The sequence below is a fragment of the Kitasatospora sp. NPDC101155 genome (assembly GCF_044768305.1).
Classification (GTDB): domain Bacteria; phylum Actinomycetota; class Actinomycetes; order Streptomycetales; family Streptomycetaceae; genus Kitasatospora.
Window position 1 is genome coordinate 168443 of sequence record NZ_JBIWPN010000009.1, and the last position, 54776, is coordinate 223218.

The 54776-nt window shown below is 71.6% G+C and carries 55 protein-coding genes and 1 pseudogene (1 of these 56 cut by a window edge); 34 read left to right on the top strand and 22 right to left on the bottom strand.

All coding sequences use genetic code 11. The features are described from left to right. A protein-coding gene (locus tag ACIRYZ_RS16250) for an HAD-IC family P-type ATPase (RefSeq protein WP_402944372.1) crosses the window boundary here: on the top strand, positions 1–35 show its 3' portion. 2422 nt of this gene lie to the left of the window's left edge; 35 of the gene's 2457 nt are visible here — the last part of the coding sequence; the start codon falls outside the window, past its left edge; it ends in the stop codon at positions 33–35. Between the two features lie 40 nt (positions 36–75). Further along, positions 76–285 carry a hypothetical protein gene (locus ACIRYZ_RS16255; protein ID WP_402944374.1) on the top strand — a complete coding sequence of 70 codons (210 nt, stop codon included), beginning with the start codon at positions 76–78 and terminating at the stop codon, positions 283–285. A 3-nt stretch (positions 286–288) separates the two neighbouring features. On the opposite strand, the gene ACIRYZ_RS16260 is transcribed toward ACIRYZ_RS16255, so the two are convergent. Together ACIRYZ_RS16260 and ACIRYZ_RS16265 are read right to left on the bottom strand one after the other, a co-directional pair. Beyond that, entirely contained in the window at positions 289–3585 is a 3297-nt protein-coding gene (locus tag ACIRYZ_RS16260) for a sacsin N-terminal ATP-binding-like domain-containing protein (protein ID WP_402944376.1), read from the bottom strand. A gap of 244 nt (positions 3586–3829) precedes the next feature. Continuing rightward, positions 3830–4714, bottom strand: coding sequence for a DUF3027 domain-containing protein (locus ACIRYZ_RS16265; RefSeq protein ID WP_393033558.1), 885 nt, complete (start codon positions 4712–4714; stop codon positions 3830–3832). 551 nt (positions 4715–5265) lie between these two features. On the opposite strand from ACIRYZ_RS16265, the gene ACIRYZ_RS16270 reads away from it, so the two are divergent. The 4 genes from ACIRYZ_RS16270 (at position 5266) to ACIRYZ_RS16285 (ending at position 8842) form a co-directional block, all read left to right on the top strand. Then, positions 5266–6618, top strand: a complete 1353-nt coding sequence (locus ACIRYZ_RS16270; RefSeq protein WP_402944636.1) for an MFS transporter — start codon at positions 5266–5268, stop codon at positions 6616–6618. Positions 6619–6692: 74 nt separating this feature from the next. Next, positions 6693–7223: a hypothetical protein gene (locus ACIRYZ_RS16275; protein WP_402944379.1), complete on the top strand. Its 531-nt coding sequence runs from the start codon at positions 6693–6695 to the stop codon at positions 7221–7223. 10 nt (positions 7224–7233) lie between these two features. Then, on the top strand, positions 7234–7995 hold the full coding sequence (locus tag ACIRYZ_RS16280; protein WP_402944381.1) for a futalosine hydrolase: 762 nt from the start codon (positions 7234–7236) through the stop codon (positions 7993–7995). Next, the gene (locus ACIRYZ_RS16285) at positions 7988–8842 is read left to right on the top strand and encodes a 1,4-dihydroxy-6-naphthoate synthase (protein WP_402944383.1); all 855 of its coding nucleotides are present in this window, start codon (positions 7988–7990) and stop codon (positions 8840–8842) included. Before ACIRYZ_RS16280 ends, ACIRYZ_RS16285 begins: the two co-directional genes overlap by 8 nt. Positions 8843–8903: 61 nt before the next feature. Here ACIRYZ_RS16285 and ACIRYZ_RS16290 read toward each other — a convergent pair whose 3' ends face one another. Continuing rightward, the gene (locus ACIRYZ_RS16290) at positions 8904–9287 is read right to left on the bottom strand and encodes a cold-shock protein (RefSeq protein WP_402944385.1); all 384 of its coding nucleotides are present in this window, start codon (positions 9285–9287) and stop codon (positions 8904–8906) included. A 478-nt stretch (positions 9288–9765) separates the two neighbouring features. On the opposite strand from ACIRYZ_RS16290, the gene ACIRYZ_RS16295 reads away from it, so the two are divergent. Continuing rightward, positions 9766–10008 (top strand): hypothetical protein, encoded by a 243-nt coding sequence (locus ACIRYZ_RS16295; RefSeq protein ID WP_402944387.1) that lies wholly within the window; start codon positions 9766–9768, stop codon positions 10006–10008. On the opposite strand, the gene ACIRYZ_RS16300 is transcribed toward ACIRYZ_RS16295, so the two are convergent. Further along, complete coding sequence (locus tag ACIRYZ_RS16300; protein ID WP_402944389.1) at positions 10005–10634, bottom strand: HAD family hydrolase; 630 nt, start codon at positions 10632–10634, stop codon at positions 10005–10007. The genes ACIRYZ_RS16295 and ACIRYZ_RS16300 overlap by 4 nt on opposite strands. A gap of 99 nt (positions 10635–10733) precedes the next feature. Between ACIRYZ_RS16300 and ACIRYZ_RS16305 the strand changes: the two genes are divergently transcribed. The 4 genes from ACIRYZ_RS16305 (at position 10734) to ACIRYZ_RS16320 (ending at position 14802) form a co-directional block, all read left to right on the top strand. Continuing rightward, positions 10734–11780, top strand: a complete 1047-nt coding sequence (locus ACIRYZ_RS16305; protein WP_402944391.1) for a FecCD family ABC transporter permease — start codon at positions 10734–10736, stop codon at positions 11778–11780. Beyond that, on the top strand, positions 11777–12850 hold the full coding sequence (locus ACIRYZ_RS16310; RefSeq protein ID WP_402944393.1) for a FecCD family ABC transporter permease: 1074 nt from the start codon (positions 11777–11779) through the stop codon (positions 12848–12850). The genes ACIRYZ_RS16305 and ACIRYZ_RS16310 overlap by 4 nt, the downstream gene beginning before the upstream one ends. Next, entirely contained in the window at positions 12850–13683 is an 834-nt protein-coding gene (locus ACIRYZ_RS16315; protein ID WP_402944396.1) for an ABC transporter ATP-binding protein, read from the top strand. Before ACIRYZ_RS16310 ends, ACIRYZ_RS16315 begins: the two co-directional genes overlap by 1 nt. A gap of 138 nt (positions 13684–13821) precedes the next feature. Continuing rightward, positions 13822–14802, top strand: coding sequence for an ABC transporter substrate-binding protein (locus ACIRYZ_RS16320; RefSeq protein WP_402944399.1), 981 nt, complete (start codon positions 13822–13824; stop codon positions 14800–14802). Between the two features lie 181 nt (positions 14803–14983). On the opposite strand, the gene ACIRYZ_RS16325 is transcribed toward ACIRYZ_RS16320, so the two are convergent. Further along, entirely contained in the window at positions 14984–15766 is a 783-nt protein-coding gene (locus tag ACIRYZ_RS16325) for a DUF6597 domain-containing transcriptional factor (protein WP_402944402.1), read from the bottom strand. Between the two features lie 65 nt (positions 15767–15831). Between ACIRYZ_RS16325 and ACIRYZ_RS16330 the strand changes: the two genes are divergently transcribed. Further along, the gene (locus ACIRYZ_RS16330; protein WP_402944405.1) at positions 15832–16419 is read left to right on the top strand and encodes a TIGR03086 family metal-binding protein; all 588 of its coding nucleotides are present in this window, start codon (positions 15832–15834) and stop codon (positions 16417–16419) included. 36 nt (positions 16420–16455) lie between these two features. On the opposite strand, the gene ACIRYZ_RS16335 is transcribed toward ACIRYZ_RS16330, so the two are convergent. After that, positions 16456–17082 carry an NADPH-dependent FMN reductase gene (locus tag ACIRYZ_RS16335; protein WP_402944408.1) on the bottom strand — a complete coding sequence of 209 codons (627 nt, stop codon included), beginning with the start codon at positions 17080–17082 and terminating at the stop codon, positions 16456–16458. Between the two features lie 128 nt (positions 17083–17210). After that, positions 17211–18086: a LysR family transcriptional regulator gene (locus ACIRYZ_RS16340; RefSeq protein ID WP_402944410.1), complete on the bottom strand. Its 876-nt coding sequence runs from the start codon at positions 18084–18086 to the stop codon at positions 17211–17213. A 70-nt stretch (positions 18087–18156) separates the two neighbouring features. On the opposite strand from ACIRYZ_RS16340, the gene ACIRYZ_RS16345 reads away from it, so the two are divergent. Beyond that, entirely contained in the window at positions 18157–18525 is a 369-nt protein-coding gene (locus tag ACIRYZ_RS16345; RefSeq protein WP_402944412.1) for a nuclear transport factor 2 family protein, read from the top strand. A gap of 165 nt (positions 18526–18690) precedes the next feature. Here the strand turns inward: ACIRYZ_RS16345 and ACIRYZ_RS16350 are convergent, their stop codons facing one another. Beyond that, positions 18691–18945, bottom strand: coding sequence for a hypothetical protein (locus ACIRYZ_RS16350; RefSeq protein ID WP_402944415.1), 255 nt, complete (start codon positions 18943–18945; stop codon positions 18691–18693). After that, positions 18945–19304 carry an ATP-binding protein gene (locus ACIRYZ_RS16355; RefSeq protein ID WP_402944417.1) on the bottom strand — a complete coding sequence of 120 codons (360 nt, stop codon included), beginning with the start codon at positions 19302–19304 and terminating at the stop codon, positions 18945–18947. The genes ACIRYZ_RS16350 and ACIRYZ_RS16355 overlap by 1 nt, the downstream gene beginning before the upstream one ends. Before the next feature lie 244 nt (positions 19305–19548). Between ACIRYZ_RS16355 and ACIRYZ_RS16360 the strand changes: the two genes are divergently transcribed. Together ACIRYZ_RS16360 and ACIRYZ_RS16365 are read left to right on the top strand one after the other, a co-directional pair. After that, positions 19549–20412: a helix-turn-helix domain-containing protein gene (locus tag ACIRYZ_RS16360; protein ID WP_402944419.1), complete on the top strand. Its 864-nt coding sequence runs from the start codon at positions 19549–19551 to the stop codon at positions 20410–20412. Continuing rightward, positions 20405–20596 carry a DUF397 domain-containing protein gene (locus tag ACIRYZ_RS16365; RefSeq protein WP_402944422.1) on the top strand — a complete coding sequence of 64 codons (192 nt, stop codon included), beginning with the start codon at positions 20405–20407 and terminating at the stop codon, positions 20594–20596. Before ACIRYZ_RS16360 ends, ACIRYZ_RS16365 begins: the two co-directional genes overlap by 8 nt. 237 nt (positions 20597–20833) lie before the next feature. Here ACIRYZ_RS16365 and ACIRYZ_RS16370 read toward each other — a convergent pair whose 3' ends face one another. Next, a complete protein-coding gene (locus tag ACIRYZ_RS16370; protein WP_402944639.1) occupies positions 20834–22531 on the bottom strand; it encodes an RICIN domain-containing protein in 1698 nt (565 codons plus the stop codon). A gap of 471 nt (positions 22532–23002) precedes the next feature. Between ACIRYZ_RS16370 and ACIRYZ_RS16375 the strand changes: the two genes are divergently transcribed. Both ACIRYZ_RS16375 and ACIRYZ_RS16380 read left to right on the top strand, forming a co-directional pair. Then, positions 23003–23710: a carbon-nitrogen hydrolase family protein gene (locus tag ACIRYZ_RS16375; protein WP_402944425.1), complete on the top strand. Its 708-nt coding sequence runs from the start codon at positions 23003–23005 to the stop codon at positions 23708–23710. A 106-nt stretch (positions 23711–23816) separates the two neighbouring features. Then, on the top strand, positions 23817–24500 hold the full coding sequence (locus tag ACIRYZ_RS16380; RefSeq protein ID WP_402944427.1) for an alpha/beta fold hydrolase: 684 nt from the start codon (positions 23817–23819) through the stop codon (positions 24498–24500). 170 nt (positions 24501–24670) lie between these two features. On the opposite strand, the gene ACIRYZ_RS16385 is transcribed toward ACIRYZ_RS16380, so the two are convergent. Next, positions 24671–25708, bottom strand: coding sequence for a fatty acid desaturase family protein (locus ACIRYZ_RS16385; RefSeq protein ID WP_402944640.1), 1038 nt, complete (start codon positions 25706–25708; stop codon positions 24671–24673). 199 nt (positions 25709–25907) lie between these two features. Here ACIRYZ_RS16385 and ACIRYZ_RS16390 point away from each other — a divergent pair, with 199 nt between their 5' ends. Next, entirely contained in the window at positions 25908–26570 is a 663-nt protein-coding gene (locus ACIRYZ_RS16390) for a hypothetical protein (protein ID WP_402944429.1), read from the top strand. Positions 26571–26633: 63 nt separating this feature from the next. Here the strand turns inward: ACIRYZ_RS16390 and ACIRYZ_RS16395 are convergent, their stop codons facing one another. Both ACIRYZ_RS16395 and ACIRYZ_RS16400 read right to left on the bottom strand, forming a co-directional pair. After that, positions 26634–26963 carry a hypothetical protein gene (locus tag ACIRYZ_RS16395; RefSeq protein WP_402944431.1) on the bottom strand — a complete coding sequence of 110 codons (330 nt, stop codon included), beginning with the start codon at positions 26961–26963 and terminating at the stop codon, positions 26634–26636. 109 nt (positions 26964–27072) lie between these two features. Next, positions 27073–27732: a hypothetical protein gene (locus ACIRYZ_RS16400; RefSeq protein ID WP_402944434.1), complete on the bottom strand. Its 660-nt coding sequence runs from the start codon at positions 27730–27732 to the stop codon at positions 27073–27075. Positions 27733–27839: 107 nt separating this feature from the next. On the opposite strand from ACIRYZ_RS16400, the gene ACIRYZ_RS16405 reads away from it, so the two are divergent. Continuing rightward, positions 27840–28466, top strand: coding sequence for a TetR/AcrR family transcriptional regulator (locus ACIRYZ_RS16405; RefSeq protein WP_402944437.1), 627 nt, complete (start codon positions 27840–27842; stop codon positions 28464–28466). A gap of 34 nt (positions 28467–28500) precedes the next feature. Here ACIRYZ_RS16405 and ACIRYZ_RS16410 read toward each other — a convergent pair whose 3' ends face one another. Next, a complete protein-coding gene (locus ACIRYZ_RS16410) occupies positions 28501–29031 on the bottom strand; it encodes a hypothetical protein (RefSeq protein ID WP_402944440.1) in 531 nt (176 codons plus the stop codon). A gap of 212 nt (positions 29032–29243) precedes the next feature. Here ACIRYZ_RS16410 and ACIRYZ_RS16415 point away from each other — a divergent pair, with 212 nt between their 5' ends. Continuing rightward, positions 29244–31670, top strand: a complete 2427-nt coding sequence (locus ACIRYZ_RS16415) for a hypothetical protein (protein ID WP_402944442.1) — start codon at positions 29244–29246, stop codon at positions 31668–31670. 60 nt (positions 31671–31730) lie between these two features. On the opposite strand, the gene ACIRYZ_RS16420 is transcribed toward ACIRYZ_RS16415, so the two are convergent. Beyond that, positions 31731–32435 (bottom strand): hypothetical protein, encoded by a 705-nt coding sequence (locus ACIRYZ_RS16420; RefSeq protein ID WP_402944444.1) that lies wholly within the window; start codon positions 32433–32435, stop codon positions 31731–31733. 342 nt (positions 32436–32777) lie between these two features. Between ACIRYZ_RS16420 and ACIRYZ_RS16425 the strand changes: the two genes are divergently transcribed. Next, positions 32778–35279: a helicase-associated domain-containing protein gene (locus ACIRYZ_RS16425; protein ID WP_402944447.1), complete on the top strand. Its 2502-nt coding sequence runs from the start codon at positions 32778–32780 to the stop codon at positions 35277–35279. A gap of 17 nt (positions 35280–35296) precedes the next feature. Here ACIRYZ_RS16425 and ACIRYZ_RS16430 read toward each other — a convergent pair whose 3' ends face one another. Next, positions 35297–35548 (bottom strand): hypothetical protein, encoded by a 252-nt coding sequence (locus ACIRYZ_RS16430; protein ID WP_402944449.1) that lies wholly within the window; start codon positions 35546–35548, stop codon positions 35297–35299. A 545-nt stretch (positions 35549–36093) separates the two neighbouring features. Next, complete coding sequence (locus ACIRYZ_RS16435) at positions 36094–36294, bottom strand: hypothetical protein (protein WP_402944451.1); 201 nt, start codon at positions 36292–36294, stop codon at positions 36094–36096. Positions 36295–36631: 337 nt separating this feature from the next. Between ACIRYZ_RS16435 and ACIRYZ_RS16440 the strand changes: the two are divergent. Continuing rightward, positions 36632–36798, top strand: a pseudogene (locus ACIRYZ_RS16440) (ISL3 family transposase); the annotation flags it as partial. 162 nt (positions 36799–36960) lie between these two features. On the opposite strand, the gene ACIRYZ_RS16445 reads toward ACIRYZ_RS16440, so the two are convergent. Then, the gene (locus tag ACIRYZ_RS16445) at positions 36961–37356 is read right to left on the bottom strand and encodes a hypothetical protein (RefSeq protein ID WP_402944454.1); all 396 of its coding nucleotides are present in this window, start codon (positions 37354–37356) and stop codon (positions 36961–36963) included. A 1171-nt stretch (positions 37357–38527) separates the two neighbouring features. On the opposite strand from ACIRYZ_RS16445, the gene ACIRYZ_RS16450 reads away from it, so the two are divergent. Then, positions 38528–38668, top strand: coding sequence for a hypothetical protein (locus ACIRYZ_RS16450; RefSeq protein ID WP_402944457.1), 141 nt, complete (start codon positions 38528–38530; stop codon positions 38666–38668). Between the two features lie 460 nt (positions 38669–39128). Then, positions 39129–39662, top strand: a complete 534-nt coding sequence (locus tag ACIRYZ_RS16455) for an NUDIX hydrolase (RefSeq protein ID WP_402944460.1) — start codon at positions 39129–39131, stop codon at positions 39660–39662. Here the strand turns inward: ACIRYZ_RS16455 and ACIRYZ_RS16460 are convergent, their stop codons facing one another. Continuing rightward, positions 39663–40976 (bottom strand): hypothetical protein, encoded by a 1314-nt coding sequence (locus ACIRYZ_RS16460; RefSeq protein ID WP_402944463.1) that lies wholly within the window; start codon positions 40974–40976, stop codon positions 39663–39665. A 178-nt stretch (positions 40977–41154) separates the two neighbouring features. Here ACIRYZ_RS16460 and ACIRYZ_RS16465 point away from each other — a divergent pair, with 178 nt between their 5' ends. The 3 genes from ACIRYZ_RS16465 (at position 41155) to ACIRYZ_RS16475 (ending at position 43158) form a co-directional block, all read left to right on the top strand. Further along, entirely contained in the window at positions 41155–41646 is a 492-nt protein-coding gene (locus ACIRYZ_RS16465; protein WP_402944465.1) for an ATP-binding protein, read from the top strand. A 181-nt stretch (positions 41647–41827) separates the two neighbouring features. After that, on the top strand, positions 41828–41983 hold the full coding sequence (locus ACIRYZ_RS16470; RefSeq protein WP_402944468.1) for a hypothetical protein: 156 nt from the start codon (positions 41828–41830) through the stop codon (positions 41981–41983). A gap of 26 nt (positions 41984–42009) precedes the next feature. Next, a complete protein-coding gene (locus ACIRYZ_RS16475; RefSeq protein ID WP_402944471.1) occupies positions 42010–43158 on the top strand; it encodes a methyltransferase domain-containing protein in 1149 nt (382 codons plus the stop codon). Positions 43159–45380: 2222 nt separating this feature from the next. Here ACIRYZ_RS16475 and ACIRYZ_RS16480 read toward each other — a convergent pair. Then, positions 45381–45794, bottom strand: a complete 414-nt coding sequence (locus tag ACIRYZ_RS16480; protein ID WP_402944473.1) for a GntR family transcriptional regulator — start codon at positions 45792–45794, stop codon at positions 45381–45383. 205 nt (positions 45795–45999) lie between these two features. Here ACIRYZ_RS16480 and ACIRYZ_RS16485 point away from each other — a divergent pair, with 205 nt between their 5' ends. The 6 genes from ACIRYZ_RS16485 (at position 46000) to ACIRYZ_RS16510 (ending at position 51158) form a co-directional block, all read left to right on the top strand. Further along, positions 46000–46389, top strand: a complete 390-nt coding sequence (locus ACIRYZ_RS16485) for a hypothetical protein (RefSeq protein WP_402944476.1) — start codon at positions 46000–46002, stop codon at positions 46387–46389. A gap of 32 nt (positions 46390–46421) precedes the next feature. Beyond that, entirely contained in the window at positions 46422–46640 is a 219-nt protein-coding gene (locus tag ACIRYZ_RS16490; RefSeq protein ID WP_402944478.1) for a hypothetical protein, read from the top strand. Continuing rightward, positions 46637–48076 (top strand): AAA family ATPase, encoded by a 1440-nt coding sequence (locus tag ACIRYZ_RS16495; RefSeq protein WP_402944481.1) that lies wholly within the window; start codon positions 46637–46639, stop codon positions 48074–48076. The genes ACIRYZ_RS16490 and ACIRYZ_RS16495 overlap by 4 nt, the downstream gene beginning before the upstream one ends. Before the next feature lie 41 nt (positions 48077–48117). After that, positions 48118–49011, top strand: a complete 894-nt coding sequence (locus ACIRYZ_RS16500; RefSeq protein WP_402944484.1) for a DUF2637 domain-containing protein — start codon at positions 48118–48120, stop codon at positions 49009–49011. A 105-nt stretch (positions 49012–49116) separates the two neighbouring features. After that, positions 49117–50592: a replication initiator gene (locus ACIRYZ_RS16505; RefSeq protein WP_402944486.1), complete on the top strand. Its 1476-nt coding sequence runs from the start codon at positions 49117–49119 to the stop codon at positions 50590–50592. Continuing rightward, on the top strand, positions 50589–51158 hold the full coding sequence (locus ACIRYZ_RS16510) for a hypothetical protein (protein ID WP_402944488.1): 570 nt from the start codon (positions 50589–50591) through the stop codon (positions 51156–51158). Before ACIRYZ_RS16505 ends, ACIRYZ_RS16510 begins: the two co-directional genes overlap by 4 nt. A 71-nt stretch (positions 51159–51229) precedes the next feature. Here the strand turns inward: ACIRYZ_RS16510 and ACIRYZ_RS16515 are convergent, their stop codons facing one another. After that, entirely contained in the window at positions 51230–52837 is a 1608-nt protein-coding gene (locus ACIRYZ_RS16515) for a recombinase family protein (protein ID WP_402944642.1), read from the bottom strand. 60 nt (positions 52838–52897) lie between these two features. Here ACIRYZ_RS16515 and ACIRYZ_RS16520 point away from each other — a divergent pair, with 60 nt between their 5' ends. Next, a complete protein-coding gene (locus tag ACIRYZ_RS16520) occupies positions 52898–54529 on the top strand; it encodes a DNA repair helicase XPB (RefSeq protein WP_402944491.1) in 1632 nt (543 codons plus the stop codon). A 12-nt stretch (positions 54530–54541) separates the two neighbouring features. On the opposite strand, the gene ACIRYZ_RS16525 is transcribed toward ACIRYZ_RS16520, so the two are convergent. Continuing rightward, a complete protein-coding gene (locus tag ACIRYZ_RS16525) occupies positions 54542–54703 on the bottom strand; it encodes a hypothetical protein (protein WP_380613236.1) in 162 nt (53 codons plus the stop codon). Positions 54704–54776: the final 73 nt, after the last annotated feature.

A 54776-nucleotide genomic window follows, 5' to 3' on the forward strand; every position in this document is an offset into this window, starting at 1 on the left:
CCTGGCACTGGATGAAGCGTCGCGGCCTGGAATGACCGCCCCTGCGCTTAGCATCTCCCTGAAAGGGGGTGCCGAATGGCGCGCAGGGGTGGGGAATTGGAGGCGTTCATCGCCTTCCTGGGCGGGCTGCTGGCGGCCGGGCTGACGGCGCTGGCGATGGCGGGCGTCGGCCTGGCGGTCAGGCCCACGCCCGCGCTGAAGGCAGCGGCGATGGTGACGCTCGGCACGGTCTGGCTGACCGTCACCACCACCGTCTACCTGCGGCTCAAGCCGCGCAACGGCTGAGACTCAGCCCTCGAAGTCGCGGGCCGCGGACAGCTCGTACGCCCGGTCCGGCTCGCTGAGCGCGGCCAGCACCTCGAAGCGCCGGTGCCACTGCCCGACCGACCAGGCGAGCCCGGCCGCCAGGCCCTCCGGGGTGGCCGCGTGCAGCAGTCCGGGCACCGGCGGGATCTCGAACTCGTCGTCCTCGTCGGCGGCTTCGGCCAGCTCCGGGTCGTACGGCGGCTCCGGGGCGTCCGCCTCCGGGTCCCAACGCCAGTCCACCGCGGCCTCGCCGCCGTCCGGGCCGACCACCAGGAGCTCCTCGTGCTCCTCGTAGGCGACCGGGCAGCCGGGCAGCAGCTCCCGCACCACGGCCGGCACCCGGTGCAGCACGCCCTCGGAGAGCACCCGGCCGCCGGCCACCTCGCTGGCCAGCGACACGTGCAGCCGCTCGGCGAGGTCCGCGGCGAGCGCCGGGGCGACCGGCAGCAGCGGGTACGGGTGCAGGAGCTGGACCAGGTCGGGGGCGTCCGCGACGACCGCCTCGGTGGCGTCCACCACCACCGTGCGGTCCGGGCGGCGCCCGGTGTCCGGGTCCAGCGGCGGCAGCGCCCGCACCACGTCCAGCGGTTCGATCCGCTCGCGCTCGACCCGGGCCAACGCGCTGTGGATGCCGTGCAGTTGGCGGTGCCCGACCTCGGCGTCCGGGTCGGTGAGCCGGTCCAGCACCTCGTCCGGGCCGTGGGTCTCGGCGAGCAGCGCGGCCAGCGTGGTGCGCACCCCGAGCGCGTGCAGGAACTGCTCGTCCAGGGTGGTGCGCGCCTCGTCGTACAGGCCGCGCAGCAGCGGGTCGGCCCCGGCGGCGCGCAGCCCGGCGGGCTCGCGGCCGGCCAGCACCGGGTGGTCGCGCAGCCACCAGGCGGTGTACGGCGGCAGGTCGGCGTAGGAGCCGTCCGGCAGCAGGGTGCGCACCGGGTTGACCACGGCGTCCCGGTACGGCGGGCGGGCGAGCGCGGCCAGCGCCTCCGGCCAGGCGTCGTCGTCCACCAGGTCGAGGTCGCGCACGGCCAGCAGCTCGGCGGCCACCGGCGGCACGCCGACCACCTCGTCCGCGTGCAGCGCCTCCAGGGCGTCCTCGGCCCAGTCGGCGAGCCCGTCCGGCGCCTCGTCCAGCAGGCCGGTGGGGTGGCCGCCGGCCGCCCGGTCGGCCGGCGCGGTCGGGTCGAGGCGCTCCAGGTCGTCCGGGTCGAGCACCACGTCCTCGGCGCGCACCAGCACGAAGTCGGCCAGCACGCCGACGGCCGTGAGCACCTCGGGGCCCCAGCGCTCCAGCACCTCGTCGTCCACCCAGCCGGCGTCCTCCTCGCGCGCGAGGGCGGCGAACGGGCTGCCGGGCAGCACGAGTTCGCCCGCGCGGGCGGGCTCGCCCTCGTCGTCCAGCAGCGCCAGCCGGGCCAGCCACGGGTGCTCGCCGGGCGCCGGGGCGGCGGCCTTCACCAGGGCCAGGACGGCGTCGGCCAGTTCGAGCGCGGCGTCCAGGTCGTCCTCGGCCAGCTCGTACGAGCGGGCGACGGCGGCCCGCACCTCGGGGGTGTCCAGCACCCCGGCGGGCGTGGCGGTGCCGGCACCGAGCTTGGCCAGCAGCGGGTGGGCGGCCTCCGGGTGGGCCAGCCGCAGGTCCAGCGCGGCGAGCGCCCCGGCCAGCGTCTCGGGGTAGCCGGGGAAGGCCGCCCAGTCGGCGTCCTCGGAGGGCAGCAGCACCCGCCGGGGCCCGGTGACGGTCCGCCCGTCCGCGAGCGGCACGGGCAGCGCGCCGAGCGCCTCCGGGTCGGCCGCGCCGAGCGCCGCGTACAGGTTGCGCCACCAGGCCGGGTCGCGGTCCAGGCCGCCGAGCTGGTCGACCACCTCGGCCAGCGGCACCCGGCGCACGTTCAGCACCCGCAGCTCGGTGCGGCGCTCCAGCCCGGCCGGCAGCAGCCCGGGGAAGATCGGCGCCAGCGCCTCGACCACCGAGCCGTCCGCGCCCTCCAGCAGCGTCGCGTCCCGGGGCCGCAGCGCGGGCGTGCCCTCCTCGACGACGCCCGGGTGCGGCAGGAACGGCGTGCCGGGCAGCCGGGACAGCACGGCCGCGCGCAGCGCGTTGTCCAGCGCGCCCTGCCCGAGCGGGCCCGGCACCAGGCCGAGTGAGCCCAGGTCGGCGCCGCGGGCGCGCAGCAGCTCGGCGTAGCTGTCGGCGGCGCGCTCGGTGAGGAAGTCGGCGAGCGGGCCGGGGGCGAGGTGCCGACGGGTGGAGTCCAGCGGGTAGGAGGCGATCAGCAGCGCGGGCAGGCCGATCGGCTCGTCGCTGGGGGTGGGCGCGTGCAGCACCGGCTCGATCGCGGGCCGCTGCGGGGCGCCGTCCTCGGCGACCGGGACGGCCCAGGTCACGGTCCAGTACGGGCGGGTGCGCTCCTCGGTGGGCCGGTCGGCGAGCAGCTCGGCGTCCAGCCGGCCGGAGGCGCCGACGGTCTGCCAGACCGTCCGCCGCGGCAGCCCGCCCGCGTCGTCGGTGACGGTGACCTCGGTGACGCCGTCCGGGCGCGGCTCGGCGGCGCTGCGGGTGAGCGTCCGGGTGCCGTCCGGGGTCTCCACCACCACCTCGGCCAGGCCGGGCAGGGTGAGCAGCAGCGCGTCGTCGATGCCGGCCAGCAGCCGGCGGGTCAGGTCCTCGGCGGCGACGTCCCGCAGCGGCAGCACCACCACGGTGTCGTAGCCCTCGGGAGCCGGACCCTCGGCCGCGAACGGCAGCCGCAGCAGTGGCACGTGGCCGTCCCGGCGGCGCAGCTCGTCGGTCAGCGCGGGCTGCGCCGCGGCCAGCGCGCGGGCCTCGCCGAGCGACCAGCGCACCCCGCCCGCGGCGCCCAGCACGGCGGGCTCGTCGGTGACGGCGAGGACGGCGGCGAAGCCGACGCCGAACCGGCCGACGGCGGGCTCCTCACCGCGCTTGGAGGAGGCGCGCAGGGTGGACAGCGACTCGACGGCGGCCGCGTCCAGCGGGGCGCCGGTGTTGGCGGCGGCCAGCACGCCGTCGGCCAGGGTCAGCCGCAGCCGCCCGGGGCCGCGCCCGGCCCGCACCGCCGCGTCGGCCGCGTTCTGCGCCAACTCGACGACCAGGCGGTCGCGGTAGCCGCCGAGCGCCAGCTCCTCCTCGGCGTTGGCGTCCTCCCGGAACCGGGCCGGCGAAGCGGCCCAGGCGTCCAGCACCCGGCGCCGCAGCGCGGCGCTCCCGAACGGGTCCGCGAGGTGCTCGTCCGCGCCGCTGCCGATGATCCGAGGTTCCACTGGACCTGCCGCCTTCCGCCGCCCTGTACGTCGTAGAGGCATTCTTCCCTGCCCCACCGACTACTCCCGACCACGGCCCGGCCCGACTGCGCCCGTACCCGGAAGATCCGCAGGCCAACGGCCGTGAGCCGAGTTCGTCCTCGGACGGCAGGCCGGGGGCGCAGGAGCGCGGAGCGGGCCGTCAAGCGACGCGGGCTCAGGAACGCCCGGGCTCAGGGCAGTGCCGACTCAGGACAGTGCCGGCTCAGGAGTGGCCGAGCTCCTCCGCCGGGGCGTCCGGCTCGACCGAGCCGGAGGCGCGGTCCGGGTGGAGCTGCAGCGGCTCGACCACCAGCTCGTCCAGGATCAGCTCGGACGGCGCCGGCGGGGCCGGGATGACGGCCGCCTCGGAGTGCCCACCGCAGCCGTACGCGAAGGAGACGATCTGCCCGTCGGCCGGGCCGAACTCGTTGCCGCACACGCCGAAGGCCTGCCCGAGCGAGCCGCCGATCGGGATCAGGAAGCCGCAGCTGCCGCACGCGGCGGGCGCCGCCTGGGCCATCGGGGTCTGCGGGCCGTGGGACTTCTCCCAGCGGTCGGCGGCCAGGTGCAGCCCGAGCCGGGAGAGCACCCGGCTGCGGCCCATGCCGAGCTCCTCGGCGACGGCGTTGATCTGGGCGCGGGCCGGGGCGAGCTGGACGTGCGGGTCGGTGACGACCACGTCCTCCTCCGCCGCGAGGGCGGCGACCGCGGAGTTCGGCGCGGGCTCGTCCTCGCCGCTCCAGCCGGGCTCCAGCCGCGCGTCGTCGGCGCCGGTGGGCAGCAGGTCGCCGGGGCCCATGTCGCCCGGGCGCAGCCGCTCGCTCCACGGCACCCACTCCGGGGCCAGCACGGCGTCGGGGCCGGGCAGCAGCACGACCTCGTCGAGGGTGACGTTCTTGGCCCGCGGCGCCCGCGCCACAGTGACCGCCCAGTGCCAGCCGCGGTAGGCGGCGTCCAGGCAGTCGAAGCTGTGGGTGACGACGCGGTCGGCGTCCGCCTGGACGCCCAGGTGCGGGCCGACCGCCTCGGGTCCGACAGCCTCCTCGGCAGCCTGACGAGCGAGTTCGACGGCCTCGGCACAGAGCCGGTCGGGGGTACGGCTTCGCATCGCAGCACTCACGGCGTCGATTCTCTCCCAGTTCTTCTGTCGCCCACGGCGTGTTGCCTGTTCCGTCGCGGCTCGGTAGTCCCTCGTCCATTCTGCGCGACCCGGGGCCGCCGCGGGTACCGACCGCGCCGCTCGACCGGCCTGCCGGCGCCCGGCGCCCCGGCGGGCGGACCTTGGGCAGGCTACCCGCCGGTCGGCACCCCGGCACAGTCCGGGGCGGAGCCGAGCGTTCCGCGACCGCGCCGAGCGGACCCGAATCCCGCGTCGCCACGGCGAATCTGGGGCAGGATGGGCTTGTGGCGGACGACAACCCGTCGCAGCACGCACTGCGCCCCTCGCCGGCCGTCAGCCCCGGCGGGGCGGACGCCGTGTCGCGACACCGGCCCCCTGTTCCCGCTGCGGGCGAACCGCGGTCGGGGGACGGTGCCGAGGCGCCCACCGCCCGGGTCAGCCTGGAGAAGCAGGACGTTCCGAACGACGCCCGCACCCGTCACCTCGCCACCCTCGACGACGACCTGGACGAGGAGCTCCCCGAGCCCCGCCGCCACTTCCTGGTCCGCATCGCCTCCGCCACCGGCATCCGCGTCGGCAAGCTGGTGCACGGCACCGGCCGCCGGATCCGCCGGGCCACCTCCGCCGAGGGCGCCGGCGAGTCCGGCCTCGCCAAGCTGATCGAGCTGCACGCGCTGAACTCCTTCGGCGACATGCTGATCACCATCGCGCTGGCCTCCACCATCTTCTTCTCCGTCCCCACCGGCCAGGCCCGCGGCCGGGTCGCCCTCTACCTGCTGATCACCATGGCCCCGTTCGCCCTGCTGGCCCCGGTGATCGGCCCGCTGCTGGACCGGATCCCGCACGGCCGCCGGGCGGCCATGGCGATGTCGATGCTGGCCCGGGCCGCGCTGGCCTGGACGATGGCCGGGGTGATCTCCGGCGGCGGCATCGCGCTCTACCCGGAGGCGCTGGGCGTGCTGGTGGCGTCCAAGGCGTACGGGGTGGTGCGCAGCGTCGTGGTGCCCCGGCTGCTGCCGAGCCGGCTGTCCCTGGTGAAGGCGAACTCCCGGGTCACCCTGGCCGGGCTGCTGGCCACCGGCGTGGCGGCCGCGGTGGGCGGGCTGCTGCACCTGATCGGGCCGAGCTGGCCGCTGCGCGGTGCCTTCCTGGTGTTCGTGATCGGCACCCTGATGGCCTTCCACCTGCCGCACGAGGTCGACTCGGCGAAGGGCGAGCAGCGGGCCGTCCTGCACGCCGAGGTGCACGGCGAGGGCTCGCACCTGATCCACCACAAGCCGCCGAAGGTGAAGGCCTCGCTGCGCACCGTCGGCCCCTCGGTGGTGCTGGCGCTGCGGGCGATGGCGGCGATGCGCTGGCTGGTCGGCTTCCTGGTGTTCTTCCTGGCCTTCCTGCTGCGCACCGACCCGATCGGCGGCCTGCGGCCGACCGTGGCGCTGGGCCTGGTGGCGCTGGCGGCCGGGGTGGGCAACGCGCTGGGCTCGGTGCTGGGCTCCTGGCTGCGCACCCGGGGCCCGGAGGCGACGGTCACCGCGATGCTGCTGCTGGCGGCCTGTGTGACGGCGGCCGCCGCGCTCTGGTACGGCGTGGTGACGGTGGTTCTGGTCGCGGCCCTGGCCGGGATGGCGGCCTCGCTGGGCAAGCTGGCGCTGGACGCGCTGATCCAGCGGGACGTCCCGGAGGCGGTGCGGACCTCGGCGTTCGCCCGTTCGGAGACCCTGCTGCAGTTGTCCTGGGTGGCGGGCGGCGGGGTCGGCATCGTGCTGCCGCTGAACGGGGTGCTGGGCCTGTCGATCGCGGCCGCGGTGGTCGGTCTGGTGCTGCTGTGGACGGTCCACTCGCTGCTGCGGCTGGGCCGGTGGCGGCACCCGGCCGCGCCGCGGGTGGCCTGAATCCGGCGGTGGGGCAACACGCGGTGGCCGACCCCCGCGTAGCGTGATCGGCCCGGCCCGGTAGATTCTGACGCATGAGCCTCAATTCCCGTGTCATCGCCGCCCTCGGCGCCGTCGTCGTGGTCGGCGCCGGCACGGTCGGCGGGTCCATCGCCTACGCCTCCGGCCAGACCGAGATCAACTCCCACCGTGCCACCCTGACGGTCGGCAACTCCTCGATCACCGCTAACCCGCTGTGCTGGAACGGCGGCAGCCCGATCACCGAGGACATGCAGCAGAAGTGCCAGGACGACGCCGCCCAGGCGCTCAAGGACGGCACCCTGCCGACCCGCGACGTGACGGCGAGCGACCGGCTCGGCGTCGGTGTCAGCCCGAACGTGGCCAAGTCCGGCTGGTGGGCCTTCACCAACGGCGGCTCGACCAGCCAGGGCGGCCGCTACAGCCTGTTCTCGTACGCCCAGGGCCCGACCTTCTCCGGCACCCAGCAGGCCGGCAAGGCGCTGAACGCCAGCGGCAAGACCGTGGTCACCGTGGTCGAGGGCGACAAGAACTCGGACAACCCGATCGCCGTCTGGTACTTCCAGCTGAACACCCAGACCAGCTGACGATCCTGCGATGACCGCGCACGTCACCGACGCGCACCCCGAGCGGTCGGGCCCCGAACGGGCCCGGCTGCTCGTCGTCGTCGCGGTGCCCGCCGAGGCCGAGGCCGTCCTGCGCGGCCTGCCCGGCGGGGCCGCCGCCCTGCCGCTGCAGGGGGGTGTGCTGCACCGGGCGCACGGTGCTCCGGTGGACGTGCTGGCCGCCGGGGTCGGCCCCGGCGCCGCCGCGGCGGGCGCCTCCGCCGCGCTGGCCGCCCGTCCGTACGGGCTGGTCGCCTCGGCCGGGATCGCCGGCGGTTTCGCCCCGCACGCCCCGGTCGGCGCCACTGTGGTGGCCGACGCGATCGTGGCCGCCGACCTCGGTGCCGAGACCCCCGAGGGCTTCGCCGATGTCACCGAGCTGGGCTTCGGCACCGTCCGGCACACCCCTGCCCCGACCGCCGTGGCGCTGGCCGCCCGGGCGCTGGGCGCGCAGGGCATCGACGTCGTGGCCGGCCCGGTGCTGACCGTCTCCACCGTGACCGGCAGCGCCGGGCGGGCAGACGAGCTGGCCGCCCGGCATCCGGGCGCCGCCGCCGAGGCGATGGAGGGCTTCGGCGTGGCCGAGGCCGCCGCCTGGTACGGCGTACCGGCCTTCGAACTGCGGACCGTGTCCAACCCGGTGGGCCCGCGCGACCGGGCCGCCTGGCGGATCGGCGAGGCCTTGGCCGCCCTGGAGCGGGCCTTCGCCGCGCTGCCCGTCGCCGAACTGATCGAGGAGGCCGGCCGTGGCTGAACGGCTGAGCATCGCGTACTCGCCCTGCCCGAACGACACCTTCGTCTTCCACGCCTGGGCGCACGGCCTGGTGCCCGGGGCGGACGCCCCTGAGGTGACCTTCGCCGACATCGACATCACCAACGGCCTGGCCGAGCGCGGCGAGCTGGACGTGCTGAAGATCAGCTACGGCGCGCTGCCCTGGGTCCTGGAGGAGTACGCCCTGCTGCCCTGCGGCGGCGCGCTCGGGCGCGGCTGCGGTCCGCTGGTGCTCACCCTGCCGGGCGTGGGCTCGCCCGCGGAGCTCGCCGGGAAGACGGTGGCGGTGCCGTCCGAGCGCTCCACCGCCTACCTGCTGTTCCGGCTCTGGGCGGCCGAGGCGGTACCGGGCGGCTTCGGCGAGATCGTCGTGCTGCCGTTCCACGAGATCATGCCCGCCGTCCGGGACGGCCGGGTGGACGCCGGCCTGGTGATCCACGAGGCCCGCTTCACCTACCAGCAGTACGGCCTGCACAGCCTGGCCGACATGGGCGAGGCCTGGGAGGAGCGGACCGGCCTGCCGATCCCGCTCGGCGCGATCGTCGCCAAGCGCTCACTGGGCGCCGAGCGGCTGCGCGCCCTCGCCGACACGATCCGCGCCTCCGTCCGCCAGGCCTGGGCGGAGCCGGCGGCCAGCCGCGAGTACGTGCTGGCGCACGCCCAGGAGATGGACCCGGCGGTCGCCGACCAGCACATCGGGCTGTACGTGAACGAGTTCACCGCCGACCTCGGCGAGGAGGGCTACGGGGCCGTCCGCGCGCTGCTCACCCGGGCCGCCGCGGAGGGGCTGGTGCCCCCGCTCGACCCGGGTGCGCTCGCGTTCGGGTAGCCCCGGACTCCAGGGACTCCAGGGCACCCGAACGCGATGGCGCCGGGGCGCCGGGGGCGCCTCAGACGTCGAACTGGTCGGCCACCGCGCGCAGCAGGCCGGCCAGCTTCTGGCCGGTGGGCTTGGCCGGGTAGCGACCGCGCTGGAGGCCGGGCAGCACCGTGTCCAGGGTGGTGATCAGGTCCTGGACGATCGGCGCCATGTCGTCGGCGCTCCTGCGCTGGGCGGCGGCCACCGACGGCAGCGCCTCCAGCAGCTGCACGGCCATCGCCTGGTCCCCGCGATGGCCGGCGACCACGCCGAACTCGACCCGCTGGCCCGGCTTCAGCACGGTGACACCGGCGGGCAGCGCCTTGGTGTGGACGAAGACGTCGTCACCGTCGTCGCGCGACAGGAAGCCGAAGCCCTTCGTCTCGTTGAACCACTTGACCTGGCCGGTGGGCATCTCGAACAGTCCTCGAATGGGTGTGAGGGATCCCGGCCCTGGCCGGGGATCACTGGATGGTGTGGGAAAAAAGGACGGCCGACCTCGGCTCGACGCCCATGGGCGCTCACGGTCAGCGCGTCGTCGGGAGCAGACTAACGGTCCGTCACTGCCTCACCCGCGTTCCGCGAAGGAGGCGCGTTCCGAGGCCCGCCCGGGGCGACGGGAGCGCGGGGATCTCGCGGCCACGGGCGACCCGGTACTGGCACGGCCGGGGCGCTTCTCGGCACAGTCCATCGGCTCACACCTCCGGGTCTGAGGACACGGGACGCACCTGCAGCGCCCCTCGGCACCCCCTGCATACCCCCGCCCAGCAGGGATCAAAACGTTCAGCTGCCGGGAAACTGCGCAACGTGACCGACCCGCTCCGGTGGGCCGCCCCGGCGGCCGCTCTGCCAGACTGGGGGCACCCAGCGCAGCCCCGGAGGAGTGAGCAGTCGTGAGCAGCCAGAGCGCCGACCCCGGCGACGTGTACGTCAAGGCCGGGACGGTCGTCTTCGCCTTCGGCGCGCTCGCCACCATGGTCACCTTCGTCCCGCTGTTCCTGCACCTGACGCCGCTGCCGACGGCGATGTACTGGCTGAGCATGCTGATGCCGGCCGGTTTCCTGTCCGCGCTGACCGGGCTGTTCCTGAACGCCCGGGCGCAGCGCCGCCGGGTGGAGCCCCGGCAGCCCGCCTAGTTCGCCCCGAGGTGCCGGTCGAGCCACTCCGGGAAGCCGGTGAGGTCCGCGAGCACCACGTCCGCCCCGGCCTCGCGCAGCTCGTCCGCGCCGTACGGGCCGGTGGCCACGCCGACCGCGACCGCCTCCGCGTGCCGGGCGCCCCGGATGTCGCCGAGGTGGTCGCCGACGTAGATGCTCGCGCCGTGCGCGCGCAGCGCCTCGCCCTTGGTCTCCGCCCAGAGGTCGCCGATCACGATGTCCGCCGCCATCCCGGCGTGCTCCAGGTGGAGGTGGGCGTTCGGCTCGTACTTGCCGGTGATCACCGCGACCCGGCCGCCGTGGGCGCGGACCGCCTCGACGGCGGCGTGCGCGCCCGGGAGGGGCACGGTCGGGGCGAAGGCGTGGTCGCGGTACAGCTCGCGGTAGCGGGCGACGGCCCGCTCCGCCTCGTCCTCCGGGAACCAGTTGCGGATCTCGTTCAGCGGCGGCGGGCCGAGCCGGGTGACCACCAGGTCGGCGTCGATGTACGTTCCGGTCTCGGCGGAGAGCGCCTCGTAGGTGGCGCGAATACCCGGACGGGTGTCCAGCAGCGTCATGTCGAGGTCGAAACCGACGGTGAGCGGGGCGGTGGGGATCACGGGCATGCCGCCAGGCTATCCAACGGACACCGAGGGCGACGAAGGAATTTGCCCCGGCTTCCGGACGGAACTTAGGTTTACCTGAGTTGTCTGCGGAGAGGGCTCATGACCGACACCACCGCACCACACACCACCGCACCACCGGGAACGCGGCGCGCACCCCGCCGCCGAGCACTGTGGCTCGCCGCCTCGCTGGCCGCGCTGGCCGTCGCGGTACTGCTGAGCCTGGCGGTCGGCAGCCGCACCATCCCGTTCTCCGGGACGCTCCACGCGCTGCTGCACGGCGGCGACAGCGCCGACGCCGTGGTGATCCGGGAGCTGCGGCTGCCGCGGACGGTCGTCGGGCTGGCCGTCGGCGCGGCGCTCGGCCTGGCCGGGGCCGTGATGCAGGGCCTGACCCGCAACCCGATCGCCGACCCGGGCATCCTGGGCGTCTCCCAGGGCGCGGCGGCGGGCGTGGTGGTCGCCATTTCCGGCTTCGGCGTCTCCACCCTCACCGGGTACGTGTGGTTCGGCTTCGCCGGCGCGGTGATCGCCACCGTGCTGGTCTACGGCCTCGCCGGGCGCGGCCGGGGCGGGGCGACCCCGATCAAGCTGGCCCTGGCCGGCTCGGCGATGTCCGCCTTCATCGCCTCGCTCAACGCCCTGGTGCTGACCACGGACGCGGCCACCATGGACCAGTTCCGTTTCTGGCACGTCGGCTCGCTCTCCGGGCGCACGGCGGACGTCGCCTGGCAGCTGCTGCCGTTCCTCGCAGTCGGCACCCTGCTGGTGGTCGCGGTGGCCCGCGGCCTGGACGCGCTGGCGCTCGGCGAGGACACCGCCAAGGGCCTGGGCGCCAAGACCGGCCTGGTCCGCGCGGTCTGCGCCCTCGGTGCCACCGTCCTGACCGGCTCCGCGGTGGCCGCGGCCGGCCCGATCGCCTTCGTCGGCCTCGCCGTCCCGCACGCCGCCCGCGCCGTCGCCGGCGCCGACCACCGCTGGATCCTCGCCTTCTCCGCCGTCCTCGGCCCGGCCCTGCTGCTGCTCGCCGACACCTTCGGCCGGGTGCTCTTCCCGCCGTCGGAGGTCCCGGCCGGCGCGATGACGGCACTGGTCGGAGTGCCGGTGCTGGTGGCACTGGTCCGGCGCAGGAAGGTGGTGGCGGCATGACGTCGGTGTCCCTGCGCGGGTACTCCGTGGTGCGGGCCGGGCGGGCGTCCCTCCTGCTCCACCGGCGCTCCGCGGCCGCCGCCGTCGGGCTGCTCGTCGTGCTCGCCGCGACCGTCGTCGCCTCGCTCTGCCTCGGCGAGTCGACCGTCTCGCCCGGCGAGGTGGTCAAGGTGGTGCTCGGTCGGCCGAGCCCCGACGAGCTGGTGGTCGGGGAGTTCCGGCTGCCCCGCGTGGTGGTCGGGTTGCTGGTCGGGGCGGCGCTCGGGCTGGCCGGGGCGCTGGTCCAGACCGTCGCCCGCAATCCGCTGGCCAGCCCCGATGTGGTGGGCGTGACCTGGGGTGCGACCGCGACCGTCGTCGGGCTGATGGCGTACGGGGTGGTCGGCTCGACCGGGCAGGCGCCGTACGCGGCGGTCGGCGGCGGGCTGGTGGCCGGGCTGCTGGTGTACGCGCTGGCCTGGCGGCGCGGGCTGCACGCGCAGCGCTTCGTGCTGATCGGCATCGGGATCAGCGTGGCGCTGTCCTCCCTCACCTCGGTCTTCCTCACCAAGGGCGACGGCTTCCAGGCGCAGGCCGCCAAGGTCTGGATGACCGGCAGTCTGAACGGCTCCGGCTACGACCAGGCCGGCCGGCTGGCCTGGGTGCTGCTGGCGGCCCTGCCGGTGGCGCTGTGGGCGGCGCGCGCCCAGCGATCGATCTCCTTCGACGACGCCACCGCCGTCGGCCTCGGCCTGCGGCTGGACCGGATCCGGCTGGGCATGGCGCTGCTGGGCATCGTGCTGGCCTCCTGCGCGGCCGGCGCCGCCGGGCCGGTGGACTTCGTCGCGCTGATGGCCCCGCAGATCGCGCTGCGGCTGGCCCGTTCGGCGCAGATCCCGCTGTTCTGCTCGGCGCTGACCGGCGCGCTCGTCGTGGTGCTCGCCGACCTGATCGCCCGGCGCCTGCTCGCCCCGACCGAGCTGCCGGTGGGCGTGGTGACCGGCATGGTCGGCGCTCCGTACCTGATGTGGCTGCTGATCCTCCCCCGAACTCCGTTCGGGGGTACCCCCATCCGCCGTGGAGGTTCCTGATGACCCCGAGGACGCACCGCCTGGAGGCCCGGGGCCTCACCCTGGCCTACGAGGCGCGCACGGTCGTCGAGGGCCTCGACGTCCGCATCCCCGACGGCCGGGTGACGGTGATCGTCGGCCCGAACGCCTGCGGCAAGTCGACGCTGCTGCGCGCCCTCGGTCGGCTGCTGAGGCCCGTCCGGGGCGCCGTGCTGCTCGACGGGCTGGAGCTGGCGCGGATCCCCACCAAGCGGATCGCCCAGCGGCTCGGCCTGCTGCCGCAGTCGCCGACCGCCCCGGAGGGCATCTCGGTGGCGGACCTGGTCTCCCGGGGCCGCCAGCCGCACCAGAGCTGGTGGCAGCAGTGGTCGGCGGAGGACGAGGCGGCGGTCGCGGAGGCGCTGGAGCGCACCTCCACGGCGGAGCTGGCCGAGCGCAGCATGGACGAGCTGTCGGGCGGGCAGCGCCAGCGCGCCTGGATCGCGATGGCGCTCGCCCAGGGCACGGACATCCTGCTGCTGGACGAGCCGACCACCTACCTGGACATCGCCCACCAGGTGGAGGTGCTGGACCTGGTGCGCCGGCTGAACGTCGAGCGCGGCCGGACGGTGGTCGCCGTGCTGCACGACCTCAACCAGGCCGCCCGGTACGCCGACCACCTGGTGGCGATGCGGGACGGCCGGGTGGTGGCGCAGGGCGCGCCCGGGGAGGTGGTGACGGCGGAGCTGGTGCGGGAGGTGTTCGGGCTGGAGTCGGTGGTGGTGCCGGATCCGGTGACGGGCACGCCGTTGGTCGTTCCGGGTGCTCCGTGGGTGGCGGCGGAGGAAGCCTCGGAGGAAGCTGCGGAGGCCTGACGGCATGCGTGGCCGCCTGACGACATGTCCGGGCTCCTGCGCCATTAGTGGCCGCCCAATAGCACTTTAGGCATCATTTCGGACATAATCGACACGCTCCCGCCCGTTGCCGCGCCGCCTACGCCGGAGGACCCGCCGATGCCCCGGATCGCCCGCCGTACGCTCCTCGTCGGCCTCGGCGGCGCCGCGCTCGCGGCGTGCACGTCCGGGCAGTCGGCTCCGCCGACCACCAACAACCTCGGGGCGACCCCCACCCCTAACCCGGCGCCGCCGGTCACGGTGAACGCCGCGACCGGGCCGGTGCTGGTGCCCGGCGAGCCGCTGCGGGTGGTCGTGCTGGACACCGATGTGCTCGACTCCGCACTGACGCTCGGCATCACCCCGATCGGCGCCGCGCTCCCGGCCGCCGACACCCGCTTCCCGGAGTACTGGCCGGTCTCCCGTACGGCGGGCATCCGGCTGGTCGGCCCGGCCGGCGCGCCGGACCTCGCCGCCGTACGGGCCCTGCGGCCGGACCTGATCCTCTCCAACCAGACCCGCGACGGCGACCGGTACGGGCAGTTGAGCGCGCTCGCCCCGACCGTGCTCACCCAGACCACCGGGGCTCCGTGGAAGGCGAACTTCCAGTTGCACGCCCAGGCGTTGAGCCGGGTGGCGGCGGCCGCGGCCTTCGCCTCCGCGTACCAGAAGCACGCCGGACAGGTGGCGCAGGCGCTGGCGGCGGCGAAGCTGTCGGGGCGCAAGGTGAGCCTGGTGCGGTTCACGGAGGGCGGCGGGATCCGGCTGTTCGGGCGGCAGAGCTTCCCCGGGAGCGTGCTCGCCGAGGCCGGGGTCGGGCGGCCGGATCCGCAGAACGTCGACCAGTCGGACTTCGAGATCCCGCCGGACCAGATCGGCAAGGCCGACGGCGACCTGCTGCTGTACGCGACCTACGGCGATCCGGAGCGGGCGGGCGCCAACGCGACGCTGGCGAGCCCGGGCTGGCAGGCGCTGGGGGCGGTGAAGGCGCACCGGGCGTTCCCGGTGGACGACCAGCTGTGGTTCCAGGGGATCGGGTACACGGGCGCCAACTTCATGCTGGACGAGCTGCAGCGCTTCCTCGGCTTCCCCGGGGCATAGTCCGTCCACTGACGACAAGTCGACTTGGTGAGGACTGTGCGGCCGACCGGCACTTCCGCCACAATGGGCCGCCATCGTCACATCCGACCCGGGGGAAACACCATGTCAACTGCGGTGGCTCCGACCGCTCCCGACGCCCGGGGCCGGGCCGCCGTCGAGGCGGCCTCGGCCGCCGCCTGATTCAGCGCGAACTCGCGTAGCGGGCCGGGGAGATGCCGACCGCTGCGGTGAAGTCCCGGGTGAGGTGGGCCTGGTCGGCGTAGCCGAGTTCCACGGCCAGCGCCGCCAGGTCCAACCCACCTTCTGCAGCCGCTCGTTCGGCGGCCTCGTGCAGCCGGGCACGGCGCAGCACCCACTTCGGGGAGGCCCCGACGTACTCGGCGAACAGCCGCTGGAGGCTGCGGACGGTCACGCCCAGCTCGCGGGCCAGGTCGTCCACCCGGAACAGGTCCGGGGAGCCGGTGATCCGGTCCACCATGGCGGCGACCTCCTCGGCGACCGGGTCGGGCGCGGGGAGGCGGGGCAGCAGGAAGGCGTCGGCCCGCTCGGCGCCCGGCACGTCGAGGATCCGGGCGTTGCACCGGTCCGCCTCCGGGCCGAAGTACTCGGCGGCAGGGACGGACCGATCAGCGAGGACGCTCACCGGGTGCCCGGCGAAGGGGCGGAAGGCACCCGGGCGGAACTTCACGCCCAGCACGTGCCCGGCACCCTCCAGGCGGCGGACGAAGAGCGAGCGGTCCACCCCGTACACGCGGGCCTGCGGGGCCTCGAAGACCAGGTGGACGTTGGGGTGGGCGAGCACCTTCTGCTCGTACGGGGGCAGGCCGGTCAGGTCCCAGCGCACCAGCCAGTAGAACTCCACGAAGCGCGCCACGGCGGGCGCGGGCGCGAGCCGCTCCACGCTGATCAGCTCGGCGGCCTTGGCGGGGTGGAGCACGCCTCGGCCGAGATCGGGAGAGTCCATGGCGGCCAGGCTAGTCGTCGCGTTTCTTCAAGACCTCGCGGTGCGGCCCGACGCAGGATCGGGGCATGAACGCTCACCCGATGCACCCGTTCCTGGCCCGCGCCGCCTCCGCCGCGGCCGGTGTCGCCGCCGCCGTCCCGGCCGGGCAGCGGCTGGACGCGCCGACGCCCTGCGGGGAGTTCGACACGCGCGCGCTGATCAACCACTGGGTGCTCTACACCTCGCACGGCCTGGAGCACCGGGCCCGGCGGGCCGAGCTGTCCGAGGAGCTGACCGCCCGGGACTTCACCGTGGACGCCGACTGGCGCTCCGCCTACGCGGCGCAGCTGGAGCGGGCCGTCGCGGCCTGGGGCGAGCCGGCCGCCTGGGCCGGGGACGTCGACCTCGGCGGATCGCCGGTTCCGGCGGTGGGGATCGCGCGAATGCTGATCCTGGAGCTGGTGCTGCACGGCTGGGACATCGCGCGGGCGGTCGGCGGGGAGATCACGGTCGACGAGGAACTCGCTCTGTTGACCCTGGAGATCGTCGAGGAGAACGCCGAGCTGTACCGGCAGTACGCGGGCTTCGCCGGGGTCGTTTCCGTGCCGGACGACGCCTCGGCGTGGGACCGCGCGCTGGCCGCCTCCGGGCGCGATCCGCACTGGAAGGGCTGATGGGGGAAGGGCCTCCTGCCGGGAAGGGCGGGCAGGCTACGTCTCGGCGCGCTGGGTGACCTGAGCACTGGTTTGGTCGCCGAGGAACTCGTACCAGCAGCGTTGCAGCGCCGGGTAGTGCGTGGCCGCCTCGACGAGACCGAGAAACGACTTCACGGTGACAGCGAGCCGATCCTGCAGTTCGGTGTCGTTCAGGTCGCCGCTGTCGCCGAACGCCTGGTGGGCCCTCGTCAGGCTGAACATGTCCGGATAGACACGGGCCCCGAGATGTTCCAGCGGAACGCGGAGCGCCCACAGTCCCCGGTTTCCTCCCATCATGGAGGGCGAAGCCGAGACCAGCAGGGCGTGCTTGTCCTTGAACGGCTGCGGGCGAAAGCGTGACAGCCAGTCGATCGCGTTCTTCACCACGCCGGGGACCGACGCGTTGTACTCCGGCGAGGCGAGCACGAACGCGTGCGCTGCCTGAAGGCGATCGCGCAGGGCGACGGAGTTCTGCGGCTGGCCCTGGACGGTCTCGACGTCCCCGTCGTACGACGGCATGTCGAAGTCCCGCAGGTGGGCGAGATCGACGGCGGCGCCGTTCTCGGACAGCAGCTTGGCGGTCAGCCCGGCCAGCTGCCCGTTGAACGATCCCGCCCGATAGGACCCGGACAGCACCAGCACGCGCAGCGGCTCTGGATTCGCACTCACATGTGCCACCCTGCCACGCGACCGCCCGCCTCGCCGCCCGCGCTGGTCCGAACGCGGGCGGCTGATCGCGGGCGGCTGATCGCGCGCCAGTGAGCGAAGTTCTAGGAGCCCGCCAACGCCTTCCGCAGCTTGGCACGCAGGAGGCGGACGGCCGGGGACTGCTGGTCGCGGCGGGCGATGAGCCCGAGGCGGGCGTGGGTGGCGGCGTCGGTGAGTGGGACGGCCCGCAGTCCGGCGCCCTGGGCGGAGGAGGCGCTGAGGACGGCGACCCCGGCGCCGCGCTCGGCGAGGCGGAGCAGGGCCACCGGGGAGCTGGCGTCGATGTCCACGCGGGCGTCGAGACCGAGGTGGGCGCAGGAGCGCTCGTAAGCGGCGCGGATGCCGGTACCGGCGGAGAGGCAGAGGATCTTCTCGCCGCGCAGGTCCTGCAGCTGCAACTCGGCTCGGTCGAGGGGGTGTCCGGTCGGGACGACGGCGGCAAGCGGCTCGTCGATGACGACGGTGGCCTCCAGGCCCGGGGAGACCTCGCCCGCGTAGCCGATCAGGGCCAGGTCGAGGGCGCCGGACAGGACCTGCGACTGCAGCAGCTCGGAGTGGCCCTCGTGCAGGCTCAGTTCGATGCCGGGGTGAGTACGGCCGAGGTCGGCAACGGTGTCCAGGAACGGCGGGATGGAGCAGCCGGTGATCATGCCGAGGCGGACCCGGCCGCGTACGGCGTCGGCGAACTCGGCGGCGGTGTGCTGGATGGCGTCGAGGGTGGCGAGGGCGTTCTTGGCGAGCGGGAGAACGGCCTCGCCGGCGGGGGTGAGCTGGACGCGGCGGCCGGCGCGGTCGAGGAGTTGCTGTCCCAACTCGCGCTCCAGTTTGGCAACTTGGGTGCTGATGCCGGACTGGCTGACGTGCAGGCGGTTGGCGGCCGCCGTGAAGGAGCCCTCGTCGACGACGGCGGCGAAGTAGCGCAGCTGGTGCATCTCCATAACTGCTGATGATAGTTGGCATCTGATCTATCTGTTGGACGGATGGATGGGAGGTCGGGAGGATGGAGGCATGACGACGACGAAGACTGCGCGCGAGCTGGCCGAGACCTACTTCACCGCCTGGGAGGCGGGCGACTTCGACACCATCCGGGGGCTGCTGGCCGACGACGTGGACTTCGTCGGGGCGCTGGGCACGGCATCGGGGATCGAGGAGGCGCTGGGCGGGCTGAAGGGCCTCGGGCAGGTGCTGGAGAAGATCGACGTGAAGGTGCGAGTGGCGGAGGGCGATGAGGTGATCACCTGGTTCGAGCTGTGCACCACGGTTGCGCCGCCGGCGCCGACGGCGAACTGGATGCACGTGGAGAACGGGAAGATCGCCCGGATCCGGGTGACCTTCGACCCGCGCGGGCTGCTGGCGGGCTTCGAGAAGAAGAGCTGAATTCGACGGAACAGGAGGGCCGTGATCGCCGGGGGCGGTGACGGCCCTCTTCGGCTGTTCGCGCTCAGGCGTCCTCGTCGGGCGGAGTCGCCCTGAGGGCGGTGATGACGCCCAGGGCGACCGTGGCGACCGCGAGGGCGAGGAGGACGGCGAAGGCCGCCCCGATCAGGAATCGCACGGGCGCTCGCGGTCCGCGTCGAGGAGCAGGGTGAGGAGGTTGAGAAGGGTTGAGGCCGGGGCCGTGTTGAAGCGGACGAGGACGCGGCCGTCGATGGTCCTGTCGGTGTCGGCCGAGGGCCAGATGAGGCCGAACTTCTTTCCGCGCTCCTGGAGTTCGGCAAGGAGGGTGCGGATGTGGTCCTCGGTGTAGGCCGGGATCCGGGGATCGGTCGGCTTCATCGGGCGGCGGGGGACGGGCATCAGGCGGCGTCCAGCTCGAACCAGATGCACTTGCCACGCTCCTGCGGGTCGACGCCCCAGCGGTGGGTAAGGCCGGCGACGAGCTGGAGGCCCCGCCCGGACTCGGCGAGGAGGGCGAGGGGCTGCGACTCGGGGAGCATCGGGCTCTCGTCGGAGACGGAGACCCGGAGGACCTTGCGGAGGAAGAGGATCTGGACGATCGGCGCAGGCGTGTGGCCGTGCCGCCAGGCGTTCACGAGCAGCTCGCCGAGGGCGAGTTCGGCGTCGAAGGTGGCGGAGGGGTGCCAGCCGGAGCGGATCATCGCGTCGCGGAGGGACTGGCGGGTGAGGGCGAAGGAGGGCGTGTTGAGGTGACGCATGGGAAGTCTCCCGGGCGTGATTGAGGAGGGAGATCCGGCGGACATGGGTCGCCGTGAACCAGGCCAGGCAAATGGGCATGGCTGCTCTGCGGAGCCTGCTAGCAGGCGTTACTGACGATCCGTCGGATCGATGTGAGAACGACCATAACGCACCTTGACTACAATTGAAGGCAATCCGGCTCAGGTTCCCCCTTCCGTGCGAAGCGCGGCAGACTGGCCCCACGCGCCCCACGGAGAGGACACCATGCCGCTACGTCGCGAACCGACCTTGCGCCAGCGCCGGCTGGGCACAGAGATGCGAAAGATGCGCGAGCAGGCAGGATTCGGAGGCAGCCAACTCGCCCGATCGCTTGGCCTGGCGCCAACCCAGGTGACCCAGATGGAGACCGGGAAGATCGGCGTCAGTGCCGAACGTCTGCGCACAGTCGCCGCAGCGTGCAGTTGCTCCAACGCTCCCCTCATCGACGCCCTCGCAGAGATGGCCGTCGAACGCAGGAAGGGGTGGTGGGAGGAGTATCGCGGAGCAGTCTCCTCAGACCTGCTCGACCTCGCAGAACTTGAGGACACCGCAACACGCCTCGTCGCCTACACGATCACGTTCGTACCTGGGCTGCTGCAAACCGACGCCTACGCCGCCTCAGTCTTCGCCCGAGCCATCCCGCCATTGCCTCAGCACGAGGTCGATGTCCGTATGGACTTCCGGATGAAGCGGCAGCAAATCATCCGTCCAAATGGTGTGCCCTACCGCGCGTTCATCCACGAAGCAGCTCTCCGAATGCAGTTCAGTGGCCCAAAGGTTCTCGCTGAGCAGCTCGAAGCTCTCATCAGGCACTCCGAGACCCCAGAGGTCTCGATCCGCGCGGTACCGTTCGATATCGAGTCCCTGCCCGGCCCGAGCGAGAACTTCATCTACGCAGAAGGCCCTGTGCCCGAGCTGGACTCAGTGCAGATCGACACCACCCACAACAGCCTGATCCTCGACTCTCCTGCACCACTCGCGAGCTACCGCGAGATCCTTGATCGGATGGCTTCCGTTGCACTCTCGGAGGAGGAGTCACGAGACTTCATCCGGCAGATCAAGAAGGAGATAGAGAGCAAACATGGATAGCTCCGTGTGGCAGAAGTCCAGTTACTCCGGCGCAAACAATGCGTGCGTCGAAGTCCGCACGGTTGGCGCCGCCGTCGAAGTACGCGAGTCCGATGAGGGCCACCTCATCATCCGGACTACCCCGACCGTCCTCGCTGCCCTCCTCCACGGCATCAAGGCCGGCGAGTTCGACCATCACGCCTGATGCGCAGCGGGAGTAGGAAGTCGGTCTCGCGACTCTGCTGGCGAAGTCGCTCGGGATGGGTGTTGGGCAGCAGGCACCCGCCGGTTGTTGCAGGTCGGCGGACCGGACCAACCACTTCGCCAGCAGAGTCGCGGGGTCGACTTCCTGTGCTCGGAGAATCCCGTCGGCACGATGGCCCCAAGATGGGCCAAGCCCCAGGCCGGAGGCCTGGGGCTTGGGGGCTTGCGTTCGCGCGTGCTACTTGAGCGGCGTGCCGCCCGCGTTGTGGTTGGCGGTCGTCTTGTTGATCAGGTTCCTGCCGTCGGTCTCGGGCGTGGTCTGCTCCGACCAGCCGGCGCCGAACAGGAGGGCGCCGACGTGCGCGTTCGCCACCTGGTCCATATGCGAGAAGAACCAGTCGACCTTGTCGTCCTTGTAGTGGCCGGGGGTGTTGTTCCCCGCCATGTTGCCAAGGGGGATCTGCCACAGGACCACCGGCTTGCCCACCGACTCGGACATCGTCTTGTAGAACGCGAGCGCGGCGAAGCCCTTCTGGTCGTTCCAGAAGGTGTCCTTGCTGCCGTGGGCGGGCAGCGCGTACCAGCCCGCGTCGCGGTCCGTCACGTCGGTGACCAGGAAGTCGGCGTTCTTCGCCCCGAGGTCCGCGTAGTCCTTGACGCACTGCGGGGTGTTCTGCTGCCAGTCGAAGCAGGACAGGTGCAGTCCCACGCCGGTGTTCGGCGCGTACTTGTGCCCCATCGCGATCAGGCACTGGGCCAGGCCGGAGGCGCTGTTCTCCTGCGATCCGCAGTCCGTCGGGTTCGCGGCCTTGACCTGCGCGGAGACCTGGTGCGGATTGCCGAGCGACCGGACGTAGCCCCAGAAGTCCGGCTCGATGTCGACCATGTCCTGCGCGGTGCCGATCTTCTGGAGGAAGAAGCGGTAGTCGTTCATGTACTTGGTGAGCAGGTCGGCCCGGTTGATGGCCTGGACCTCGCCGGGACCGTCGCCCTGGCCCGCCATGTCTCCGAGGTCGCGCAGCGAGTACCAGGTGAAGTGGAACTTCTGCGGGCGCGGCTTGCCCTGGTACGTCGCCTTGGACGCGCGGTCGTTGTCCACGGTCACCTGGGTGCCGGGCGCCGTGGTGTCGCCGGTCCAGCAGCCCCACCAGCCCGACCACTCGGCCTTGCAGCGCGAGGCCGTGTAGGCGTCGGACGAGGGCGCGGGCTGGCTGTGGATGTAGGCGTACCGGACGTCGAACGGCGCGGCGTTCGCCGTGGCGTCGTCCATCAGGCCGCCGATGAGGATCGTGCTGCTCCCCATGATCCGCTTCGCCGAGCTGCCGCCGGAACTCCCCGCGTTGCTGCTGCCGTTGCCGGAGCTGCCCGTGTTGCTGCTGCCGCCGCTGCTGGAGCTGCCCGTGCTGCCGCTGCCGCTGTCGCCGTTGCTGCCGCCGCCGCTGACACTACCGGCCGGGATGAGCTGCCACTGCTGCTGGGGGCCGTTCCAGTCGTGGAACTGGGCGATGTGGCTCCCGTCGGTCTTGGAGCCGCCAGGGACCTCAACGGCATTGCCGCTGAAGCGGTTGATCAGACGCACGTAGCCGTCCGACGACTTCTCCAGGTGGAACTGCTGGTTGGCGCCGTTCAGGTCGCGCCACTGCACCAGCTCGGAGCCCTCGGTCGTCGACCAGTTGTAGTCGTCCAGCACCTTGCCGGAGTTCCGGTTCTGCAGCCGGTAGTTCCCGTCACCCGAGTCGATGAACTTCCACTGCTGGTTGGTCGCGCCGCTACGGTTCCACTGCGCCAGCGGAGCACCGTCGTTCGTGGCGAAGCCGTAGTCGTCCAGCGCCTTGCCGGTGCTGCGGTTGACCAGCATGTACCAGGAGTTCGTGTCCACGGTGGTTCCCGCCGAGGCCGTGTTGACCACGGCCACGGAGCCACCCACGACCGCCAGGCCGACGGCTGCCCAGAAACCCCGGCGCTGGTACAGCCGACGGCGGCGATGCGTCTGCCGCTCCCCCGGAACGGTCGAGCGGGACGACGCGCGACCACGGCGGGCGCGGCCGCCGGGCGACGCCTCCGGCGACGTGGATGAGCGAGGGAACATGTCGATGCTCACTTTCAGCCATTGCCTCTGACCGGACCGCCTGCCCGGACACCACCCAGTGGTCACCGCCCCGGGGAAAGGTTGCCGCGGGCCGAGAGAATTCTTTTCGGGCATCGCGGGCCTCGTGATCGACGCCGGCCACGGCTGATGGGCGGAACAGGAAGTCGGACGGGCGACTCTGCTGGCGCAGTCGCTCGGGATGGGTGTTGGGCAGCAGGCACCCGCCGGTTGTTGCAGGTCGGCGGACCGGACCAACCACTTCGCCAGCAGAGTCGTCTCGCCGACTTCCTACTCCCCGCCCGTGCCATGCTGGCCGCCATGAAGATCGCCGCAGCCCAACTGACCTGCGTCCCCGCCGACATCCCCGCCAACGTCCGGCAGCTCGTCACCCTCGCCGGACAGGCGCGCTCGCAGGACGCCGAGCTGATCGTCTTCCCCGAACTCACCCTGACCGGGTACGAGCTCGAAGCCACGGCCGCCGATCCCGACCTCTGGGTGACCGCAGACGACGCCCGCCTGGACACCTTGCGATCCACCGGGATCGCCACCGTCGTCAACTGCGCCGTCCCCACCGACGGACCCCGGCCCGCCATCGGCACATACGTCTACGGCAGCGACGGCGAGCTGATCACCACGTACCTCAAGCAGCACCTCTACGAGAACGAGCAGGGCATCTTCACCGCAGGCGACCAGGACGGCCGCTTCGAACTGGGCGGCCTCCGCTTCGCGCTCGCCACCTGCTTCGACAACCACTTCCCCGACCTCACCGCCCGAGGCGCCGCCGACGGCTGCCACGTGCACCTGGCCAGCTCCCTCTACGGCACCGGCAACGGCATCCACGAGCGGGCAACCGTCTACCCGGGCATCGCCAAGGACACGGACACGCACGTCGTCCTCGCCAACCACGTCGGCCCGTCGGGCCCGTGGACCGGCTGCGGCGGCGCCGCCCTGTGGGCCCCGGGCGGGGCACTCCTGACCGAGGCCGACGGCCACACCACCACGGTGGCCGTCGCCGACATCCTCTAGCGCTGTGACCGGCAAGGTCGCCGGATCGGGGTGGCCTGAGCCCGTTGTCAGAGCCTCCCGATAGCGTGCCGGCAGCCAGCTGCGACTGATCTCCGGGAGGACAACCATGGACATCCTGCTCATCGCCGGCCTGTGGCTCGACGGATCCGCATGGGACGAGGTCGCGTCCGAACTCACCGCGCTCGGCCACCGTCCAGTGCCGCTCGCCCTCCCCGGCCAGGGTGACGGCGCCGCCTCCGCGACGCTCGACGACCAGCTGGCAGCAGTGGTCGCCGCCGTTGACGCGGCGCCCGGCAAGCCCCTGGTGGTGGGGCACTCCGCCGCATCGAGCCTGGCCTGGCTGGCTGCGGACGCGCGTCCGGAGAAGGTCGCCAAGGTCGCACTGATCGGCGGCTTCCCCGCCGCCGACGGGCGGGCTTATGCCGATCACTTCGCGATCGAGGGCGGCGCCATGCCCTTCCCGGGCTGGGGCCCCTTCGAGGGAGCGGACTCCGCCGACCTGGACCAGGAGACCCGGCACCGCCTCGCGTCCGCCGCCGTCCCCGTCCCCGAGGGGGTCGCCAGGGGAGTCGTGCGCCTGACCGACGAGCGCCGCTTCGACGTCCCCGTCGTGGTCGTCTGCCCCGAGTTCACCCCTGCCCAGGCGGAGGAGTGGATCGCCGCCGGCGAGAGCCCCGACCTCGCCCGCGTCACCCGCCTCGAGTACGTGGACCTCGACTCGGGCCACTGGCCGATGGCCACCCGCCCCGGCGATCTCGCCCGCGTCCTATCAGAGGCCGCGAGCTCGTAGTGCTGTGGCGGGGTGGGTGTTCATGCCGCTGCCGGTAGTGATCCGCAGCCCCAGCGGATGCCCTTTTCGCTGCGGATGGGTTGGCGGTGCCTTGCGGCGCCGGTTGATGCTCCTACAGATGACACGTCGGAGTGGGAAGTCGGCCCGGCCGACTTCCCACTCCGCCCCCCTCAGCCGCCGGAGCGGATCGGCTCGCCCGTCCGGTGCAGGTGGCCGAGGATCTCGCGGTACGAGCGGAGCAGGCCCGTCTCGTAGTACGGGATGCCCTTCTCCGCGCAGAACTCCCGGGTGATCCGGGCGGCCCGCCCGAGTGCGGGGGTGGGCATGCTGGGGAAGAGGTGGTGCTCCACCTGGTAGTTGAGGCCGCCCATCACCGAGTCGAGGACCGGGCCGCCTCGGACGTTGCGCGAGGTGAGCACCTGGCGGCGCAGGAAGTCGAGCCTCATCTCCGGGGTCACCATCAGCATGCCCTTGTGGTTCGGGGCGAAGACGCAGCCCAGGTAGACGCCCAGCAGCGCCTGGTGCACGGCGAGGAAGGCGACCGCCTTGCCGACCGGGAGGGCCGCGAAGACCAGGCCGAAGTAGGCCGCGAAGTGGACGACCAGCAGCGCGCCCTCCAGCAGCGGCCGCTTCATCACCGGGCTGCGCAGCGCGCGGAAGCTGTTGAAGCTGAGGTTGAGGCCCTCCAGCAGGAGCAGCGGGAAGAACAGGTACGCCTGCCGGCGGCCGATGAACCGGGCGAGTCCGCTCGCCTGCCGGGCCTGCCGCTGGGACCACACGACGAGGTCGGGAGAGACGTCCGGGTCCCGTTCCTCGTGGTTCGGGTTGGCGTGGTGGCGGGTGTGCTTGTTCATCCACCAGCCGTAGCTCATGCCCATCAGCAGGTTGGCGGCGATCCGGCCGCCGATCTCGCTCGGCAGGCGTCGGCTGAACACCTGGCGGTGCGCCAGGTCGTGCGAGAGCAGGCCGATCTGGGCGAAGACGACGGACATCGCTGCCGCCAGGCCGAGTTGCCACCAGGTGTCGCCCAGCGCGAGGAGTGCCCACCAGCCGCCGAGGAACGCGGCGAGCACCAGGCCGGCGCGGACGGCGTAGTAGCCGGGGCGCCGGTCGAGCAGGCCCTCGGCGGCTATCCGACGGCTCAACCGGGCGAAGTCGCTGCCACCGCCCTCCGGTTGTGGAGCGGGGGCCTCGGGAGCCTTGGTCATCGTCACGGACTGTGTGGGCATGCTCCGAGTCTGGTTCGACGGGCGGCTGCGAAGAACGGGGAAAGCACCCGTCCCGTGCGGGTGTTAACCCCCGCACCACGAGGGGCGTCAGCAGGCCGGGACGCCCCGGCCTCGCGGGGCAGCGTGTCGGAGCCACGGTCTACGCTCCCCATCACCTACGAGCCCTGGGGAAGACCGGATGTCCTACGACGATGACGACGATTACGAGTACCTGCCCGCACTGATCACGGCCCTGACCGACCCGTCCGAGGGGGAGTGGACCATCGACGGCTGGCGGATCGCGCGGCTCGGCCTGGTCCAGGGGTCCGCCGAGTACGGCACGATCTACGACCCGCTGGGACCGGAGGCCACGGGCTTTCCGATGCGGCCCGGCGGCACGCCGGTCTACCTGGTCTCCAGCGAGGACGCGCCCGAGGAGCCGGTGGCCGCTCTGGTGCACCCCAGCGACACCATCCCGGTTCGGACGGAGGACTGGGGCGACCGCGTGGCGACCCCCTCCGGCCTGGCCGTGCTGCACGCGAACCCCACCAACAACTGGATCGAACCGGCCGCCCAGATCGTCAAGCGCACCTGGGCCGTACTGCACGCACGCGCCGCCGAGGGCGACGACTGGATGCTGGAGAACTTCCGCGAGATGCTCCAGCACGTCAGGGTGGACCCGACCGACTGGCCGGTGGAACCGGTCGAGGGCGACTTCGAGAACAACTGGCTGATGATCCCGGACGAGGCCGGCACCGGCACCGTGCTGGGCATCCTGGTCGACCCGGACGGCTCCAACACGACCGCGTGCCTGGACGCCGAGGGCAACACGGTGGCGGCCCTGCTCACCTTCGGCTTCTGACCCGACCGAGCAACCCCAGCATGGTGGCCCCCCGCACGGGGGCCACCCGACGGCCGTGGCCGCTCAGGCCTTGCCGCCGCCGCCCTGCCAGGCGGCGCGCTGGCGGAGGGAGGTGCGGTTGCCGTCCGGGTCCACGGTCTCGATGCGGACGCCGAAGCCGTAGTCCTCCGGTTCGGGCTGCTCGAAGACCACGCCTCGCTCGCGCAGCACCTCGAAGTCCGCCCGCAGGTCGTCCGACTCGATGAGGAGCGGGCCGGGCGCGGCTGCGCCGGACCGGCGTCCGGCGGGCTGTCCCGCGGCCGGGGCGTGCCGCCAGAGGACGGCAGGATGCAGGACAGGATCGCGGCCACCACCTCCCGGGGGGGCGCACGCCTCTCCGATCCAGCGTTCCATCCGGGCCCGGAGCTGGGTGCCGAGCCTGGCCAGGGCGTCCAGCAGCAGGCCCTGCTTGGTCGTGAAGGCTCCCGGGAGTTCGACGACGGGCCCGGGGCCCGCACTGCCGTCACGCCATCTGACGCCGCGCCACCTGGCGGCGGACCGCCCAGACCGCTCCGCCGAGGACGAAGCCGTAGACGGACACCAGCCCGTGGCCGTTCTCCTGGGCGAACCACATCGCCAGGCCCAGCGCCGGGACGCCGGCCGCCAGGGCGAGCTCCTTGGGCAGGCGGGTGCGGGTGAGGAAGGCGAGGGCGAGGGTGGCGCCGAGGAAGTAGGTGGCGCCGGAGCTGCCGGCGAAGTTGCGGGGGTCGGTGCTGGGGCCGCGGCCGAACCCGAGCAGGCTGTCGATCCGGCCGGGCAGCAGGATGCCGGCCAGGAAGAAGCCGAGGGTGAGCGGGCCGCCCCAGTACCACTGGGCGAGCGCGGCTACGGCGGCGAGGGTGACGAGGTTCCACAGGCCGCCGAAGAGGCCGCCGTTCTGCATGAAGACCGAGGTGAACTCGCGCCACCAGCCGGACTTGGCGGGGTCCGCGTCCAGCGCGTCCATGGCGCCGGACCAGACCAGCTGGAGCAGGACGCCGCCGACGCCGATCGCGGTCAGGGCGACCGCCGCCCACGGGACCGGCCGCCCGCGCAGGGTGTCGCGACCGACCACGCCGAGCCCGCAGTTGACCATCATGACCATCAGCGCGGCCGTGGTCACGTTGAAGACGATCGCCCCCATGACTGCCACTCCCCCCGGACTCCGGCATTCCAACACCGTTCGAAACCTGATGGCGCAAAGCTAGCACAGTTTTCGAACGGTGTTTGAAAACGATGTACGGTGGATCCATGAAGCTCACCAAGGAGCGCATCGTCGACGCGGGCATGGCCGTATTCGCCGAGGTCGGCTACCAGAACCTGTCCATGCGCCAGGTCGCCGACCGCCTCAACGCCCACGCCGGCAGCCTCTACTACCACGTACGCGGCAAGGACGAACTGCTCGCCCTGATGGCCGACCGGGTCTGCCGCCGGGCCCACGACGCGGGCACCGAAGCCCTGTCCGCCCTCCCGCCCACCGCCACCTGGCAGGCCCACATCGAGGCCCAGGCCACCGCCCTGCGCCTCGAAATCAAGCAGCACCCCGGCGGCGCCCAGCTCCTCGCCGAGAGCCCCGGCGTACTCAGCACCGGCGGCCTCGCCCTGATGGAACGCCTACTGCGCACCCTCCTCGACGCCGGACTGCCCCCCGCCCACTGCGGCATCGCCGCCGACACCCTGCTCAGCCACGTCACCGGCTTCGTGCTCCAGGAACAGAACCAGCCGGCCGCCGCACCCACCGTCACCGCCGAGCTCTACGCCGAACTGTGCGAGCGGTTCCCCCTGGTCATGGGCGACTTGATTCCACGGCTGAGCCAGGACGAGAAGTTCGCGCGAAGCATCCGCCTGCTCTGCACGGGCTTCGCGGCACTCCGCTAGCCGACGGAGACCGGCCGGGCCCGGCCGGACGGGATCAGTAGGTGTCGTCCGGCAGGCCGCGGCGCCACTCCTGGAACCGGTCGAACCAGCGGATCCAGTCCGCGAGCCGACTGTCCTCGGCGACGAACAGGGAGCCGATCGCACTGGCCGGGTCGACGAGCGGGATGGAGAACTCCATCCGCTCCTCCATGTCCTCCAGGCAGTCCTGCTCGTACTCCGTCAGGCTGTCCCGGGCGTACGTCACCAGCGGGTAGCCGCCGGCCGGCGGGCGAGGGTCCGGCAGAACGGGAATGCAGCGCCACATCACCCCACAGCGCCGAATGAGGGTCTCGCCCATGTACCAGGCGGCAACCTCCAGCAGCGGGGTGTCCCGGGCGGCCCGGACCTCCTCCCAGGTGTCGAACCGGCCGAGGAGCAGCGACTGGAGGCGGTCCAACGAGGCGGGCTCGAAGTCCCAGCCGCCACCGTTCTCCTCCGCCCACACGGGAAACGCCTCGCGCTGCGCGGCGAGCCACCCGGCCAGCCGGGGATTGTCGGCCCACTCCGGAGTGTCGATCGGATCCATACCGGCAGCCTACGGGGCGAGCACCTCGGCGAAGCGTAACAGTCCTGTGTGCAAGGTGGGTTGACGTTCGGCAGGGCGTCGAATCGAGGAGACGCGACCACCGCCAGACGTCTACTGTTCGAACTCTGGCGGCGCACACGTTAATTGGGGGCCCGTTTCGGCGCCGTTCACGCAACTGTCTTTTTCAGCGGGCTCCTTGGGGGAGTAGCCACGTGACAGACCTGATACCCCGCCGTGCACGCATCTGGGTGCGCGGCGGCCTAGCACTGACCTGCACCGCCGTCCTGGCGGTCACCGGCCTGCCCGGCCTGCAGGGCACCGCATACGCGGCGAAGGGCAAGCGCTGCGACGAGTTCTACCCGAGCGCGAAGGGCGGCACCCAGGGGACGTCCTTCCCCTGGGACAAGTCGTCCGACAGCGTCCGGGACGAGTCCGCCTGGGACTCGTACAAGTACGAGGCCCCGCGCCAGGCCTTCGACGGGCTCACGCTCCCGTCCGACCCGGCCGAGCAGGAGGCGTTCCTCAAGAAGTTCGACAAGCCGCACGAGCAGTACCCCAAGGGCTCCACGGATCGCCTCTACGCGACGTACAAGGAGTACCTGGCCCGCGACCCGCAGAACACCAGGTACGGCACCTTCGAGAAGTGGCTCTCCGACGCCTACATCCTGCCGAACAACAACAACCGGCGCGGTGCCTTCTACGAGGAGAAGGTGGTCAAGGACCTCGGGCTGATCGGCCCCGACTGGCTCTGCCAGGAGGAGATCCCGATCCTCGACAAGGACGGCAAGCCCGTCATCGGCAAGGACGGCAAGCCGATGGTCCGCAAGTGGGACGCGGTCAACTACAAGACCAAAGACTTCCTGGAGTTCAAGGCCGGCGGCGGCCGTGACACCACCCAGGATCCGACGAACAAGGCCTTCCTGCAGGACCCCCAGCGCAAGGACGCGCGGGTCACCTACGTCTTCGGCGAGGAGAAGACGAGCGCGACCAAGAAGTACCTCGCCAAGGTCAACACCGACGTGGGCTCGGACCCGGCGAACCCGCGCGTACGCAGCTACGAGCACCGGTCCACCAGTGTGCCCGTCTCCAAGTTCGACCCGAACACCTCCGAGCCCGACCCGTACATGAACACCGGGGCCAAGCAGCCCTCCGGCGGCGCCGCCCGGAACATCCAGGGGTCCATGCCGACCCCGAAGGACATGGCCGAGCGGATGGCCCGGATCCGAGCCGACGACCCGACCGGCCTGCGGGTGCGCGGCCCGGGCGGCGTGGACTTCTCCACCCTGCAACTCTCCTACGTCGGCAAGCCGGTCAAGGGCCAGGCGTTGAGCTACGCGTTCGCCGCCAAGAAGGCCGACGAGGACGAGGAGAACCTCGGCTGGGGCGGCCAGGAGAAGGCGCAGCTCATCTCGGACTCCTTCTTCACCTGGCTCGCGCTGACGCCGGACAAGTTCTGGGTCAACCTGATGCCCGATCAGCCCGACCGGATCATGGACCCGACCTTCGGGAAGACCGACGCCGGGCGGGTGCTGCTCCAGGCCGACCTGGAGATGAAGCACGACTGGGCCAAGGACGTGGACCCGCGCCAGGGCATCGGCAAGAAGCTCTGGGACGCCCTGCAGGCCGAAGGCCTCGACTGCGGGCCGATCGAGCGCAACTGGATCGTGCCACTGCCCGCGAAGATCCGCGCCGACGAGAACGGCGTCTACATCCTCGACGCGCCGCTGAAGGTCAACTCCGAGGCCGCGGTCACCACCGCCCACAACCCGAACGGGGACTGCAAGCTCACCGAGGCCCAGACCCGCACCTTCGAGCGGCTGGTCCGCGAGATCGTCGTCCCGGACATCGAGCACAAGGTCAACACCGCCCCGGCGTACGCCGACCTGCGCCGCGTCTACAGCGCCCGGGTCGCCGCCGAGTACGTGCGACAGCAGGACCAGCAGGAGGCGACCGACTACCGGTCGATCATCAACAGCAACGACGTCTCCCAGTGGCCGCTCCGGGGCGGGAACAAGAGCTGGACGCCGCGACAGACCTGGGAGGAGTACGTGAAGTCCTTCACCCGGGGCGACTACAGCTTCCCCTGCGGGGACAACGGGCAGATCTGCGTCGTGGGCGGCGTGGACTTCTCCCAGTCGCCCAAGCAGGACATCGGCGCGTCCGAGTTCGCCGCCAAGCACCAGGACCTGCCGCGCTCCGCGCAGACCTCGGTGAAGGCGATGACCGACAAGGCGGACACCGACGACCTGCTGCTCCTCGGCGGTGGCGGGCCGGTCGACAACGGCCCGAGTCCGACGCCGACCCCGACGCCGACGGACACTCCGACGTCGACGCCCACCGGTACCCCGACCGGCGCTCCCACCGGCGGCCCGACGGACACCCCGAGCGCCACGCCCACCGGTACGCCCACCGGTACGCCCACCACCACGCCGAGCACCCCGGCGGGTGGCGGCAGCGCCAGTCCCAGCCCCTCCCCGGCCCCAGCCGGTGGCAGCGGCAGCGGTAGCGGCAGCAGCAGCACCGGTGGCGGCGGAAGCCTCGCCCGCACCGGCGCGAACGTCCTGCCCCTGGCCGGCATCGCCGCCGTGCTCCTGGCGGGCGGCGCGGCCATGGTCTGGTGGCGTCGCCGCCGGGCCTGACCGCGTTCCACAGCCGTACGACCAGCCCCGCACCCGCCTGGTGCGGGGCCGGTCCCGTGCTCAGCCCTGCCGCGGCGGGCGGCGGCGCAGGCCGAGCAGCAGCAGGACCACCGCCGTCAGCACCGCCGCGGTACGCAGCACGCCCGGGGCCATCGACCAGCTGAACTGGCCCAGCGGGGAGCCGGGTTGGACGGCGCCACCGCTCTGCTTGGCGTGATTCATCGCGAACAGGGTGGACGCGCTCATCGTGACCAGCGGGATGCCGAGGATCACGAACTTGCGCATCGTGTCGGAGATCTGACGGGTCAGGTAGCCCAGCCCCCAGCCCGCCAGCATGGCCGGGAAGAAGCCGGACACCGCGCCGCCGACCAGCAGTCCGCAGGAGAGCAGGATCAGCGGGGACGGCTTGCGGGCGCCCTTGCCCGAGGCCTTGCCCGGGGCCTTGCCGGCGGCGGGAGCGGGGGCGGCCTTCGCCTTCCTCTGCTTCCTCGGCTTCGCCGCGGCCTGTTCGGCGGCCGCGGCCGCAGCCGCCTGCGCGGCCGCCTCCTCCGCCGCCCGCTGCTCGGGGACCGGCTTCGGCGCGGGCTGCGGCGTGTCCGAGAAGTCGAGCATCGTCATGGTCCACGGGCTCGAACTCTGCACGGTCGGCGGCGGGATCACCTCCGAACCGGTCTCGGGCCCGGCGACGCCCGGCAGGTCCAGCGACACGTTCGGGATGCCGCCGGTCGCGGCGGGCGCGGTCGGCGCGGCCGGCGGGCCGTACACACTGTCCTCGGACGGAACGCCGGGAACACCCGGGGCCGCAGCACCGTCACCGGACGAGCCGGATGAACCGGACGAGCCCGACGAGCCCGACACCCCCGCCCGCTCACTCCAAGGCCCGCTCTTGCGCCACCACTCGCCGTCCGTCATCACCGACACCCCGCCTCGCCCGGCTCGCCCATGGAGAGCGCGGCCGCCCACCGAACCGCCCTCGGCCGTGACGCTACCCACCGTGCCCCGCCCGCGCGAGTCCGCCGCGATCACCCGTACGCACCGCTCCCCCGCGAGGGCGCCCGGCCGCACGAGGGGATCCCGTCGTCCGCCCACCCGACTAACCTAGGTCGAATGACCACACAGCAGGGCCCTCAACGCCAGGGCAGGACGCCCGCCGGCCCCCGCACCCTCGCCGAGGAGCTGCGGGCACGCCCCGACGACGCGCTCGCCGCCCTGCTCCGCTCCCGCCCCGACCTGCTGAACCCCGTCCCCGGCGACCTCACCCAGCTGTCCGCCCGGCTGTCCTCGCGCGCCTCCGCGCTGCGCGCCCTGGAGCGGCTCGACCGCTTCACCCTGCAGGTCGCCGAGGCTCTGGCCACCGCCCCGGACGGCACCGGCCTGGCCGCCGTGCGGACCCTGCTGACCGGCCCGAGCAAGGTCAAGCCGCACCCCGGCGCGACCCCGCTCACTCCGGCCGACCGGTCCGCCGTCGCCACCGCGCTCCCCCGCGCGATCGCCACCCTGCGCGACCGGGCGCTGCTCTGGGGCCCGGACAACGGCCTGCGACTGGTCCTCGCCGTGCGCGAGGCGCTCGCCCCCACCGCCGCCAACCCCGGCCGCACCGGCCTCGGCCCGACCCTCGCCGAGGCCACCGTCGGCATGTCCCCGGCCCGGCTGCAGCAGCTGCTCGCCTCCGCCGGGCAGCCGGCCACCCCGGACCCGGTCACCGCCGTCGCCGCCCTGACCACCCTGCTCACCGACCGCACCCGCTGCGCCGCGCTGCTCGACACCGCCCCCGAGCCCGCGCTGCGGCTGCTGGAGCGGCTGGTCTGGGGCCCGCCCACCGGCACCGTCCCGGACGCCACCCGCCCGGTCACCGCCGAGGACGCGCAGAGCCCGGTCGAGTGGCTGCTCGCCCGCGGCCTGCTGCTGCCCACCAGCCCGGGCAGCGTCGTCCTGCCCCGCGAACTGGCACTGCACCTGCGCGGCGGCCGCACCCACCGCACCGTCGAACCGGTGCAGCCCGAGCCGGCGCCCGCCGCCGCCCCGCGCGATCCACAGGCTGTGGACAGCGCCGCGGCCGGCCAGGCGCACACCGCCGTGAAGACCGTCGAGGAGCTGCTGGACGCCTGGGGCCTCACCCCGCCGCCCACCCTGCGGGCCGGCGGCCTCGGCGTACGGGACCTCAAGCGCACCGCCCAGACCCTGGAGACCACCGAGCAGCTGGCCGCCTTCTGGCTCGAACTCTCCTACACGGCGGGCCTGCTGGCCCCCGACGGCGAGGCCGACGAGTGCTGGGCACCGACCCCCGGGTACGACAGCTGGCTGCAGCTGGACACCGCCGAGCGCTGGTCCGTGCTGGCCACCGCCTGGCTCACCGCCACCCGGGTGTCCGCCCTCACCGGCACCCCGGACGGCAAGGGCAAGCCGCGCGCCGCCCTCGGCCCCGAACTGGACCGCACCCTCGCCCCGTCCGTCCGCCGCGCCACCCTCGCCCTGCTCGCCGAACTGCCGCCCGGCACCCCGGCCACCGCCGAGGAGCTGCTGCCCACCCTGCGCTGGCAGCGCCCGCTGCGCGGCGGCCCGACCGGCCCGGACGGCCGCGAGCTGCGCGACGACCTCACCACCTGGACCCTCGCCGAGGCCGAACTCCTCGGCATCACCGGCCGCGGCGCCCTCGCCGCCCCCGCCCGCGCGCTGCTCACCGCCGAGTCCGACCCGGCCGAGGTGCTGGCCCCGCTGCTGCCGCAGCCGCTGGACCACGTGATCCTGCAGCCCGACCTCACCGCGATCGCCCCCGGCCCGCTGCTCACCCCGCTCGCCCAGGCACTCGCGCTCTGCGCCGACATCGAGTCCAAGGGCGGCGCCACCGTCTACCGGTTCACCCCGGGCTCCGTCCGCCGCGCCCTGGACGCCGGACGCACCGCCGCCGACCTGCAGACCTTCCTGGCGCAGCACAGCCGTACGCCCGTCCCGCAGCCGCTCAGCTACCTGATCGACGACGTCGCCCGCCGCCACGGCATCCTGCGGGTCGGCGCCGCCTCCTCCTACCTGCGCTGCGACGACCCGTCGCTGCTCGGCGAGGTGCTCGCCGACCGCCGCACCGCCGACCTGCGGCTACGGCTGCTCGCCCCCACCGTCCTCGCCGCCCAGGCCGCCCCGGACGTGCTGCTCGCCGCCCTGCGCACGATGGGTTACGCCCCGGCCGCCGAGTCCGCCGAGGGCGACGTGCTGATCACCCGCCCGGACAGCCACCGCACCCCGCCCCGGACGGCACCCACGCCCGTCCCCGACGGCCCGCCCAGCCCGGACGACACCCTGCTCGCCGCCGCCATCAAGGCCATCCGGGCCGGCGACCGCGCCGCCACCGCCGCCCGCCGCGAGCCCGCCCCCGACCCGCGCCAGCTCCCCCGCACCGCCGCCGCCGAGACCCTGGCCGCCCTGCAGACGGCCGTCCTGCTCGGCGAGCGGATGTGGATCGGCTACCTCAACGCCGAGGGCATCGCCAGCCAGCGCATCATCGACCCGGTCAAGGTCGAAGGCGGCTTCGTCACCGCCTTCGACCACCACGCCGACGAACTGCGCACCTTCGCCCTCCACCGCATCACGGGCGTCGCGGAGCTGGACGAGTAGCCGTTCGCGACGGGGCGTCAGTGGCCGTGCGCCTCCTTCATCTTCTCCTTGACCGCCTGGTCCGCCAGGCTGCCGAGCTGCCCCTGCCCGACCGGCAGCGAGCCGCCGCCGACCTGGTCGGCGATCAGGAATCCGGGGGCCGCCAGCAGGCCGCCGGGGCCCTCGCCGATGCCCGCGAGGGCGTGGGCGGAGCCGGCCGAGGAGGCGGTGGCGGCGAAGGCCGTGCCCATCAGGGCGAGGGCGGTGAGAACGCGCTTCGAGGTCTTCATGACCTGCTCAACGAGCGAGTACGGACCGTGGTCACTCGCAGCGACTGACGGGCGGACATCAGCGAGTGGAAGGAGCCCGCCCACGTTCCGCGCGGAATGAGCGACACTGGAGGGTCTGCGTCAATCCAGCCTGTCAGCCAGTGGAGGGCTCCCCCGCGTGAACGACGGACCGCTCATCGTCCAAACGAACAAGCCTGATACGCATCGTAAACCCTGAGTAGCCGAGGGCCGGCACGGCAGCGCGGACGAGCCCAGCCGGGCAGCTGCTAGCGATCGCCCGTGCCACCGTTGTTGAGACTGCTGGCCACCCGTCTGGTTACCGGTACGCCTTAATACTGCAACCGCAGTTATGGGGTGTGGCCTCGGCGCTTGTAGTAACAGTGGCGGGCGCGGGCCTGGCTGCGGCGTCGCCAGTGCGACCAGGCGACCATCTCACGATCTTCTCGCCCGCCCGGCCCCGGGCCAGCGGCAAGGCCGGGCATAGCTTGCCCGGCCCGATCTCACAGAACATTTGTCGAACGAAGTCGGCTGACAGCGGCAGGTAGTCAGTCCCAGCCGCCGCCGCCGTAGCCGCCGCCGTCGCCGCCGTCACCACCGTGGCGCTCGAAGTTGTCATAGCCGTAACCGCCACCGCCGTCGCCGCCGTGGCGCTCGAAGTCGTCGAAGCCGTAGCCACCATCGCCGTGGTCGCGGCCGCCGTCACCCTCGAAACGACCCATAGAACGGAAAATTGCGAGGAATGCCATGATCACACCTTCTCTGCAATCGTCTCCTTAATCCATCGTCATCCTCGATCAGGCGGCGCACAAGCGTGGAGGGGGACATGGACATTCTATGTTTTGGCCAAGCTGTCCCCATTGGCGGGAGCCTCCCAGTCGAAGGTTGGTTGGCGGGCCGCCATGCGCCCGCCGTGACTGCCGCCTGGTGCGCCGTAGGCCGGTCATGCTGCGGCATTGCCAGATCGCCTCTATGTACCGGACTGCGGACCCACCGTTACCCTCGGGTGCCCGCCGCGAGCGCAGAGAATCCTGGGAAGCCGAGCTTCTCCAGCGTCGTGCTGCGGCAGACGTCGGGGATGACGACCGCCAGGTCGCCAAGCTGGCCGGATCGCGGTCACCGGCCCCAGGCTCCACCGCGCCTGGCGACTGAAGGACGCCCTACGAGCCGTCTTCGCCCTGGCCAAGCACCGCCCAACCGCGGACGCCTGGTGGCCCCGCCGCTGCCGCATCCCCGCCTTCGTCGATCTCCAGTGCACGCGCCAATACGACGCCAAGTCCGGTGAGTGGTCACAGTTGATCTACCGACCCCGACTGGACGACGGCCACAGCCGGGTCAAGAGCCGCAAGAACTTCGCGTGAACCGACTACCGCGACCTGGTCACCGCCGCACACGCCCTCTGGGAGGGCTGCCTCCTACTTCCTCTCCGGGCCCTGCGGTCCATCGCCCGGCCCTCCCCGCGGCCGGGAACCGGCAGTGCCGGCCGACTCCTTGCCGGAGGTGCCTGAAGGAACTTGGAGAGCCTTCGTGATCTCTGCTGCGAGGGCGGTTGCCAGTGCCGGGGCAAGAGCGTTCGCCAGCGCGGTTGCGAGAGTCTGAGCAAAAATGAGTCGTTCGATCTCCGACATGCGAGACGGCGTCGACAGCGAAGCAGTGGCCATTTCGAGCAAAACTGCTGCAAGCGGAGATTTCCCGCACTCGCTTGCCATCTTTGGCGGAAGGCCCGTTTCCCGCACCATCTCTTCGAAGATGTCGTCGACAAATTCTTGCAAAGGATCTCGATGCGCTTCGTTGTCAGAATCAGCTGCCATTTTGCTTTCCTCGGCGGTCGGATTTTTCGGTGAGCAGTAGCCAGCTTGCCCTCCTCCGTCGTCCAACCGTCGAAGGGAGGGCAAGCTGTCTGTGCGGTTCGGAACTTTCGTCAAGCCCTACCGGTCAGGACCCCTTCCCCAGCGGCTTCACCACAGTGCAGACGCTGGAGCCGATGCGGGAAGGCTCCGGGGCTCAACGATGCGTGAGTGCGGCCAAGAGCAGCGGGTTGATGGGCGGCGGGGGCGGCGGAGGCGGGGCCGCCGCAGGGCCAGCTGTGAGTGCGGCCAGGAGCAGCGGGTTGATGGGCGGCGGGGGCGGCGGAGGCGGGGCCGCCGCAGGGCCAGCCGTGAGTGCGGCCAGGAGCAGCGGAGCGATCGGAGGCTCGCCCTGCTCCTTCTCCTTGCGACCACGCGCGAGTGCGGCCAGGAGCAGCGGGTTGATGGGCGGCGGGGGCGGCGGAGGCGGGGCCGCCGCAGGGCCAGCTGTGAGCGCGGCCAGGAGCAGCGGGTTGATGGGCGGCGGGGGCGGCGGAGGCGGGGCCGCCGCAGGGCCAGCCGTGAGTGCGGCCAGGAGCAGCGGAGCGATCGGAGGCTCGCCCTGCTCCTTGCGACCACGCGCGAGCGCGGCCAGGAGCAGCGGGTTGATGGGCGGCGGAGGCGGCGGAGGCGGGGCCGCCGCAGGGCCAGCCGTGAGTGCGGCCAGGAGCAGCGGGTTGATGGGCGGCGGGGGCGGCGGAGGCGGGGCCGCGTGAGCGCTCGTGAGCGCTGCCATGAGCAGCGGAGCGATCGGAGGCTCGCCCTGCTCCTTGCGACCACGCGCGAGCGCGGCCAAGAGCAGCGGGACGACGGGAGGTTCGTGGTGCTCCTCATGGCGAGCCATCAGGGCGGCCAGCAGAAGAGGGCCGACGCCCTCCTCCTCGCCAGCTTCCTTCTCGCGCATGGGGGCTTCCGGCATTGCTGTCATGATTGCCCTTTCGGTGTGACGTATAGCGACGTCGCTCGATCAGGGAGACTTCACCCCGATACTTTCGTCATCGTCACACCATGTGACACTGGCCGCACCTCGGAGCTAGGGCATCTGCGCCGACCGTGGGGTTACGTACGTGCAGAGCCCGGCCCAGGCACCCGCAGCGACGTCCCCAACCCCGGGAACACCTACCCGCCCATCACCTTGCGGGTCCGCGTCGCCCGCACCGCCACCGGCACCCTCACCAACACCAACACCGTCAGCGGCGGTGGCGACGGCACCGCCACCGCCACCGACCCCACCGTCATCGACCCCTGCGACGACCACCACCACCACCACTGGTGACCACAACACCCCAGCCACCCGGCCCACAGGGCCGACACAGCTGAACAGTCGAACGCTTCGCCGACATCCACGCTCGACCCCAACGAGCGTGGATGTCGGCATATCGGGGCCGCTCACCGCGGACCACGCGGCGGCCGGGTCCGCGCAAGCGGGTCCACCCGAGCATCGGCGGCCAGTTGACCAACGGCAGTCCGAAGGAGCCCGCCCACGTTCCGCGCGGAATGAGCGACACTGGAGGGTCTGCGTCAATCCAGCCTGTCAGCCAGTGGAGGGCTCCCCCGCGTCAACGACGGACCGCTCATCGTCAAAGATTCCGGGGCCGGAGCTGGACAGCTCGCCCACAGATGGCACGCCACGGCTCGTTCTGGCATTTCGTCACCCTGACGCAAATTCGCCGGAACGTGCCTGTGGATGGATCTGCGTCTGACATGCTGAAGGTCCAGCGAGAGGGGCCGCAGCAATGCAGTGGAAGATCCACGGGGAACGTCCGATCTACGAGAACCCATGGGTGAACCTGTGGCTGGCTGACGTCGAGCAGCCCGACGGCCACCGCTGGGAACACCACGTGGTCAAGCTCCGACACCTGGCCGTCGCCGCCATCGTGAACAGCGAGAAGCAGGTACTCATGATGTGGCGGCACCGCTTCATCACCGACACCTGGGCCTGGGAACTCCCGATGGGGCTCATCGAGCCGGACGAGACCCCGGCGGACGCGGCAGCCCGTGAGGCACTGGAGGAGACCGGCTGGAAGGTCGGTGAGGTCAAGCCACTGATCTACGCGCAACCGGCGAACGGGATCACTGACTCCGAACACTTCGTCTTCCGGGCCGACGCCGTCGAGTACGTGGGACCGCCCACCGAGCGCAACGAGTCCGACCGGATCGAGTGGATTCCGCTGTCCGAGCTGCGCGGCATGATCGACCGCCGCGAGATCGTGAGCAGTGGCTCGCTGGTCGGCGTGCTGTACCTGCTCCTGGATGAGGCCGGCCTCTGATCAGCTGGCCAACTCGCTGATGCGGCTGACCAGTTCCACCGCAGCCGGCGCGTGACGGTACGCCCTGAGCGACTGGCGGAACTCCTGGAGGTGCGCGACCACCCTCGGAGACTCCACGATCGCCGCGAGGTCGAGCGCCCGCCCTGCCGTGGCACACGCTAACTCGACCTTGCGGCCTTGGAGTTGCGTTCGCGCGAGCCAAAACGTGTGGAACGCCCGGCCTCGAAGATTCGTCGTCGGCTCAGCCCGCAGAGCCTCGGCGATGAGGGGTTCAGCAGCGCGCGTGTCTCCCAGTTGACCGAGCGCGATACCGGTGTCCACGGTGAGCTTGGTCTTGTCGAAGTACTGCACCCACACCGGATCGTCGTCGCCCGGGGCGATGCGCTCGAAGTGTTGCTGTGCCTCGCCGATCGCCTCGTGGGTGGCCTCTCGGTCGTGGGCGCTGGCGTGGCCGAAAGCTTCGCGCATGGACAGCATGGCCATAAGCCTTGGCGTGCCACCGTCGAGGCGTGCGCTGTCCTGGGCGGCCCGGGCGAGCGTGATGGCGTCCTGGGCCTTGTCCTGGTAGGTCGCCTGGAGGCTGAGGCAGGCGAGCACGTTCGCGATGAATGGACGGTCGTCGATCTCCCGCGCCAGCCGTAGCGACTCGGTGAAGTAGCCGCGGGCCGTGCTGTACTGCCGGGCGTCGAAGTACGTCCATCCGGTGAGACGCGCGAGTTCGGCCGCAATGCCGTGGAGACTGCGCCGGAAGTTGGGGTCGGCAGTGTCCCGCAGTATGCCCTTGACGTACTTGAGCTGCCCGATCACCGCTGGGCGGAGAGCTTCCCCGCCGTGCTCGTCATCGCGCCGCCAATAGTCCTCGATCGAGGCCTGGAGAGAGCGCAGCACGGTCGGCGTGACCCTGGTGCCGGCGGCGATGGCAAGGATTTCGTCCAGGTCGCTGCCGAGCTTCACCGCCACCGGCAACCCCTCTGGAGCTGGTTGAACCACCACGGTCGGCTGACGCCGCGCGGGGATCGCTGCTCGTTCCCAGCTTCGATCGGCGAGACCGAGCATGTGTCCGGGAATCCGGAGGCCGTCAGAGATTCGCTCGATGACGGCCATGTTGGTGATCTTCGGCTTGCCCTGCATGACTTCGCCGACCCTGCTGGGCGTCAGGTCGCAAGCACGGGCGATGCGGGACGGATGAAATCCGCCCTTGCGCTTGGCAAGTTGGAAGATCCGCGCGAAGTCTCTGGCCGCGCACGCGGAGATCATCTCTGGGTCTGCCAGAAGTCGGCTCGGCAGCCCCGGTGACGTTGTGGACTCGCTCACGTCCGGCACCCCCAAGACCCGGGAAGATCATCGCTGAGTGTCACTCGGGATAACTGACCGCGAGTTTACCCACCATGGGTACACGCGCTGGCCTTATTCCGGCACTGGCCGTCCCGCAATCCTGATGGTCCCCGAGCACTTCCCGGGGGTCGACGGAGACGGAGGGTGGTCCGTACCGATGAGCCCGTTGGACACGGCGTCCTTCCCGGTACCGCAGGAGTGGGGCGTCGATCCGGATGCAGCCGCTGTGCCTCCGGCACGGCGCCTGATCCTCGACATTGCGCGCTTCTGGCGTGTGCCGCTGTCGGAAGCAGCGCTGCGCGATGTGGAGTTGTGCGCGAGCGAGGTACTGGCGAACGCGATGGAGCACACGACGGCGCGGTGCCGGGTGACGGTGCGGTGGACCGGTGAGCGGCTGCGAGTGGAGGTTGCAGACAGCAGCCTTCGCGCACCTGAGCCTGGGGCACCTGAGGACATGGTCACTTCTGGCCGCGGCCTGCTCCTGGTCGAAGGGCTCGCGCACTCGTGGGGCTGGTACCCCACGAGTGCGGGCAAGGTCGTGTGGTTCGAATGCGCGGCCGACCAGCTGGCCACTGGGGACCGACGCTTGGCCATCCTCGTGCACGGCGCCCGCAACCAGGCTGACGGCCGCTTCGCGCGCTCGGCGTGACACCCAAGGCTCCGCCCGACCGTCGTCACTCCCGGCGGGCGGATTGGTGCCGGCCGCGCCGTTTCCGTGGGGTACGGCCGGCACCGCCCCAGCTTCCTGTGCGGGTCCACGCTCGTACAGGAGTGGTTACGGGATAGTCGAACGTGACTTTCCCGCAGCGGAGTTCATGAATCTACGATCGATGGGAGAAGAGATCATGGCCGACGAGTACCAGCACCTGCTGGCGTCCGACGGGAACCCGCAGGACGACAGCAGCTCGGGCAACAAGCACGGCGGGGGCGGCTCGGACGAGGGTGGCAACACCTCCGACGGCTCCAACCCGGCGGACGGCAAGTGACGACGCGCACGGAGGGGGCCGGCTCCATGGGGCTGGCCCCCGCGCTCCTCGCCTCGGGTGCGCTTACCTCGGATTGGCTTCCGACCTTCGAGGCGGTTCCCCGGCACCTGTTCGTTCCTGACCGGATCTGGCCCGGAAAGGCGGGCGGCGCGGTGCAGGCCGAGCAAGTGGTCTCGCGCGCGGATGATCCGGACGCGTGGTGGGAGGCGGTGAATTCCGACATCCCGTTGACCTTCCAGTGGGACGACGGGGAGCACACCGGCAACGCGAAGGGCACGACGCCTAGTTCGTCCAGCTCTATGCCGACCATGGTCGTCTCCATGCTCGCTGACCTGGACGTGGACGCGGGCATGCGGGTGTTGGAGGTGGGAACAGGAACGGGCTGGAACGCGGCGCTCCTGGCCCACCGGCTCGGGGACGAGAACGTGGTGACGATCGAGGTCGACGCCGACGTCTCCGCAGCGGCGGCCACGCGGTTGGAGCGGGCCGGACTGAATCCGCGTCTGGTGGTCGGGGACGGTGGCGCAGGCCTCGCGAACCTGGGCCAGTTCGACCGACTGGAGGCCACCTGCTCGATCGCCCGGGTGCCCGCGCCCTGGCTTGAGTTGGTGCGGCCGGGTGGGCTGGTGGTCTCGCCCTTGGGCACCGAGTACGGCGGTGAGGCGGTGGTGCGGCTGGCCGTCAGGGAGGACGGGACGGCCGTTGGGCGTTTCACCCGCTCGTCGGCGTTCATGCGCATGCGGCAGCAACGCTCAACCCGACCGCCGCTGGCGGCGTATCTGAAGGGGAAGTCCTGGCCAGCCGACGGCGAGCGGTCGTTCACGCGCCTGTCGCCGGCGGACACCGGTGACTGGATCGATCAGTTCGCGATCGGCCTCCAGGTCCGCGGCTGCTTCTGGCGCGCCGAACGCTACCGGGACGGCTCGTACACCCTATGGCTTTACAGCACCGACACGGCCTCCTGGGCTACCGCCGATTGGGAGGCCGAGCGGACGACGTACGAGGTCGTGCAGTCGGGTCCCCGCCGGCTGTGGGACGAGGTGGAGACCGCGTGGCGCTGGTGGAACGCGGCCGGGCGTCCCGACTTCGAGCGCTTCGGCCTGACCGTCACCCCCGACGGCCACACGCCGTGGCTGGACGACCCGGCCAACACGCTGCCCCAGTTCGGCAAGTAGGGACCACTGGCGGTCCACCCGGGCCCAACAACTGAAAGAAGTGCCGGACCACCCTCACCTTGGCGGGGGCGGGTGGTCCGGCGGCAGGCTGACCTCAATCAACCCTGGTGCCGCATGGTACCGGGGCCATCGGCGTTTCCTCGAACAGCTATCCGATTGGAGGTCAGCAGTGAGGTACCGGACGACAAGACAGGACGGCGGGCCAGTGCTGGAGGGCGGCCATTCCGGTCGGGCCCCCCGACAGCTGCCGAGATTAGGGGCGGGCGGGTTCAGTCAAGCCCGCACGTACGGGCCTGTGCATGGCGACGGTGGCGAGCGGTGCGGGCTTGACGGGTTCCGACCGCCCCGGACAATCGGGCTGCGGGGGGCCCGAACGAACGGCGGGCAACCATCGGCCGTGACCTGTGCCCCGTGGGGCCGGACAGCCTGTCCGGGGTCCTTCCGGCCCAACCGACCGCCTCCCGTTCCTTGCGCCGCCAGCGGGGCCGCCCATAGCGGGGCGGAGACAGGAGCGACGGGCGGCGACGCGGCGGCGCGCGGCCCGCCTCTGGCGGGCCGCCTTGATCCAGTAATGAAACTTTGAACACGCTCCCCCTGCCCGCTTCGTCACCCTGGATCTGGCCGCTCTCTGCCGGCCGTACGTCTTCCTGCCTGCTGCTGCCCCGATCCGCCGTAGGCGTCAGGAAGTCCGCGGTGCCCTTCTCCGCCCGCCCTCCGCATGCCTCGGCCCTGGCTCGCTCGCACGGGCGTGGTCCGCTCCGCCCTCATCCCTCGGCCTCGGGCTGCTTCGACGGTTCCTGGTCGACTGTCACACCGATTGCGCCTCCGACACCTCTATGGACCGTACGCACCACCCGGCCGCTCCAGCGGCTTACCACAAGATCGGCTCGCTACAACGAGCCGCGAAGGGCTCAGAGTGCTGCACGTGCGCCGACGGAACTCGGTCCTCGCGGCGGCCCGGGCACTACCACAAGATCGGCCAAGTACGTTCGGCCGTTGCGGCGGGAAGGTGGTGCGCGAGGCCCAGGGAAGAAAGTTCGGCCGGCGTGTCACACCGACGCCGTTTTCGTGGCTTCTATGCGTGCGACCTGGAACCAGTAGGACGAGTGGGAGGAACGGGACATGTCGGATATGGCGGCGGGATCGGTGGAGCCTATCCACAGGCTGTGCGTGGCTGGATGGTTGCACCGCGAGCGGGGCGGCTTCTATCAGGAATCCCCGGCCGTACCTAATCGCGGAAAGGCGGCATCGTGTCCCGCGTGCGGCCGGCAGGAAAAGCCAGGCCGCAAATGTGGCGCATGCCACACGGCATCTTCCCTGAGCTATTACGAACGGCTGGTTTTTGTACGAACTTACTTCGGGGTCGAGGTTAAATACCAGACCCCATATCTCCGGCGCAAGTACCTGGGCGACGACCACGATGGATTCATCCCCGAACGGCTCGGGGCCGGCGCGACGAAAGGCGGTTCGGTGATCATGTGGCGTGATGTGCGTCACGGGAGCGGTCGGTCGTTCCGCTCGCCGGTTCCGGATGTCGGTCGAACCTTCTCACTGCCTCTCCGGTCGGCCTGTGCGGCGGGGAAGCCGGAGTGGATTTGCCCGCAGGGCTTGGGGTTGGCTTCGCACCAGGGTCCCGGGGCGCGGGATCTGGAGGAACGTTTCCCCGCCCTGCGGGATCTGGCGGGCGCTGGAGGGTGCACAGGGTTGCCGGCCACGGCGCAGGTGGCCAGCGTGAACCTTGATGGGCTCTGGCCTGCGGGTTCGGCTCACCTTGATGCCCCTCGGGGCGAAACCTTGATGGCCAGTCACACCTTGATGCCCACACCTTGATGGCGGGAGTTACCGAAACGTTGCGAAACGAGGCTTCCGCATCGAGGAATCCATCAAGGGTCGCGGTGTTGAGTGCAGGAACTCACCGGCCGGGTGCCGAAACTCACCGGGTCGGTGCGGGAACTCACCAGGCTGCGAGGCCCTTCTCACCAGCCGTGCGGGGCCCGGCTGAAACTCACCACTTTTCTCACCACGGCTTGATGCGGAACCGTTACGCGCGGTCGGGGTGCTTGGGGAGAAAACCGGTGAGTTCTGCGGGCTTGAGTGGGCCACCGAAAGCGAACGACATGCGGGGGAAAGGAATCTGATGAACGGCGAACTCGGGCGCCTGCTCGAAACGATGGCGCGGGTCGGCGGTCAGCTGGCCGACCTCAACGAGGAGATGACCCGGCTCAACGAGCGTTTTGCTCGAATTGTGCAAGCCGCTGGCGGAACTGCTCCTGCTGCTCCTGGAGTTGCTGAACCTGCGCGGCAAGTCCGGTGACGAGATCGGTGATCTTGGCTAGGTCGGCGGCGGACACCTCGACGGTTTCGCCGCCCGCCTCGGCCTGCTCGGTGGCGGGTTCCGGCTGGGGCCTGGCACGCACGAACGTGCCGACCCCCTGCACGGCGTAGACGAGTCCTTCTTCGCGCAGGACCCGTACCGCGCTGCGGGCGGTCATGTTGGCGATGCCGAACCGCTTCTCGATCTCGGAGAGAGCGGGCAGCTTGTCGCCAGCCTTCAAGCGCCCCTCGGCGATGTCCTGGCGCATGGCGTCGGCGGCCTTCTGGTAGGGCGCCCGCTCCTCGTCGTTTCTGCGGCTCATGCCGCCCAGGGTAGCCCCCGCTAGCACACCCAACACCCCCACCGACCAAATTTGGTAGGTGCTCCCGGCTGCCTCATCTATGACACTGCTAGGTCTGCTTGACAGTGACCAGCAGTCCCGTGCTACAACATGCCTAGCACCGCTTAGCGGTCTAGCGGGGTCGGTGTCCTCCGGCCCCTCCACCTCCCACCTCTGGAGTGCCTTCATGGCTCGTATCACCATCCGCCCCGACCTGACCGGCACGACCCACATGGTGGCCGTACCGCCGGTGCCGAAGATGGCCGACGCCGCTACCGGTCTGGTCGCCACCGACCGCGAGAGCGGCGCGACCCTCTACACGGTCCAGCTCCTGGAGACGTTCGAGGCGACGGCCCAGCTGATCAAGGTGACCGTGCCGGAGCCCGGTCTCGACGCCGCTCTCGCGCCCGGTGCGATCGTGCGCCCGGTCGGCCTGATCGCCACCCCGTGGGCGAACCTCTTCAACGGTCAGGTGCAGTCCGGTGTGGCCTACCGGGCGGAGGCCCTGGTGTCCGCCGTCCCGGCCGCCCCGGCGGCGAAGTCGGCCGCCAAGACCGCTGAGCCCGTCGCCTCGTGACCGGCATCGGACCCGCCCGCGTCGTCGGGCCCGTGGACTCCACGTCTGCGGGCCTGGCCCCGGCCCCCGCCCCGGCCACCTACCCGCTCCCCGCGCCGGATGACGACCCCCGCTTCACCTTCGGCCTGGTCCTCGACGTGGCCAAGGCCCTGGAGGCACATGGCTACCCGCCCGTCGCCTCCGGCCCTGACCTGCTGAACCTGCGACAGGCCCTCTTCCGCTTCCTCTACTCCCAGGACGTGACCCGATGAACACCCACCCGCCGGTCCCCGCCTCGGGACCGCTGGACACCCTCCCCCCGTGGCTGCCCTACGCCCTCGGTGCGGGCGTCCTGGTCCTGCTGGCCTGGCTGCTGGTCATCACCGGCCGCTACCTCATGGCCGACAAGGACACCCGCCGCTCGATCCGGCAGGCCGCCCGCATCCGCCGCACCTGGCCCCGCCTGTCCCGCAGCCTCGGCCTGGTCACCATCGACCGCCACCCCACCTTCATGGCCTCCGTGGCCAACACAGACGGCAAGAAGCCCCAGCCGCGCACGCTCGTGCCCGCGCTCCACACCAAGGCCGACCGCTACGGCGTGGTCGTGGACGTCAAGACCGTGCCCACCGTGGGCCTGCCAGAATTCCAGAAAGCCGCGGAACGCCTGGCCGCCGCATGGCAGTGCACCCGCGTCTCCGTCACCCCCGGCAAGCCCGGACGCCTCCACCTGCGCGCCGTACGCTCCGAGCCGCTGTTCGAGCCGTACGCCTACGTGCCCGACGGCAAGCCCCCGGCCGACCTGACCGTCTGGGACCTCGGCATCGACGAGTACGCCGTCGCCACCGCCCTGCGCATCGCCGACGTGCCCGGCATGGCCGTGGCCGGCCTTCCCGGCTACGGGAAGACCTCCCTGATCAACGCCCTCATCTCCCGCCTCGCCCCGTCCGACGCCGTACAGTTCGCCGTCGCGGACGGGAAGGTCTCCGGCCGCCATGAGGGCGACTACGCCGACGTGGTCGACCGGCTGTTCGCCTTCGTCGGTGACGACCTTGAAGAGGCCAACGCCCTGTTCACCCGCCTCGTGAAGCTGCGGCGGGCCCGCTCGTCCTGCATCCGCGAAGTCCTCGGCAGGCTCGCCGGCAAGCGCGTGAAGAACATGTGGGACATCGGCCCGAGCAAGGAATGGCCGCTCGTCGTCCTGGTGATCGACGAAGCACACACCTACTTCCGCGACTTCAAGGGCTCCGACGCCGCCACCAAGCGCCTGGCCGCCCTCGCCCAGGAAAACATCCGCCTGGTCGAAGACCTGGTCAAAAAGGGCCGCTCAGTCGGCATCCTGGTCATCCTCGCCACTCAGAAGGCCACGGGTGACGCGCTGCCCACCGCGATCCGCGACGTCTCCCCGCTGCGGCTCTCCTTCGCCCAGACCACCACGGACGCGTCCGTGGCCGCCCTCGGCGACAACATCCGCGACTTCCCCGACTTCGACCCCACCACCCTCCAGGACCACGGATACAAGGGCGTCATCGTCATGGCCCGCCCCGGCGGCAAGGGCTTCATCCGGGTCCGCATCCCCTACGTCGACCCCGACGACGCCGCCCGCGTCGCCGAAGACTCCGCCCACCTGATGGCCGACCCCTTCGAGCTGCTGACCCTCCTGACAGGGCCAAACCTCCTCAAGGACACCGACCTCGACGACGCAGCCTGACCCCATGCCGCCAACACGTAGACGAGAAAGGAGAGTTAGCGATGACCGCCACCACCCCCGCCGCGCCCGGCCCGACCGACCCCGGAGCGTTCACCCGCATCACGGTCACCATGGTGATGGCGGTCATCGCGGCCCTGGCCTTCGTCTTCTCCTTCGGCAACGTCTGGGCCCTCGCCCTGCGCCTGGGCATCCCTCACCCCATCGCACCCCTGATCGCCCCCATGGTGGACCTGTCCGTGGTCGGCCTGCTCGTCGCCCTCCACCACCTCGCCCTGACCGGCACCAAACCGGACCAACTCCGCCCCGCCACACGGCTGATGCACCTGTGCGGCATGCTCACCCTCGCCCTCAACACCGCCGAACCCGTCATCGCCGGCCACTACGGCCGCGCCGCCCTCGACACCGTCGCCCCCGCCCTCCTCCTCGGCTGGGGAGCGGTCGGCCCCAACCTCCTGCGCCACCTCGCCACCCCAACCCCTCATCCCAGCAAGGACGTTGCTCCTGACCCCCACCGCGCCCCTTCGCCCGACACTCCGACTCTCCTCGACCAGCCCGGCCCCGTACCCGCCACGCTCCTGGCGGACACGGCCTCGGCCGCTGAACCCCGCACCCCTGAAGACGGCACCGAACCCGGTCAAGGGCCCACGCCGCCGCTGCCTCCGACCGCCGACCTGACCACCCCAGACGCCGAACCCGCACCGGTCGCCGAGCCTGATCCGGAACCCAAGCCCGCTGCGGCACCCGCCCCGGCCCCCGCGCCCCCGGTCCTCCCGGACGTCCCGGCCCCGCTGCTGGGCGCCGCCCGCCGCATCGCCGACGACCACCGCGCCCGCACCGGCGCCGTGATCACCCCCGGCGAACTGCGCGCCCGCCTCGGCGTCCCGCCCCGCCTGGCCGACGCCGTCCACGCCCACCTGGCCGCCGTCCCTGCCTGATCCCTGCCCACCCGCCTCGCGCCGACCGCGAGCACGCCCCTCGTGGTCGGTGCGACGGCACCTCTATGCCCCAAACCCCTCTCGACTGCCCGGAAGGACAGCCCCGTGACCGATCTCCACCCCGATCTCCTCGACCTGCGCGCGGTCGCCTCACTGGCCGCCCGGGACCTGGTCCACCTCGCCAACCGCGACGACTTCGACCGCATCGAAGCCACCGTCGAGCGCCTTGCCGGCTGTGCCCACCCCATCCAGCTCACCGGCAGCACCTCCACGTTCGACAAGGCCACCGGCGAACTCCTGCGGCACTACTCCAGCACCGCCGAACCCCTCGGCCGCACGCTCATCGCCTGCGGCAACCGCCGCGCAACCCGCTGCCCTTCCTGCTCCCGCGTCTACGCCGCCGACACCTACCAGCTCATCCGCGCGGGCCTCGCCGGAGGCAAGGGCACCCCCGACGCCGTCCGCACCCACCCCCGCGTCTTCGTCACCCTCACCGCTCCCAGCTTCGGCCCCGTCCACAACCGCCCCACCACCCGCACCGGCAAGCCCTTTCCCTGCCGCTGCGGCACCCTCCACGGGGCCGACGCCCCGATCCTCGGCACCCCCGTCGACCCCGCCTCCTACGACTACGCCGGAGCCGTCCTCTTCAACGCCCACGCCGGAGCCCTCTGGGCCCGCTTCACCACCTACCTGCGCCGCGAAGTCGCCCACGCCGCCGGACTCACCCTCACCGAACTCCGCGACGAGTGCCGCGTCTCGTTCGCCAAGGTCGCCGAGTTCCAAAAGCGCGGCCTGGTCCACTTCCACGCCATCGTCCGCCTCGACGGCCCCGAAGGCTCCACCACCGCCCCGCCCGCCTGGGCCACCACCGACCTCCTCACCGACGCCGTCCGCACCGCAGCCGCCAAGGTGGCCATCACGGTGACCGGCGACTCCATCGGCGAACGCGTCCTTCGCTGGGGCGAACAGCTCGACGTCCGCGTGATCCGCCGACCCGACGCCGACGACCGCGACGACACCCCGCTCACGGACGCCGCCGTGGCCGGCTACGTCGCCAAGTACGCCACCAAATCCGCGGAGGGCACCGGCACCATCGACCGCCCCCTCTACTGCACCCGATGCAAGGGACGCGGACGCACCCCCACCGATGACGGCGACACCGAATGCCGCTCGTGCGAGGGAACCGGCCTGGCCGAACCCATCGCGGACCTCAAGGTGGCCGCACACGTCCGCCAGATGATCCGCACCTGCTGGGACCTGGGCCGCCGCGTCACCGACTTCACCGAACTCAAGCTCACCAAGTGGGCCCACATGCTCGGCTTCCGGGGCCACTTCTCCACCAAGTCCCGCCGCTACTCCACCACCCTCGGCACCCTCCGGGGCGTCCGCCGCACCTGGCAGAGCGAACAGGCCCGTGTCCGTGCCGGGCACCCGCCCATCGACCCCGACACAACCCTCGTCGTGTCCGACTGGCGATACCTCGCCACCGGCTACACCCCCGGCGAAGAACTCCTCGCCCAAACCGTCCGCGACAACCGCACCGCCACACAACGCCTCAAGCGAGAAGGGGACATGGGATGACGACAGCAGTTCCCAATCTCGACTGGGCGCGCGACCGTGTCACCGAAGTCTTCGCCGACACCGTTGTCGGTGAATTCCTCACCGAGCAGCGCGGCGACGACCGATCGGCAGATGCCTCCACGTGGCTCGTGACCACGGAGTTTCCGACCGTCGCCGCCGATCTCACCTCGCTGCTTGGCGGCGATACGACTGAGCCGATGGCGACCACCGGCGGCCACATCACCGTGGCAACACGGACCACCGAAGTTCTGGTTGTGCTGGACGGACCGGAGGCTGTGACCTGTGCTCTTGTCCAGCACGCCGCGACGCGCAGCCTGGTACCTGCCATCTCTGTCCGTTTCCGGCTCGCTCACGCCTATCAGCTCGGCGCATTCCGCTTCCAGTCTGCGTCCTGGGACCTTGCCGAGACGGTCATTGACGTACAGCACGCGCTTGCCCAAACCGGTGGGCAATCGCTCTGCAAGCTCTCACTGCAACTGGTCCGGTTCACGGCGCGGGACGGCGTCGAGATGGCCTTTCGCAAACCTGCGCTAACCGCCCTCCGGGCCTACGGCGAGCAGAACTGACAACTCAACCCCGAACAGAGCAGCCCGCCTTCGATACCTCCGAAGGCGGGCCGCTCGCGTTGGTCAGTCCGCTACTTCCTCGGGGCCGACCGGTCATCGCCTTGACCACCCGTCCCTTCCGCTGCCGTGATCTTCCCTGCGGCGGACCGCCGCATCATCCCCTCCTCGCCGAAGTGGAGGGCAAGCCGCCTAAGGTCCAGGACCTTGCCCGCCTTCTCCGCCGGGGCCACCTCGACGTACGCGCCAGTGCTGAGCAACAGGTCCCGCTTCCCGGCCACGTCGGCGTCCCGCCAGACCTCCTCATGCGTCTTGCCGATCGGGACCACCTCCGTTCCCGCCGGCTTCGCGTTCCGCTGCCTCTCCTTGAGGTCGGCGATCCGCTCCTCCAACCGGGCGTACTGCGTCGCGTAGCGTGCCGCGCCGTCGTCGCCCTTGAAGAGACCGCGCTCGTACCGGTCCTTCTCCAGGTCGGTCAGTGCTTCCTCTGCCTGCCTGATCTGCGGGCGGAAGTTCTCCCCTGCGTGCTCCACCACCCGCACGACGGGAAGACGGCCGAACTTCCGAAGGAACTCGGCCTCGACGTGGTCTTCCATCCCCTTCCCCGCGATGCTCACGCCGTAGCAGTCGACCGCGACGCCGCCTTGCCTCTTCTTGAGCCGACCGATGCAGCGGTACCGCGTCCGCCCGCTCGCCACGTAGGTGTACATCCGGAAGCCGCACAGCGCGCAGTGCGCCACCCCGCGCAGCAGCGATGTCGCTTCCCGCCTGCGCTCGCCCGGGTTGTTCGAGCGGCGGCCCAATTCGTCCTGGAGCGCCTGCCAAGTGTCCATGTCCAGGATCGGCGGCCGGTTGACCAGCGGCAGCCCATCGGTTCGCAGGATCGGCTTGCCGTCCTCGATGACCTGCCCGAGCAACTGCGGGTTGCTCAGCAGACTCCGCAGCGAAGTCGTGTACCACTTCTTCGAGTTGCTGCGCTTGCCGGTGGTCTGCCGCGACGTGTGTCCCGGGGACGGGATGTCGGCCTTGGTGAGGTCAATGGCGATCTGGATCAACGAGTCCTTGGCCAACACCCGCTTCACGATCGTGTGAATGGTCTTGGCCTCCTCCTGGTTGACCACCAGCACCTTCCCGGCGCCATCCGGGTTCGGGGCCACCTCGTAGCCATAGGGGACACGTCCCCCGGTGTAGCGGCCTTCCCGCCGCAGGTGCTCGTGGGCGCCAGCGACCCGCATGCCGATGGTGTCCGACTCCAGCTCGGCGAAGACGGCGATCACCTTCGCCATCGCCCGCCCCATGGACGACGTGAGGTCCAGCGGTTCCGTCGCCGACGCCAGGGCAACGCTCTGCGCCTCGGTGATCTTCATGATCTCGGCGAAGTCCACCGTGGACCGGGCGAGCCGGTCGATCTTGAAGAACACGATCACGTCGAACTCGTCGAGCCGTTCCAGGATCTTCTGGAGCCCCGGCCGCTCCAGGCCCCGCGAGAAGCCGGAGACGTCGATGTCCTCCTCGACGGCGACCACGGTCCAGCCGCGTGCCGCGCACAGCTGCTCGCAAGCCGCCCGCTGGCGTTCCGGGGAAGTAGTTTCCTCTGTCTCGCGTGATAGGCGAACATAGATAGCTGCGCGCATTCCAGGCGCGCTTGCCGGAACGCCCTTCCGGCGTCGGGCTCGGGGCATGGCCCGAACGGTGGCAGTCGTGGTCTCTGTCACGCGGCGATCCTATCCACGGAGGTATGTGTGTCCTGCTTGATCGTCCAGAGCGACAAAACTCTTCTCCTGGAGATCGACCACCCCAAGGCCGCCGACTGCCGCCGCGCCATCGCGCCGTTCGCCGAGTTGGAGCGGGCGCCCGAGCACGTGCACACCTACCGGGTGACCCCGCTCGGGCTGTGGAACGCGCGCGCGGCCGGGCACGACGCCGAACAGGTGGTGGACGCCCTGGTGACGTACTCGCGCTACCCGGTGCCGCACGCGTTGCTCGTGGACGTGGCCGACACCATGGGCCGCTACGGCCGGCTCCAGCTGGTCAAGCACCCGACGCACGGGCTGGTGCTCACCACCACCGACCGGCCGGTGCTGGAGGAGGTGCTGCGCTCCAAGAAGATCGTGCCGCTGGTCGGCGCCCGGGTCGACCCGGACACCGTGGTGGTGCACCCCTCCGAGCGCGGGCAGATCAAGCAGGTGCTGCTCAAACTCGGCTGGCCCGCCGAGGACTTCGCCGGGTACGTGGACGGCGAGGCGCACCCGATCGACCTGGACGAGGACGGCTGGCAGCTGCGCCCGTACCAGACGCAGGCCGTCGAGGGCTTCTGGCACGGCGGCTCGGGCGTGGTGGTGCTGCCCTGCGGCGCCGGCAAGACGCTGGTCGGCGCCGCCGCGATGGCGCACGCCAAGTCGACGACGCTGATCCTGGTCACCAACACCGTCTCGGCCCGCCAGTGGAAGCACGAACTGGTCAAGCGCACCTCGCTCACCGAGGACGAGATCGGCGAGTACAGCGGGACGAGGAAGGAGATCCGCCCGGTCACCATCGCCACCTACCAGGTGATGACGACCAAGCGGAAGGGCGTCTACGCGCACCTGGAGCTGTTCGACGCCCGCAACTGGGGCCTGGTGGTCTACGACGAGGTGCACCTGCTGCCCGCGCCGGTGTTCAAGTTCACCGCCGACCTGCAGGCCCGCCGCCGGCTCGGCCTGACCGCCACACTGGTGCGCGAGGACGGCCGCGAGGGCGACGTGTTCAGCCTGATCGGCCCGAAGCGCTTCGACGCCCCGTGGAAGGAGATCGAGGCGCAGGGCTACATCGCGCCCGCCGACTGCTGCGAGGTGCGGGTCACCCTGACCGACTCCGAGCGGCTCGCCTACGCCACCGCCGAGCCGGAGGAGCGCTACCGCTTCTGCGCCACCACGGCGACCAAGCGGCGGGTGGTGGAGGCGCTGGTCAAGAAGCACGAGAAGGACCAGACGCTGATCATCGGCCAGTACATCGACCAGCTGGACGAGCTCGGGGAGGTCCTGGACGCCCCCGTGATCAAGGGCGAGACCAGCAACGCCCAGCGAGAGAAGCTCTTCGACGCGTTCCGCAACAAGGAGATCGGCGTCCTGGTGGTGTCCAAGGTCGCGAACTTCTCGATCGACCTGCCCGAGGCCACCGTGGCCATCCAGGTCTCCGGGACCTTCGGCTCCCGCCAGGAGGAGGCCCAGCGCCTCGGCCGCGTCCTGCGCCCCAAGGCGGACGGGCATGCGGCGCACTTCTACTCGGTGGTCGCCCGGGACACCGTGGACCAGGACTTCGCCGCCCACCGGCAGCGCTTCCTCGCCGAGCAGGGGTACGCGTACCGCATCATCGACGCGGACGACGTGCTGTAACCGTAGGAACGTTCAGTAGCGGACACCGTCGCGCCCGAGGAAGATCACCCGCGCGGCGGTGTCCAGGGCGATGCCGACGTTGCGGACGACGGCGCTCAGCGGGTTGCGGTGGCGGCCCTGGACGGCGGTCGCGCCGGCCGGACCCGAACGGGAGGTGCTGTTCTGGGTGCTCATGTCTTCAACGGTAGGCACCCGACCGGCCCCCTGCATCACTCCAAAGGCCGTATCCACCAGGACGGCGGTCGTC

What these genes read in the sequence shown, in the direction of transcription:
- ACIRYZ_RS16275 (WP_402944379.1), top strand. Translation starts at nt 6,693, where the DNA reads ATGAGCCTCAATTCCCGTGTCATCGCCGCCCTCGGCGCCGTCGTCGTG.
- ACIRYZ_RS16345 (WP_402944412.1), top strand. Translation starts at nt 18,157, where the DNA reads ATGACGACGACGAAGACTGCGCGCGAGCTGGCCGAGACCTACTTCACC.
- ACIRYZ_RS16515 (WP_402944642.1), bottom strand. Translation starts at nt 52,837, where the DNA reads ATGCCCCGAGCCCGACGCCGGAAGGGCGTTCCGGCAAGCGCGCCTGGA.
- ACIRYZ_RS16405 (WP_402944437.1), top strand. Translation starts at nt 27,840, where the DNA reads ATGAAGCTCACCAAGGAGCGCATCGTCGACGCGGGCATGGCCGTATTC.
- ACIRYZ_RS16435 (WP_402944451.1), bottom strand. Translation starts at nt 36,294, where the DNA reads ATGGCATTCCTCGCAATTTTCCGTTCTATGGGTCGTTTCGAGGGTGAC.
- ACIRYZ_RS16315 (WP_402944396.1), top strand. Translation starts at nt 12,850, where the DNA reads ATGACCCCGAGGACGCACCGCCTGGAGGCCCGGGGCCTCACCCTGGCC.
- ACIRYZ_RS16510 (WP_402944488.1), top strand. Translation starts at nt 50,589, where the DNA reads ATGACGACAGCAGTTCCCAATCTCGACTGGGCGCGCGACCGTGTCACC.
- ACIRYZ_RS16255 (WP_402944374.1), top strand. Translation starts at nt 76, where the DNA reads ATGGCGCGCAGGGGTGGGGAATTGGAGGCGTTCATCGCCTTCCTGGGC.
- ACIRYZ_RS16280 (WP_402944381.1), top strand. Translation starts at nt 7,234, where the DNA reads ATGACCGCGCACGTCACCGACGCGCACCCCGAGCGGTCGGGCCCCGAA.
- ACIRYZ_RS16360 (WP_402944419.1), top strand. Translation starts at nt 19,549, where the DNA reads ATGCCGCTACGTCGCGAACCGACCTTGCGCCAGCGCCGGCTGGGCACA.
- ACIRYZ_RS16330 (WP_402944405.1), top strand. Translation starts at nt 15,832, where the DNA reads ATGAACGCTCACCCGATGCACCCGTTCCTGGCCCGCGCCGCCTCCGCC.
- ACIRYZ_RS16380 (WP_402944427.1), top strand. Translation starts at nt 23,817, where the DNA reads ATGGACATCCTGCTCATCGCCGGCCTGTGGCTCGACGGATCCGCATGG.
- ACIRYZ_RS16265 (WP_393033558.1), bottom strand. Translation starts at nt 4,714, where the DNA reads ATGCGAAGCCGTACCCCCGACCGGCTCTGTGCCGAGGCCGTCGAACTC.
- ACIRYZ_RS16495 (WP_402944481.1), top strand. Translation starts at nt 46,637, where the DNA reads ATGAACACCCACCCGCCGGTCCCCGCCTCGGGACCGCTGGACACCCTC.
- ACIRYZ_RS16355 (WP_402944417.1), bottom strand. Translation starts at nt 19,304, where the DNA reads ATGCGTCACCTCAACACGCCCTCCTTCGCCCTCACCCGCCAGTCCCTC.
- ACIRYZ_RS16390 (WP_402944429.1), top strand. Translation starts at nt 25,908, where the DNA reads ATGTCCTACGACGATGACGACGATTACGAGTACCTGCCCGCACTGATC.
- ACIRYZ_RS16475 (WP_402944471.1), top strand. Translation starts at nt 42,010, where the DNA reads ATGGGGCTGGCCCCCGCGCTCCTCGCCTCGGGTGCGCTTACCTCGGAT.
- ACIRYZ_RS16410 (WP_402944440.1), bottom strand. Translation starts at nt 29,031, where the DNA reads ATGGATCCGATCGACACTCCGGAGTGGGCCGACAATCCCCGGCTGGCC.
- ACIRYZ_RS16375 (WP_402944425.1), top strand. Translation starts at nt 23,003, where the DNA reads ATGAAGATCGCCGCAGCCCAACTGACCTGCGTCCCCGCCGACATCCCC.
- ACIRYZ_RS16425 (WP_402944447.1), top strand. Translation starts at nt 32,778, where the DNA reads ATGACCACACAGCAGGGCCCTCAACGCCAGGGCAGGACGCCCGCCGGC.
- ACIRYZ_RS16340 (WP_402944410.1), bottom strand. Translation starts at nt 18,086, where the DNA reads ATGGAGATGCACCAGCTGCGCTACTTCGCCGCCGTCGTCGACGAGGGC.
- ACIRYZ_RS16290 (WP_402944385.1), bottom strand. Translation starts at nt 9,287, where the DNA reads ATGCCCACCGGCCAGGTCAAGTGGTTCAACGAGACGAAGGGCTTCGGC.
- ACIRYZ_RS16455 (WP_402944460.1), top strand. Translation starts at nt 39,129, where the DNA reads ATGCAGTGGAAGATCCACGGGGAACGTCCGATCTACGAGAACCCATGG.
- ACIRYZ_RS16480 (WP_402944473.1), bottom strand. Translation starts at nt 45,794, where the DNA reads ATGAGCCGCAGAAACGACGAGGAGCGGGCGCCCTACCAGAAGGCCGCC.
- ACIRYZ_RS16350 (WP_402944415.1), bottom strand. Translation starts at nt 18,945, where the DNA reads ATGCCCGTCCCCCGCCGCCCGATGAAGCCGACCGATCCCCGGATCCCG.
- ACIRYZ_RS16320 (WP_402944399.1), top strand. Translation starts at nt 13,822, where the DNA reads ATGCCCCGGATCGCCCGCCGTACGCTCCTCGTCGGCCTCGGCGGCGCC.
- ACIRYZ_RS16300 (WP_402944389.1), bottom strand. Translation starts at nt 10,634, where the DNA reads ATGCCCGTGATCCCCACCGCCCCGCTCACCGTCGGTTTCGACCTCGAC.
- ACIRYZ_RS16325 (WP_402944402.1), bottom strand. Translation starts at nt 15,766, where the DNA reads ATGGACTCTCCCGATCTCGGCCGAGGCGTGCTCCACCCCGCCAAGGCC.
- ACIRYZ_RS16305 (WP_402944391.1), top strand. Translation starts at nt 10,734, where the DNA reads ATGACCGACACCACCGCACCACACACCACCGCACCACCGGGAACGCGG.
- ACIRYZ_RS16500 (WP_402944484.1), top strand. Translation starts at nt 48,118, where the DNA reads ATGACCGCCACCACCCCCGCCGCGCCCGGCCCGACCGACCCCGGAGCG.
- ACIRYZ_RS16310 (WP_402944393.1), top strand. Translation starts at nt 11,777, where the DNA reads ATGACGTCGGTGTCCCTGCGCGGGTACTCCGTGGTGCGGGCCGGGCGG.
- ACIRYZ_RS16465 (WP_402944465.1), top strand. Translation starts at nt 41,155, where the DNA reads ATGAGCCCGTTGGACACGGCGTCCTTCCCGGTACCGCAGGAGTGGGGC.
- ACIRYZ_RS16445 (WP_402944454.1), bottom strand. Translation starts at nt 37,356, where the DNA reads ATGGCAGCTGATTCTGACAACGAAGCGCATCGAGATCCTTTGCAAGAA.
- ACIRYZ_RS16470 (WP_402944468.1), top strand. Translation starts at nt 41,828, where the DNA reads ATGGGAGAAGAGATCATGGCCGACGAGTACCAGCACCTGCTGGCGTCC.
- ACIRYZ_RS16525 (WP_380613236.1), bottom strand. Translation starts at nt 54,703, where the DNA reads ATGAGCACCCAGAACAGCACCTCCCGTTCGGGTCCGGCCGGCGCGACC.
- ACIRYZ_RS16485 (WP_402944476.1), top strand. Translation starts at nt 46,000, where the DNA reads ATGGCTCGTATCACCATCCGCCCCGACCTGACCGGCACGACCCACATG.
- ACIRYZ_RS16400 (WP_402944434.1), bottom strand. Translation starts at nt 27,732, where the DNA reads ATGGGGGCGATCGTCTTCAACGTGACCACGGCCGCGCTGATGGTCATG.
- ACIRYZ_RS16395 (WP_402944431.1), bottom strand. Translation starts at nt 26,963, where the DNA reads ATGGAACGCTGGATCGGAGAGGCGTGCGCCCCCCCGGGAGGTGGTGGC.
- ACIRYZ_RS16430 (WP_402944449.1), bottom strand. Translation starts at nt 35,548, where the DNA reads ATGAAGACCTCGAAGCGCGTTCTCACCGCCCTCGCCCTGATGGGCACG.
- ACIRYZ_RS16365 (WP_402944422.1), top strand. Translation starts at nt 20,405, where the DNA reads ATGGATAGCTCCGTGTGGCAGAAGTCCAGTTACTCCGGCGCAAACAAT.
- ACIRYZ_RS16385 (WP_402944640.1), bottom strand. Translation starts at nt 25,708, where the DNA reads ATGACCAAGGCTCCCGAGGCCCCCGCTCCACAACCGGAGGGCGGTGGC.